Genomic DNA, 55,866 nt, shown 5'->3' on the forward strand with positions numbered 1-55,866 from the left:
TCATCGTCACTGGGTCGGTGATCTCCGGACTCGGGCTGATCTGGCTCTCGCGCATCCCCACCGACGGTTCGTACCTGGTCGACCTGCTGCCGCCGATGGTGTTCATGTCCGTCGGGCTCGGTGTCGTGTTCGTCGCGAACACCACGGCCGCCAACGCGGGCGTGCCCGCCGAGCAAGCCGGACTCGCCGCGGCACTGCTCAATACGGGCCAGCAGATCGGCGGCGCGCTCGGGTTGGCCGTGCTGACCGCGGTCGCCACCTCCCACACCGCGAGCCGGCTGACCGCGGGCAACGCGCCGCTGGAGGCGATGACCTCCGGCTTCCAGCTCGCACTGCTGATCGGCGGGTTCATCACGCTCAGCGCCGCGTTCATCGGATTGCGGACCGTCAACTCACGTGGCGAGGAAGCGGCGGCGATACCTGTGGCCGCTTAGCGTGACTGCGGGCGGGTACCGGACGTGCCGGTACCCGCCCGCAGGCGTTCCATTCGTCCAATCCGGTAGCCCGGCGTCAGGTCTACCGTGCGGAGCATGGCAACGACATCTTCTTCCGCCGATTCCTCGATCGACGTCCTGCTGGTGGGTCTGCTCGACCAGTGGATGGCCGCGATCGTCGCCAACGACGCGGCGCGGATCGCCGACTATATGACCGACGACTGGACCATGGTCTCCGAGAACGGGATCACCTCCGCCACGGAGTTCCTCGCGTTCGTCGAGTCCGGCGCCCTGACCCATTCGGCGATGCAGCGGGTAGGCGAGGCCTCGATCAAGCAGTACGGAAACGTCGCGGTGCTGACGGTGCGGGCCACCAATACCGCGCACTACCAAGGCGAACGGTTCGACGCCGACGAGTGGACGACCGACATCTTCGTCGAGACCGAGCAGGGGTGGCGCTGCTCGCTCACCCAGATCACGGCCGTCGCGGCGCGGTGATTCCCGTTGTCGGCCAGCCGATTACGACTTGGCCAGGTACTCCAGGCGCTCAGCGTCGACCGCCGCGTGCATCATGCTCGCCAAGCCAGGATGCTTCTTCAGGCCAGGGTCGGCCTCGACCACCTCGCGGGCGAGATCCTGTGCCGCGGTAATGACTTCGAGGTCATCCAGCAGAGAGAGCAGGCGCAGCGAGCGAGCGGTGCCCGACTGGGCCGCGCCGAGCACGTCACCCTCGCGGCGGGTGCGCAGGTCGAGCACGGCGAGTTCGAAGCCGTCGGTGGTGGCGGCGACGGCGTCCAGTCGCGCCATGGCCGAGCCGCCGGGCGCGGAATCGGTGATCAGCAGACAAAGTCCGGGGTGCTTGCCTCGCCCGATGCGGCCACGCAGCTGATGCAGCTGGCTGACGCCGAAGCGGTCGGCGTCCACGATCACCATGACGGTCGCGTTCGGCACGTCGACGCCCACCTCGACGACGGTCGTGCAGACGAGCACGTCGACGGAGCCGTCATTGAAAGCGCGCATCACCTGGTCTTTTTCGTCCGCGGGCAGCCTGCCGTGCAGCAGGCCGACGCGCAGCTCGGCCAGCGGGCCGGTGCGCAGCATCTCGAAGACGTCCAGCGCGGCCTGCGTGGTCGGGCCTTCCTTCTCCGGCTCCGCCGCCTTCGTCTTGCCGTTGCGGGACTTACCGGAGCCTTCCGCCTCGTCGTCACCGATGCGTGAGCACACGACGTAGGCCTGCCGACCGGCCTTGACCTCCTCGACGATACGCTCCCAGGCGCGGTCGACCCAGTTCGGATGTTGCCTGCGCGGCACGACTTTGGAGGTGATCGGCGAGCGTCCGCGCGGCAGCTCGGTGAGCGTCGAGGTCTCCAGATCGCCGAGGGTGGTCATCGCGATGGTGCGCGGGATCGGCGTCGCGGTCATCACCAGCAGATGCGGGCTCGCGCCGGACTTCGCCTTGGCGCGCAACGCATCCCGCTGCTCGACGCCGAAGCGGTGCTGTTCGTCGACGACCACCATGCCGAGGTCGAAGAACTCGACGTTGTCCTGGATCAGCGCGTGCGTGCCGATCACGATGCCCGCCTCTCCGGTCATCGCCGCAAGCAGCGCGGCCTTCTTGGTCGCGGTCGACATCGAGCCGGTGACCAGCACGACCTTGGTCGACTTGTCGCCTGCGCCGAGCTCACCGGCGTTACCGAGGTCGCCGAGCATCCCGCGCAGAGACCGATAGTGCTGGGCGGCAAGCACTTCGGTCGGCGCGAGCAGCGCGCACTGCTGGCCGGCGTCGACGATCTGCAGCATCGCCTCCAACGCGACGATCGTCTTACCCGAGCCGACCTCACCCTGCAGCAGCCGGTGCATCGGATGACTGCGCGACATGTCCGCGGAGATCTCCGAGACCACCTTCCGCTGGCCCGCGGTGAGCTCGAACGGCAGCCGCTTCTCGAACTCGGCGGCGATGCCGTCGAGGCGCGGCGGACACGGGCGCGCGGCCCGGCCGGACACCTCGTGGCGGCGTTCGGCGAGCACCAGTTGCAAGGCCAGCGCCTCGTCGAAACGCAGCCGCTCCTGCGCCTGGTCGATGTCGGTCTTGCGCTCCGGCAGGTGAATCAGGCGCAGCGCGTCCGAGATCTTCATCAGCGAACGCTCGTTCCTGATGTCGTCGGGCAGCGGGTCGTCGATCGGATCGAGCTGATCGAGCACCTGCCGGACGCAGGCGAGCACGTCCCAGCTCTGCACCTTCGCGGTGGCCGGGTACACCGGGATGAACTCCCGCTCCATGAACGAGGTGTCCACGCCCTCAGCGCCTTTCGCGCTCTGCGCGAGGCCGCGCAGGTCGCCGCCGCCGCGCACGGTCTTCACCGCGCCCACCGACTCGTCGTCGGCTTCGGGCAGGATCAGGTAGCCCGGATGGCTCAGGTTCCACTGGCCGGGCCGCCAGTAGTTCACCGTGCCCGACATCATCGCGCGAAGCCCTTCGCGGACAACGTATTTCACCTTGTCACCGTTGAAGAAGGTGACATCGACGCCGCGGCCGGTGCCGGAACCGGTGTCCAGCACCACCTTCAGCAGCGAACCGCGGCGATTGCGCATCGGTCGCAGCTCGGCCTTGGTGATCCGGCCGATCACCGTGATGTGCGTACCGTCCTCGGGCTCCTCCTCGGTGAGCGGTTGCCCCTGGGTCGCGTAGCGCAGCGGGTAGTGCCGGAGCAGGTCCTCCACCGTGTGCATGTCGAACGCGTCGACCAGCGAACCCGCCGCCTTCACGCCGAGGACATGGTCGAGCCGATCACTCAGGGTCGCCATCTACTCCACTCCGATCTGCACCAGATCCCCGTGCTGGCCACCGAAGTACACGGTGACCTCCACGCCGGGAAAGCTTTCGCCGATGTGTGCGGCAAGTTCGCCTGCGAGACCGTCCGGTGCCGCCGCGCCCATCAACAGGGTGACCAGTTCGCCACCGAAGGCGAGCATCCGGTCCAGCAGCGTCAGGCCCGCCGCGCGCACATCGTGGTCGATCACCACCACGTCGTGGCCGACCAGGCCGAGCCCGTCGCCCGCTTCGCAGGTACCAACCATGGTGAGCGCCCGTTCCCGTGCCGCGCGCAGCGACCCCCACCTAGTGGTCGCGGCCGCCTCGGACATGGCGAAGGCGTCGTCGACGGCGATCCGGCCGCGATCGTGCACGGCCAGCGCCGCGAGTCCCTGCACCATGGACGCGCTCGGCAGCAGCAGCACGTCACGGTGGGCGTCGCGGGCGGCGACACCGACCGCGACCAGGTCGTGTGCGGGTAGCGCGCCGTTGGGCAGCACGAGCACCTCGCGGTTCGGCAGCGCCCGGATCGCGTCGAGCAGGGTCGCGGCCGTCACCGCGCCGTCGCCCGCGAGCACCACCGCGCCCGCGTCCTCGAACAGCTCGGCCGCGCCGGCACCGGCCGCCACCGCGAGGACGCCGCGGTCGGCGGGGCCGTCGGTTTCCTTGGCGGAGTCCATCGTGGTGTGGGTGACCAGGTGTCCGGGGGTCATGTCGTGTTTGGCGGGCGCGAAGCTCTCGATGCGGATGCCGCTGAGTTTCCCGACGGCGAGGCCCGCCTCCACCGCGGCGCCCGCGTCGGCGCAGTGCACGTGGGCGGACCAGGAGCCGTCACCATCGCCGACGACCACCACCGAGTCACCGAGTTCGGTGAGGCGCGCGCGAAGCTTTGCCAGCTGATACTCGTCGGTGTCGGCCAGCAGGTACATCACCTCGTATTGCGGTGCGGCCGAACCGGATACCTCGCTGTTCCCGGCAGCCTGCGACGGAACAGGGTCGCGCGGGGTGTACTCCGGCCGGGCCGGGAACTCGCCGAGCGTGACCGAAACGAGGCAGTCCAGCAACACCACCAGCCCGCGCGCGCCCGCGTCGACGACGCCCGCCTCCCGTAGCACGCCGAGCTGAGACGGAGTGTCGCCGAGCGCCTTGGCCGCCCCATCCGCCGCCGCCAACGCCACCTCCGCCAGCGAGGTGTCCGGACAGTCGGCGGCACTGGCCGCCGCACAGTCGAGCACAGTGAGGATGGTGCCTTCGATCGGTTCACTCAGCGCTTCACGGACCAGCGCCGACCCCCGCCGCAGCGCATCACGCAGGGTCGCGGCGGTCAACGGCTCATGCCGGACCGCCTCAGCCATACCGCGCAGCACCTGCGACAGGATGATGCCCGAGTTGCCGCGAGCACCGAGGGTCGCGCCACGCGCCATCGCGGCGGCAACGTCGTGTGCCGACATTGCGGCGGCGTCGCCGTGTGCCGACCTCGCGGCGGCAACGTCGCGTGGCGACCTCGCGGCGACATCGTCGCGTGGCGACCTCTCGGCGTCGTCATCGGCGGCAGCCGACCTTGCCGTGTCGACCTCGCGAGCCGACCCCGAGGCGACATCGTCGCGAGCCGGCCCCGCGGCGGCATCATCGCGAGCCGACCTCGCGGCAGCATCGTCGCGTGGCGACCTCACGGCGTCGTCGGCGGCAGCCGACCTCGCGGCGGCAAGGTCGCGGACCAACCCCAAGGCGACATCGTCGCGGGCCGACCCCAAGGCGACATCGTCGCGGACCGACCCCGAGGCAACATCGTCGCGGGCCGACCCCGTGGCGGCAACGTCGTGGGCCGACCCCGAGGCAACATCGTCGCGGGCCGACCCCGCGGCAGCATCGTCGCGTGGCGACCTCACGGCGTCGTCGGCGGCAGCCGACCTCGCGGCGGCAACGTCGCGGACCAACCCCAAGGCAACATCGTCGCGGGCCGACCCCGCGGCAACATCCTCGTGGGCCGACCCCGAGGCGTCGTCGGCGGCGGCAGCCGACCTCGCCGTGTCGACCTCGCGCGCCGAGATCGCGGCCGCGTCCTGTGCCGGGCGGGCGGCTTCCGGCGCGGACGCCTTCGTAACCGCGGTATCGCTTGCGGTGACGGTCGCCGCCTCGGCCGCGTCCATTGCGGCGCGCATGGTGGCGAGCAGGTTGGTGCCGGTGTCGGCGTCGGGGATGGGGAAGACGTTGAGGGCGTTGATCTCCTCGCGACGGTTGGCCAGGTCGTCGAGGCAGGCGCGGCCCCAGCGCAGCAACGCCGTGCCGTCCATCACATCCCGCGCTCCGGGCACCGTCACCCCTTCTTGTCAGATCTGCACCGCCCGCAAGGTTAGCGGGCGATACCGACATACTGGTGGTACCCACCTCGTGTTCCGGCACCGTCGGAAAGCGACCCGGTTTGGTGGATCGGGGGCCGTCCCGCTACCCTTGCAGGGTTGCCTCGCGTGGCCGTTGCCGGTTTGCGCTGGCCGATGTCTGTCGGCAGGGGTACGTCAATACATTGTTTCCGGACATGCCGCCCGCGGGTGGCGGTCCTCCACATGACATGAAGGAGTTCGCGACTATGGCTGCCGTCTGCGACGTCTGCGCCAAGGGCCCCGGCTTCGGGAAGTCGGTCTCGCACTCGCACCGGCGCACCAACCGTCGCTGGAACCCGAACATCCAGACCGTTCGCGCCCAGGTTGCGCCGGGTAACACCCGTCGCATGAACGTGTGCACCTCCTGCCTCAAGGCAGGCAAGGTCGTTCGCGGCTGATTCAGCCTCGGCTGAACCGGTAAGAGACCGACGCACGCCCCGGCACCCGCAAGGGTGGTCCGGGGCGTAGTCATCGATGGGTGAAAAATGTCGGGTATGACCGAGCCCGAGTGGGTCATCCTGCCGCTCGCCGCCGAGCACACCTATCGCCTGGCCGAATGTCACATCGCCTGCTGGCGGGAGGCGTACCCCGGCCTGGTGCCCGCGCATGTGCTCGACGCGTTCGATGTCGAGCGCCGAGCCGAGCAGTGGGAGCGGCAGCGGGTCGAGTACTCCGGGCGTACGTGGGTGGCGCTGGCCGATGATCGAGTGATCGGCTTCGCGACCGCGGGCGCCAGTCTCGACACCCCGCCCGTCACACCGCTCCAGCTGAACGCGCTGTACGTCCGAGCGTCCTGGTACGGCACCGGTGTCGCGCACGATCTGTTGCGTGCCGCGGTCGACCCCTCGGCGGCGTGCTCGCTGTGGGTCTTCGAGGAGAACCCGCGCGCCCAGTCCTTCTATCGCAAACACGGTTTCGCGCTGGACGGCACCCGCCGGGTCGAGGCATTCACACCCGCCATCGAGGTCCGGATGGTGCGCCCGTCCGGCGCCGAGCAGTGAGCCGGCCCACTCGGGCGCACGCGATAAGGTGCTGACCATGACCTCCACCGAGCAAGCCGGGTACGTGAGCACCGCCGACGGCGTTCTGCAGATCACCATCGCGACCGCGGCCAACGGCACGTCCATGGACTTCGGCGGAATCGTCGCGGGCACGGCGGCCCTGCGGTCGCTCGGCAGCGATGTCGGCGCCGTGCTGTTGACCGGCACGGGCGCCAACTTCTGCGCGGGCGGCAACGTGCGCGGCTTCGCGGCGGCGGCCGATCGGGCCGCTCACATCTACGGTCTGGCAACGGATCTGCACCATTTCGTGCGCGCGCTGGACGCGACGACGGTACCGGTGGTCGTCGGCGTGCACGGCTGGGCAGCAGGTGCGGGCATGAGCCTGGTCTGCGCCGCCGACATCGCGCTCGGCGGCCCGAGCACCAAGCTGCGCCCGGCCTACCCCGGCATCGGCCTGAGCCCCGACGGCGGCATGTCGTGGACGCTGCCCCGGATCGTCGGGCTCGGCCGGGCCCGCGAGATCCTGCTCACCGACGCGGTTCTGGACGCCGACGAGGCGGTCCGGCTCGGCATCCTCAGCAGGCTGGTCGCCGACGACGAGGTACAGGCCGAGGCACTGACGTTGGCCCGAACCATCGCCGCCGGACCACGATCCACCTACGCGAGCATCAAAACCCTACTGGCACAGTCCACTTCGTCGGCCCTGAGCGATCAGCTGGATCGTGAACGTGACGCGATCGCCGCCGCGGCCAACGGCGCGACCGGTCGCGAAGGGGTCGACGCGTTCGTGGAAAAGCGAAAGCCGAACTACAGCTAGCTCACTCGGTGGTTTGCAGCACGAACCCGGCGACCGCGTCGGTGAAGGCGTCGTTGTCGTCACCGGCCGCGGTGTGGGCCGCGCCGCCGATCTCGACCAGCTGCGCGTGCGGCACCAGCTCCTGAAACGCCGCCGCGCCTTCCGGACTCACGACATCCGACTGCATGCCGCGCACCAGCATTACCGGAATCGTCAGCTTGCGCGCGGCGGCTTCCAGCTGGTCGGTCATCTCCGACGGATCCTCCACGCGCTGCGAAAGCATGTCCGGATCCCAGTGCCAATACCAGCGGCCGTCGCGCTGGCGCAGATTGCGCAGCAGGCCGTCGGTGTTCTTCGGCCGCGGCCGGTGCGGCAGGTACTCGGCGACGGCGTCGGCCACCTGCTCGAGGCTGTCGAAGCCGTTGCGGTGCTTGCCGAGAAAGTCGATCACCCGCGCGACGCCGGCCTGCTCGGGTCTGGTCACGATGTCGACGAGCACCAGCGCGCTGATCGCCGAGCCCGCGGGCTCCGCGGTGGCGAGCAGGCCGGTGATGCCGCCCATGCTCGCCCCGACCACCACGGCGGGCGCACCGAGCTGGTCGAGCACGAGCAGCAGGTCGGCCACCATGGTGTCGCGGCGATAGTCGGCGGCGTCGGACCACGCGCTGTCGCCGTGTCCGCGCGCGTCCAGCGTGACGACGCGCATGCCCGCCGCACCCAGCTTCGCGCCGGTCTGTTTCCACGAGTGCCTGGTCTGCCCGCCGCCGTGCAGAAAGACGACGAGCGGACCGTCGGCGGGGCCGAACTGGTCTGCGACCAGCTCGATCCCACCCGAGCCACGCAGCCGCAGCGGTGCGGGCTCGGGAAGTTTGTTCGCTTTACTCACAAACCGAGGATCGCATAGAACCGGTTATGGTTCGCGGGCGAGCCTCGCTATCGGGCTGACTCAGCAGTCCCACTTGCCCGACGCGCTCAGCGTGCGCTGCAGCAGGCAGGCGACCTTGGCGTTGACCGAGGAAGAGATGGTGGAGGAGCCGTTGGAGGTGAATTCCTCGCCGATCTGCGTCGAGGCGGTGTCCGCGGGGGCGGACGTGGTCTCGGTGGCCTGCTCCAGCGGCAGGCCCGCCGCACTCGCGGTCGCGGCGCCACCCGCGAGGGCGGCACAGATGGCCAGGGTGGCGGTGGTGCCGCGCAGTGCGCCGCGAACGGTGGTGTTGGGCATGGAAAAGCTCCTCACTCGATTTTCAATCTCGGTAGATCACACACAGACGCCTGCTCAAGGCAGGCGCCAGTCAACGGGTTCGGCACCCAGTTCGTCGAGTAGTTCGTTCACTCGGGAGAACGGGCGCGAACCGAAGAAGCCACGCGAGGCCGACAGCGGCGACGGATGCGCGGACTCGATGTAGGGCACCTCGGCCCCGACCAGGGTCGGCTTGAGCGTCGCCGCGTCGCGACCCCAGAGGATGGCGACCAGCGGCTCGTCGCGGGCGACCAGCGCGCGAATCGCCTGCTCGGTCACCGCCTCCCAGCCCTTGCCGCGATGCGAGGCAGGCTGGCCGGGGGTCACCGTCAGCACCCTGTTCAGCATCAGCACGCCCTGATCGGACCATGGGCTCAGATCACCGCAGGACGGCGTCGGGTGGCCGAGATCCTTGGTGTATTCGGCGAAGATATTGGCCAGGCTGCGCGGGACCGGCGAAACATCCGGCGCCACAGAGAAACTCAGGCCCATCGCATGACCGGGCGTCGGATACGGGTCCTGGCCGACGACCAGCACCCGCACCGCGTCGAACGGCCGCTGGAACGCGCGCAGCACATTCTCACCGGACGGTAGGTAGCCGCGGCCCGCCGCGTTCTCTTCGCGCAGAAACTCGCCCATAGCGGAGATCCGATCCGCCACCGACTCGAGTGCCTTCGCCCATCCCGGATCCATGATTTCCGACAGTGGTTTCGCGCCCATGACCGCACAACTTAGCGTGGTTCGCTCCCGGACGCCGAGTCCGCCCCACTGAACGATTCCCATCCGGCGCTGCCCGAGGGCGCCACACCGTCGACCGTGACGCCGTGACCGGCCGACACGCGGCCGATCGGCACCCATCCGGCGGGCAGCGCCGACCCTGCTGACCAGGTGCCTGCGAACGCGTGATCCTCGCCGCCGGACAGAATCCATTGCGCCGCATCGGCATCCAGACGTGCGGCGAGATGTTCGAGTGCGGGGTCGTGCAATGCGGACGAATGCAGGTCGATGGCGACGCCGGACGCGGTGGCGATATGGCCGAGATCGGCTAGTAGACCGTCGGATACGTCGGTCAGTGCGTGCAAAGCGTCGCTGAGCGCGTCGAGCACCGCCGGGTAGGGCGGCTGTGGGACACGATGTGCGGCAAGCGCTTCGGCGTACTCGTCGCCCTCGGCATCGGCCGTCAGCATCGCGAGGCCGGCGGCCGACCAGCCGAGGCGGCCCGCGACGGCGACCGTGTCCCCTACGCGCGCACCAGCTCTCGTGACGGCCGCGCGGCCACGCAGGTCACCGAACGCGGTCACCGAGATGACCAGATCACGGCTGCGTACCAGATCACCGCCCGCGATCGAGGCGCCCGCGCGGCCCGCCTCAGCCCACATTCCTTCGGTCAGGCCATCGATCACGTCCAGCTCGGTGTCGGCCGGGCAGCCCAGCGCCACCACGAACGCGCTCGGCCACGCACCCATCGCGACCACGTCGGCCGCGTTCTGCGCAATCGCCTTGCGTCCGATCTCCACCGGACTCGACCAGTCGAGCCGGAAATGCCGGTCCTGCACGAGCATGTCGGTGGTGACCACGAACCGGCCGTCGGGCGCGGCCACCATGGCAGCGTCGTCACCGGGCCCGAGCAGCACCCCCGGCGCCTGCACCCGGCCGCGGTTGATCCGCTCGATCAGCGCGAACTCCCCCAGTTCACGCACCGTCCTCGGCCCCGTGTGCTCGCTGATGACCGGTCCTTTCCGACGCGCTGCCGACTGGAATCGACCCGAAGGTACCCTTTTCAGGGCAATCGACTACTACCGGGCCGGTCACGGCACCGCCGCAGCTTTGCGGCCCCGACCGCCCATCCCAGTGCGACAGGAAGGATCGGTGAGCATGGCGGCGGAATCGTCGGACCACGATTCGGCGAAGGAGACGGTGGAGCAGCCCGCCGAGGGCGCCGCCGCGAAAACCGAGGGCAGCACCCAATACTCCCCCGCCCTCATCGCCACCGCCGTGGCCTTGCCGGTCGTCCTGGTGGTCGGCGTCCTGGTGGCCGCGGTCCTCGCCCGCCGCGCCCCCGTCGAGCGCGAACCGCTGGTCCTCGGCCCGGTCCCCGCGCCAGCCGCCACCGGCCCCGCCTGCACCACCTTGCTCCCCGCCCTGCCCACCGAACTCGGCGACTACACCAAATCCACCCTCGTGGAGCCTTCCCCACCGGCCACCCGCGCCTGGCAGCGCGCCGACGGCGGCGACCCGATCGTGCTGCGCTGCGGCCTGGACCGCCCGCTCGAGTTCAACCGCGCCTCAGCCCTGCAGCTGGTGAACAACGTCCAGTGGTTCGAGGCCCGCGACCAAACCGCCAAGGCGAGTACCTGGTTCGCGGTGGACCGCGAAACCTACATCGCGCTCACCATCCCCGACGGTTCCGGCCCCACCCCCTTGCAGGCGGTCTCCGACACCATCACCGCCAACCTCCCCGCGAAGCCGCTCGACCCGGGTCCCCTCCCCAACTGACCCCCACGGGACGGTGCGCCACAGCACCGCCACTATCCCCTTTTGGTCAGCGCGTTCTCGCAGATCTTCTCGCACAGTTCGGCGAAGCCGATACCGACAACCGCCGCCGACTGCGGGAGCAAGCTGGTCGCGGTCATCCCCGGCAGGGTGTTCGCCTCGAGGCACCACATGCGGCCTTCGCTGTCCACCCGGAAGTCGACGCGGCTGTAGTTGCCCAGCTTGAGCGCGTTGTGTGCCTGCACGGCAAGGCTGCGCATCTCATCGGCTTGCGCCTCGGAGATCTGGGCGGGGAAAATCTCCACCGCGCCGTCGACCTGGTACTTGTTGCGATAGTCGAAGATCTCGCTGCCCTGCGGAATGATCTCGCCCACCGCGAGCGCCTCCCCACCGAGCACCCCGATGACGAATTCGCGTCCGGGAACGAACTTCTCGACCATCACCTCTTCGTCATGCTGGCGGGCCACCCGCACGGCGTCGGCGAACAACGCGGGATCCTTGACGACCGTCAATCCGACCGTGGATCCCTGCTTGTTCGGCTTCACGACCACCGGGCAGCCGAGCTGATCGTCGAATTCGGCCTCGGGGCCGACCATGTACCAGTCCGGCGTCGGCACGCCCGCGAGCCGGAACAGCCGCTTGGAGACGTCCTTGTCCATCGCCACCGCGCTGGCCAGCACGCCGCTGCCGGTGTAGGGCACGCCCGCAAGATCGAGCAGCCCTTGGATCGTGCCGTTTTCACCGGTGCCGCCGTGCAGCGCGAGGAACACCACGTCGACGGACCGCAGGCCACCCGGCTCGCTGAGCAGCTGCATGGTCACATCCTCGCCGGGAATGATGCTCAGATCCGGCGGCTCGACGGGCACCGTGGCCTCCATGAGCCGGTCCTCGTCGCTGGGCTTCAGCTTGCCCGCCGTGGTGTCGAAGGCGGAGACGTCGTGGCCACGATCGCGTAGCGCACGGAATACCTGACCCGCCGTCGCGATCGAGACATCCCGCTCACTGTTCGTCCCGCCAAACAGCACCGCTACCCGCATGTGTTTCCGCCTTGATCCGCGCTCGGTTTCAGCCTGCATCGACAACCGAGCAGGCTACACGGGCGCGCCGCGTCCACCGCAAACGTGGTGCGCGCCCGTCATAACACCGTACGGCCACCCTCACCAGTGGAAGACGATGCCCGACCCGGGTCACAGCAGACTCTCCCGTGGCTCCGCATCGAAAAGTTGCCTACTCCGGCTTGATTCGCCGCCCGAGCAGATTGCCGACGGCTTCGCGCACGGCCATGCCCTCGTGGCAGACCTGGTTCACGGCGGTGGTGAGCGGCATGTCGACGTCGTGTTTCACGGCGAGGGCGCGGATGGAGGTGCAGGACTTGACGCCTTCGGCGACTTGGCCGTGCGTGGCCTCCTGCGCGGTTTCCATGGAGCCGCCCGCCCCGAGGGCGTGGCCGAAGGAGCGGTTGCGCGACAGGGGGGAGGTGCAGGTGGCGACCAGGTCGCCGACGCCGGCCAGGCCGGAGAGGGTGGCGGGTTCGGCGCCGAGCGCGACGCCGAGGCGGATGATCTCGGCGAGGCCGCGGGTGATGATGCTGGCGACGGTGTTGTCGCCCAAGCCCATTCCGGAGGCGATGCCGCACGCGAGGGCGATCACGTTCTTGCACGCGCCGCCGATCTCACAGCCGATCACGTCGGTGTTGGTATAGGGGCGGAAGTATCCGGTGGCGCTGGCGTGCTGCAACGCGACGGCTCGATCGGCGTCGGAGCAGGCGATCACGGTCGCGGCGGGCTGACCGACGGCGATCTCCCTGGCCAGGTTCGGGCCGGACAGCACCGCGACCCGGCTCTCGTCGGCCCCGCTGACCTCGGCGATCACCTGACTCATCCGCAGCAGCGTGCCGTTCTCGATGCCCTTAGCCAGGCTGAGCAGCGACGCCTCCGCGGGGATCAGCCCTTTCCACTGCTCGAGATTCACCCGCAGCGATTGGGACGGCACCGCGAGGACCACGATGTCGGCCGCGTCGAGGGCGACCGCGGGGTCGTGGGTGGCTTTCAGCGGGGGCAAAGGAATATCGGTGAGGTAGGACGGATTGCGATGTTGGGTGTGCAATATTTCGGCAACCTCGGGTCGTCGCGCCCAGATGGTGACGTCGGTTCCCGCGTCCGCCAAGACCTTTGCGAACGCGGTCCCCCAAGATCCCGCGCCCAGTACTGCCGCCCTCGTCATCTGCCCAATATGCCATGGAAGGATTGGACGCATGCGCCCGCACGCCGTGCATGCCGTGATCGCGGTGAAGAGCCTCGATCAGGCCAAGAGCCGACTGGCCGACCGGCTGCGCCCGGAACACCGGGCCCGGCTGGTCCTCGCCATGCTCGCCGACACCGTCACCGCTACCGCGGCCGTCCAGGAAATCGTCTCGATCACTGTGGTCACGCCGGATCCGGCGGTGGCCGACCTGGCGCGCTCGATGGGCGCCGCGGTGCACCCGGAGCCGCGCACCGCCGGTCGGGACGGGTTGAACAACGCGCTGGCCGACACCGCGACCGGGCTGCGGCACCGGTACGGCCCGGTCGATCTGCTCGCGTTGCAGGCGGACCTGCCCGCACTGCGTCCGGAGGAACTGGCCGACGTGCTGACGGTCGCGCCGCGCGGGCTGCGCTCGATCGTGGTGGATCACGCAGGCACCGGCACCGCTGCGCTACTTGTCCGCGACCCCGTCGCCGCCCTCGAACCCCGGTTCGGTCCTGACTCGGCGAGCAAACACAGAGCGGCGGGCGCGGTCGATCTGGGCGGCGAGTGGCCCGGTTTGCGACTGGATGTCGACACGGCCGACGACCTGGACCTGGCCATTGAGCTCGGGGCGGGCGACGCGACCCGGCTGGCACTGCATGACATCGGCTGGCCAGATCCTGTTCACTTTCCGGTTCGCCGAGTGTGCTAGGAGGTCGCTAGAGTGAGGTGATGCTCACGTCAATCATAGTGTCGGGCTCCACACTGCCCGGTTTGTAGGGGATGATCGTTGGCGTGAGTGAGCGAAGCGAGCTAACCGTCTGCCAGCGTGTATCGCGCCTGTCAGAGCCTAGCGCCAGCGAGGTACGGCCATGAGCGATACCGAAGTTGTCAAACAGAAGTTGCTTCCCACCCCGCCGCCTGCGGCGAGTCCGGCGCCGACCGACGCGACGATCGTGCAGTTGCCACGTGATCGCTACCTCAACCGCGAGCTGAGCTGGCTCGATTTCAACGCCCGCGTGCTCGCCCTGGCCGAGGACGCGTCGCTGCCGCTGCTGGAGCGCGCCAAATTCCTCGCCATCTTCGCGTCGAATCTCGACGAGTTCTACATGGTCCGCGTCGCGGGCCTCAAGCGCCGCGCGGAGACCGGTCTGCTGGTGCGTTCCGCGGACGGCCGCTCGCCCGGCGAGCAACTGGAACTGATCGCCGCCCGCGCGCAGGAGATCGCCGTGCGCCACGCGCGCGTGTTCCTGGACGACGTGCTGCCCGCGCTCACCGCCGAGGGCATCGCGATCATCGACTGGACCGACCTGAACGACGATGAGCGCCAACGCCTCTCGGGCCATTTCCAGGATCAGGTGTTCCCGGTGCTGACCCCGCTCGCGGTGGACCCGGCGCACCCGTTCCCCTACATCAGCGGCCTGAGCCTGAATCTCGCGGTGACGGTGAAGGATTCCGCCACCGGCGGCGAGCACTTCGCCCGAGTCAAGGTGCCGGACAACGTAGATCGATTCGTCCGGGTGCGGCGCACCGACGCCGGCTCGACCATCGCCGCCTTCCTGCCGATGGAGGAGTTGATCGCGGCGCACCTCGATCTGCTGTTCCCCGGCATGGAAGTGGTTGAGCAGCACTCGTTCCGGATCACCCGCAACGCCGACTTCGAGGTCGACGAGGACCGCGACGAAGACCTGCTGCAGGCCCTGGAGCGCGAGCTCGCGCGCCGCCGCTTCGGGTCGCCGGTGCGGCTGGAGGTCTCCGACGACATGACCGAGCACATGCTCGAATTGTTGTTGCGGGAACTGGATGTCGATCCCGGCGACGTGATCCAGGTGCCCGGCCTGCTCGACCTGTCCTGCCTGTGGCAGGTGTACGGCGTGGACCGGCCGAACCTCAAAGACGCGCCCTACGTGCCCGCCACCCCGCCCGCGTTCGGTGAGCGCGAGACGCCGCGCAACGTGTTCGCGGCGCTGCGCGAGGGCGACGTGCTGGTGCACCACCCCTACGACTCGTTCTCCACCAGCGTGCAGCGGTTCATCGAACAGGCCGCCGCGGACCCGCAGGTGCTCGCCATCAAGCAGACGCTCTACCGCACCTCCGGCGACTCCCCGATCGTCAACGCGCTCATCGACGCCGCCGAGGCGGGCAAGCAGGTGGTCGCGCTGGTCGAGATCAAGGCGCGCTTCGACGAGCAGGCCAACATCAAGTGGGCGCGCCAGCTGGAGCAGGCCGGCGTGCACGTGGTCTACGGCCTGATCGGCTTGAAGACGCACTGCAAGACCTGTCTGGTGGTACGCCGCGAGGGCGCGACCATCCGCCGCTACTGCCACATCGGCACCGGCAACTACAACCCGAAGACCGCGCGGCTCTACGAGGACGTCGGACTGCTCACCGCCGCACCGGAAATCGGTGCCGACCTGACCGACCTGTTCAATTCGCTGACCGGTTACTCGCGAAAAGAGAAGTACCGCAACCTGCTTGTCGCGCCGCACGGCGTGCGTGCCGGGATCATCGAGCGGATCCAGCGGGAGACCGAACTGGCCGCCGAGGGCAAGGATGCCCGAATCCGGTTGAAGGCCAATGCGATCGTCGACGAGGAGATCATCGACGCGCTGTATCGGGCCTCGCTGGCCGGTGTGCCGGTGCAGATCGTGGTGCGCGGCATCTGCGGGCTACGCCCCGGTGTGCCGGGGATGAGCGAGAACATCGAGGTCCGTTCGATCCTCGGCCGCTTCCTCGAACATTCGCGGGTGATGCACTTCCAGGCCCAGGATCAGTACTGGATCGGCAGCGCCGACATGATGCACCGCAACCTGGACCGGCGGGTGGAAGTGATGGCGCAGGTGAAGGATCCGCGGCTGACCGAGCAGCTCGGGCAGGTCTTCGACTCCGCCCTGCATCCCAATACCCGCTGCTGGGTACTCAGCTCGGATGGCAATTGGCTCGCGTGGCCCGAACACGCGGGTGACGACGACGTCAAAGTGCGTGACCACCAAGAATTCCTCATGCGGCTGCGGAGGCCAGAACAACAGTGAGTGGTGCTACGGGGTACGAGATGGAAGGGGGGCCCTTCTGGGATCCCCGTGTTACCGCCAACATTCACGCTGCGGGTGCGGTGCTGTGGCGGCGGGCGCCGAACGGCGGCGTGCAGATCGCCGTCGTGCACCGGCCGAAGTACCAGGATTGGTCGCTGCCCAAGGGCAAGCTCGATCCGGGTGAGACGCCGGTGCTCGCCGCGGTCCGTGAGGTCCGCGAGGAGACCGGTCTGGACTGCAGGCTCGGCCGCTACCTCGGCCACGTCACCTATCCGGTGCCCGGACACCGCAAGCTGAAGCGGGTCGACTACTGGGCGGCCGAGGTGGCCGGCGGCGAGTTCACCTCCAATGATGAAGTGGACGTGCTGAATTGGTATCCGCTGGATCGGGTGATGGACCAGTTGTCCTACCCGATGGATCGGCAGGTGCTGCGCGCGTTCACCCGGCTGCCACCGGAAACCCGCACGCTGCTGTTGGTGCGGCACGCGAAAGCCGGTCGGCGAGACCGCTTCTCCGGTCCCGACCCGCTGCGCCCACTGGATCGGTCCGGCCAAGCCCAAGCACGGGCGCTGGTCTCGAATCTGCTGGCGTTCGGGGCATCTGAGATCTACTCGGCCGATCCGGTGCGCTGCGTGCAGACGGTGACACCGCTGGCCGAGAAGCTCGGCGTGGAGATCATGCTGGAGCCGCTGCTGTCCGAAACCGGTTATGCCGCAGCGCAGGACGAGGCCCGGCAGCGGGTCGTCTCGCTGGTGTCGGATACCGAGGTGCCCGTTGTGTGCAGTCAGGGCAAGGTGATTCCGGATCTGTTGCGCTGGTGGGCCGAGCGCGACGGCATCGCGCTGCCGTCCGCACGCAACCGCAAGGGCAGCGTGTGGGTGCTCTCGTTCATCGACCGCAAGCTGGTCGCCGCCGACCATCTGGACCGCTCGTTGAACTCCGAGGTAGTGAAGTCCTGACCGTCGCCAACGGCAGGCCCGGACAACCGAAACGGCCCCGGAGGCGTCCTCCGGGGCCGTGTTCGATCGGTACAGCGGGTGATTTCGGCCTTACGGCCGGTCACCCGGCGCCAATACCGTACTGGCGCAGTATCTAGCGGCGACCGCGAGCGGGCGCCTTCTTGGCGGCCGACTTCTTGGCCGGAGCCTTCTTGGCGACCGTCTTCTTGGCCGCGGTGACCTTCTTGGCCGGCGCCTTCTTGGCGGCGGTGACCTTCTTGGCAGGCGCCTTCTTCACGGCCGTCTTCTTGGCAGCCGTCTTCTTGGCGGGCGCCTTGGCCGCGGTCGTCTTGCGAGCAGCGGTCTTTGCGGGCGCCTTCTTGGCGGCCTTCTTCGCCGTGGTCTTGGCCGGGCCCTTCGTGGGGGTGGCCTTCTTGGCGGCGGTCTTCTTGGCCGCCGTCTTCTTGGCAGCCGCCTTCTTCGCCGCCACCGGGGCATTCACGCCGCGCTTGACGGCGGGACCGCTCTGGGCGAGCTTCTGCTTACCCGCGATCACGGCCTTGAACTGAGCGCCCGGACGGAACGCAGGCACCGAAGTGGGCTTCACCTTGACGGTTTCGCCGGTGCGCGGGTTCCTGGCGACTCGAGCCGCACGCTTGCGCTGTTCGAACACACCGAATCCGGTGATTGTGACGCTCTGACCCTTGTGCACCGCGCGCACGATGGTGTCGACCACATGCTCGACTGCCGCGGTGGCCGTGCGCCTATCAGTACCCAACTTTTCGGTCAGAACGTCGATCAGTTCCGCCTTGTTCATTGAATCCTCCGCAGACTAATGGCCCGTCGTCGGACCGACTAGGTACCACGGTAAACCCACTTTGGGCAAGAGTCTATGTGCCACGCCAAAATTCATGTGGTTTAGCACACGTCCAGCTATCGGCCCCCTTGCCATCCAGCTAACACCCCGGGGTGTTTAGGACTGCGAAATACGTGCCGGGAGGGTAGTGGGTTTCCATGCTGGCCTTGCGTTTTCGAACTCGGCGATGGTGTCGCTGCGGCGCAGGGTGAGCCCGATGTCGTCCAATCCTTCGAGCAGACGCCACCGTGTGTAGTCATCAATATCGAACGGCAACACGGCGGTTCCGGCGGTCACCGTGCGCGCCTCGAGGTCCACAACCAATTCGAGTCCGGGCTGTTCCTCGAGCAACTTCCAGAGCATTTCGACATCGTTCTGTGACATCTGAGCGGCCAACAGCCCGCCCTTACCGGCATTGCCACGGAAGATGTCGGCGAACCGGGACGAGATCACCACCCGAAAGCCGTAGTCGGACAGCGCCCAAACGGCGTGCTCACGCGAGGATCCTGTGCCGAAATCCGGCCCCGCTACCAGCACACTTCCCCGGTTGTACGGCTCGTTGTTCAGAATGAAGTCCGGATCGTTACGCCACGCGGCGAAGAGTCCGTCCTCGAATCCGGTGCGGGTCACCCGCTTCAGGTACACAGCCGGGATGATCTGATCGGTATCGACATTGGAACGGCGGAACGGCACGCCGATCCCCTTGTGCACGGTGAAGGCTTCCATTGATTCTCCTGAGTCGGTAGGGGTATCGCGTCCGGTCAGTCCAGATCCGCAGGCGAGGACAGGGTTCCGCGAACCGCCGTCGCGGCCGCTACGAGCGGGGAAACCAGGTGCGTACGGCCGCCTTTGCCCTGTCGGCCCTCGAAGTTCCGGTTCGACGTCGAGGCGCAGCGCTGGCCCGGTGCGAGCTGATCCGGATTCATTCCCAGGCACATTGAGCAGCCCGCCTGCCGCCATTCGGCGCCCGCCGCGGTGAAAATCTCGCCCAGTCCTTCTAATTCAGCCTGTGCGCGAACCCGCATCGACCCCGGTACAACCAACATTCGTACCGAGTCGGCGACCTTGCGTCCCTTTAAAATCCCGGCCACCGCACGCAAATCCTCGATGCGTCCGTTGGTGCACGATCCGACGAATACGGTGTCGACCGCGACCTGCCGAAGCGGAGTGCCCGGCTCCAAATCCATGTACCGCAGCGCTTTCGCCGCGGACTCGCGTGCCGTCTCGTCGGCGATCTGGGCGGGGTCCGGCACCGATTCGCCGAGCGGCGCGCCCTGTCCCGGGTTGGTACCCCAGGTGACGAACGGGGTCAGCTCGCTCGCGTCGATGTGCACCTCGGCGTCGAACACCGCGCCCTCGTCGGTCTTGAGCGCTTCCCAGGCGGCCACTGCTGCCGTCCAGTCGGCTCCCTGCGGGGCGTGCGGGCGTCCTTCGAGGAATTCATAGGTCGTTTCGTCCGGAGCGATCATGCCCGCCCTGGCGCCCGCTTCGATGGACATGTTGCAGATCGTCATTCGCGCCTCCATCGACATGGCCCGAATCGCCTCGCCGCGGTACTCCAGCACGTAGCCCTGGCCGCCGCCGGTGCCGATTTTGGCGATCACGGCCAGAATCAGGTCCTTGCTCGTCACGCCGGGGGCCAACGTGCCGTCCACGGTGATCGCCATCGTCTTGAACGGGCGCAGCGAGAGTGTCTGGGTGGCAAGGACATGTTCGACCTCGGAGGTGCCGATACCCATCGCCAGCGCGCCGAACGCGCCGTGGGTCGAGGTGTGACTGTCCCCGCACACCACCGTCATTCCCGGCTGGGTGAGGCCGAGCTGGGGGCCGACGACGTGCACGATGCCCTGGTCCAGATCGCCCATCGGGTGCAGGCGCACACCGAATTCCGCGCAGTTGCGGCGCAGTGTGTCCACCTGGGTGCGCGAAATCGGGTCCGCGATGGGCTTATCGATGTCGGCGGTCGGGACGTTGTGGTCCTCGGTCGCGATGGTGAGATCGGGCCGCCGGACCGGCCTGCCCGCCGCGCGGAGGCCGTCGAAGGCCTGCGGGCTGGTCACCTCGTGCACGAGATGCAGGTCGATGTAGATCAGGTCGGGTTCGCGCCCGGCGCCCTCGCCCGAACCGCGGGCTACGACGTGCTGCTCCCACACCTTTTCGGCCATGGTGCGTGGCTGTGCCATTTCTCGATCACCTTTCGACGAGCATCCGGTCGCGGTCCGGGCTGGGAGCGCGGGGGCGGCTGCACAAGTTTTCGGATATGCGAGGTCGGATGCACCGTCGGGGATTCCGCACCGGGGAACACCCAGCAGTGGATTTCCCAGCATCCGAGACGCTAGTATCGTTCTATGAGACAGCATAGCGGCATCGGCGTCCTCGACAAAGCAGTGGCGGTGTTGTACGCCGTCGCCGAGCACCCCTGCGGTCTCAACGAGCTGTGCGCCCGTACCGGCCTGCCCCGCGCCACCGCCCATCGGCTGGCCGTCGGCCTGGAAGTGCACCGGCTGCTGGCCCGCGACAACACCGGAATGTGGCGACCGGGCCCCGCCCTCGCCGAGCTCGCCGCGGGCGCCACCGATCCGCTGCTGGAGGCCGCGTCGGCCATCCTGCCCCGGTTGCGCGAGATCACCGGCGAAAGCGTCCAGCTGTACCGCCTGGACGGCAATGCGCGCATCTGTGTCGCCGCGCTGGAACCGCCCGTCGGACTCCGCGACACCGTCCCCGTCGGCGCGCGACTGCCGCTCACCGCGGGCTCCGCCGCCAAAGTGCTGCTCGCCTGGGCCGACCCCGACCTGCAACGCACCATCCTCGCCGACGCCGTCTTCGGCGAACGCGCACTGACCGAGGTGCGCAAGCGCGGCTGGGCCCAGAGCGCGGCCGAACGCGCCTCCGGCGTCGCCAGCGTCTCCGCCCCCGTGCGCGACGCGGGTGGCACCGTGATCGCCGCCGTCTCGGTCTCCGGCCCGATCGACCGGATGGGCCGCAGGCCCGGCGCACGCTGGGCCGCCGACCTGGTCGCCGCCGCCGAGGCCCTGCACAAGCGCCTATAACACGTTCTAGAAATGACCTTCTAGAGTGAGTCCATGGGAGTCAACCAACGGGCACAGATCGTCATGTCCGACACCGAGATCACCGAGTTCCTGGAGCGCAGCCGCATCGCCACCCTGGCGACCATCGGTCCCAAGGGCACGCCGCACCTGACCGCCATGTGGTACGCGCTCATCGATGGCGAGCTGTGGTTCGAAACCAAGGCCAAGTCGCAGAAAGCCGTCAACCTCCGCCGCGACCCGCGCATCACCTGCATGGTCGAGGCCGGCCAAACCTACGACCAGTTGCGCGGCGTCGCCATCGAGGGTCACGCCGAGATCGTCGACGACCCCGACAAGCTCTACGCCGTCGGTGTCAGCGTCTGGGAGCGCTACACCGGCCCGTACAGCGAAGACGTCCGCCCGATGGTCGAGGCCATGCTGCACAAGCGCACCGCCATCCGCGTCGTCGCACACCGCGTCCGCAGCTGGGATCACCGCAAGCTCGGCCTCCCCGAGCTCCCCCTGGGCGGCACCACCGCCCAATACCTCGACTGACCCGCCTATGCGTTGCGGCACAGCCACCCCGACGCGCCTGGATATCGACCTGACATCGCCCCCCTCCGGCGACTAACGTCGAATCGTTCGACACCGATCGGCCGAAACCCGCCGCCCACCACCGGCCGCGGCGCCCGGCCGCCACCACGAGGAGACGGCGATGACGGAACCGGATAGTTCCCCGAGCTCGAGCAACACCGAGGGCACCAGCGCCGACGAGCTGAAGCGCAAGTTCAAAGAGGCGCTCGACCGCAAGAACCAGCACACCGCCCGCACCGCCGACCACCTCGACGGCCGCTCCAAGGGCGCCAACGCCACCCACGGCAGCGCCAGCCACAAGCGCGAATTCCGCCGCAAGAGCGGATAACCACCGCAGCCGAAAAGGCCCTCCGGTCACCGACCGGAGGGCCTTCGCTGTACCAGCACCGCGTCACAACCCAACCCAGGCCAAAGCCGAGCTGAAGCCTGATCATGAGTCCTGGAACGAGACATCTGATCCCCACCGCCCCCATGCGCGCCGAGGGCGAAGCCTCTCGGCCGGGGGTCCGGGGGCAAAGCCCGCCGGGCGGGGCTTGGGGGTTGCACCCCCAAAAGACATTGCGAAACAGACAAGGCCCATGCCCCCATGGGCATGGGCCTTGCATCTGTGTAGCCCCGACGGGATTCGAACCCGCGCTACCGCCTTGAGAGGGCGGCGTCCTAGGCCGCTAGACGACGGGGCCAGGACTACTTCTCGTTTGCACGAGGAGCACCTTTGGTTGATCTTTCGATCAGGAGGCTCGGCTAGCTTAGCTGGCCGGAGCGTGGCGACCAAATCGCCAGCTGCTGTACTGATTTCGGCCGCGCAACCGTCCTCGACAACAATCTCTCCGCTGGGGTACCAGGACTCGAACCTAGAATGGCTGAACCAGAATCAGCTGTGTTGCCAATTACACCATACCCCAATGACCAGGTCTTTCAGCCTCGCGTCTGGGTGACTGCGAGGCCTTGTTCCGAGCCGAGAAGAAGAGTACCAAACGGCAACGGGTTAACTACAAATCGCCTGGTCAAAGCCACGTTTTCGGCCTGTTTCACCGTTTTCAGACGGTTGCCGACCACTCCCGCGCCGACCGCAGCCGCGCGAGGCTCGCCTCGCGGCCGAGCAGTTCGAGCGACTCGTACAGTGGCGGGCTGATGTGTGATCCGGTCACCGCGACGCGCACGGGCGCGAATGCCTTGCGCGGTTTGAGGCCCAGTTCATCGATCAGTGCGGTTTTCAGCGCTTCTTCTATAGCGGATGTCGACCACTGCGGGAGTGGCTCCAACGCAGTAATAGCAGCTTGCAATACCGGAGTTGCGTCGGCGCCGAGATTCTTGGCTCCCGCGGCGGGGTCGATCGCAAATTGTTCGGCGGGCGCCAACAGGAAACGCAACAGTTCCCAAGCATCGGACAAGACGACGATCCGGGTCTGCACGAGTTCGGCCGCCGCGGCGAAGATCTTCTCATCGATTTCGGCGCCGATATGACCCTGATGGGTCAGGTACTCACGCAGTCGGTTGCTGAAATCAGCGGGTTCCAGCAATCTGATGTGCTCAGCGTTGAGCGCATCCGCCTTCTTCTGATCAAATCTGGCCGGATTCGAATTTACTTTCGATATGTCGAACGCAGCAACCATCTCCGCCATGGTGAACAGGTCGTGGTCGTCTGCGATGCTCCAGCCGAGAAGTGCCAGGTAATTCAGCAAACCTTCCGGGATGAATCCGCGATCCCGATGGACGAACAGATTCGACTCGGGATCGCGCTTGGACAACTTCTTGTTGCCCTGTCCCATGACGAACGGCAGGTGACCGAACTCCGGCGTGAAGTCGGCCACGCCGATCCGGCGCAGCGCGCCGTAGAGCGCGAGCTGGCGCGGGGTTGAGGAGAGCAGGTCCTCGCCGCGCAGCACGTGGGTGATCTTCATCAATGCGTCGTCAACGGGGTTGACCAGCGTGTACAGCGGATCACCGGTGCCGCGGGTGAGCGCGAAGTCCGGCACGGTGCCCGCCTTGAAGGTGGTCTCGCCGCGCACCAGGTCGTGCCAGCTGAGGTCCTCGTCGGGCATCCGGAGGCGAATCACCGCGGGGCGCCCGGCATCTCGGTACGCCTCGATCTGCTGTGCGGTGAGCTCGCGATCGTAGTTGTCGTAGCCGAGCTTCGGGTCGCGGCCTGCCGCGCGATGGCGCGCCTCGACTTCCTCAGGCGTGGAGAAGGATTCGTAGGCCTCCCCCGCGGCGAGCAGGCGCCGGACCACATCGAGGTGCAGATCCCTGCGCAACGACTGGCGGTACGGCTCGTAGGGGCCGCCGACCTCCGGGCCCTCGTCCCAGGTGAGGCCGAGCCAGCGCAGCGCGTCGAGCAGCGCGCGGTAGGAGTCCTCGGAATCCCGTGCCGCGTCGGTGTCTTCGATGCGGAACACGAACTTTCCACCGTGGTGGCGGGCGTAGGCCCAGTTGAACAGCGCCGTGCGGATCAGGCCGACGTGCGGCGTCCCGGTCGGCGACGGGCAGAAGCGGACCCGTACTTCAGTCATGGCTCTCTTTCGACTAGCTGACCAATACCAGTGACCGGCAAGCAGTCACTAGCGGTGCTTGGCGGCAACAGGATTGATGAGGGTGCCGATGCCCTCGACGGTCACGGACACTTGCTGGCCGGCCTGGACCGGACCGACGCCCTCGGGCGTTCCGGTGAGGATGACGTCACCGGGCAGCAACGTCATCACCGTGCTGATCCATTCGATGAGCTTCGGAATGTCGTGCAGTAGCAGCGAAGTACGGCTGCGCTGGCGGACTTCGCCGTCGAGCTCGGTGACGATCTCCAGATCCGAGGGATCCAAGGAGGTTTCGATCCACGGGCCGAGCGGGCAGAAGGTGTCGTAGCCCTTGCCCCTGGTCCACTGGCCATCGTGGCGCTGCTGATCGCGCGCGGTCACATCGTTGGCGACGGTGTAGCCGAGCACCACGTCCAGCGCACGGGCGGCGGGCACGTCCTTGCACGGACGGCCGATGACGACGGCGAGCTCGCCTTCGTAGTCGACCTGAGAGGAGCTGGGCGGCAGGATGATCGGCGCGTTCGGCCCGATGATCGAGGTGTTCGGCTTGAGGAAGATCACCGGATCTTCCGGTGCGGGCCCGCCCATTTCGGCCGCGTGCGCCGCGTAGTTCTTGCCGATACACACCACCTTGCTCGCCAGGATGGGCGCGAGCAGGCGCACATCGGCCAGCGGCCAGCTCCGCCCGGTGAACGTCGGCGTACCGAACGGGTGTTCCGCGATTTCCTTCGCGATGCTGTCGCTTCCGTCCCCCTCGATGCTGACGAACGCGACCCCATCGGGACTGGCTACTCGACCTAGACGCATGCCGGGCAGTCTATCGACCGGCTTCCACCTGCCCGAACGCGCCCAACCGAGCGGTACGCACGGGCGCGCACCGACGCGTCGAGCCGACTGTGAGCAGGCCGACATCCACTGCCCGTAATCCACTCGGCCGACCGGTGTAACGTAAGCCTCGCCGTTCACCCAATGGGACATTGTTCCCAAATATTGAGATACGAGGTGAGACCGATGGATACCGTAACGCACATCCGGGAGGCTCGACGGTGGTCCATGCTCGGTCTCGGCGTCTTCGCACAGGCCGCCAGCGCGGTCTTCGTGCACGGCGTCCCCTTCCTGCTGCCCGCGCTCACCGACCGCGGCATGCCGCTGGCCACCGCGGGACTACTGGTGGCAATGCCCACACTGGGTTTGGTCGGCACACTGATCGCGTGGGGGTACGTGGTCGATCGGATCGGTGAGCGCAAAGTACTGATCGGCGGTCCACTGCTGATGCTGATCGCCGGCGTTGCCGCGTCGACCACCACGCACGACATCGCTTTGGGCGCACTGCTGTTCCTCGGCGGCATCGGTGCGGCGAGCACCAACGGCGCGAGCGGGCGCGTCATCGTCGGCTGGTTTCCACCGCGGCGACGGGGCCTGGCCATGGGAATTCGGCAGACCGCCCAGCCGCTCGGCGTCGCCGTCGGCGCGCTGACCGTGCCTGCCGTCGCGGCCGCATACGGTGTGCCCGCGGCGATTCTGGTGCCCGCGGTGATGGCGGGCGTCGCCGCGGTGGGCTGCCTCATCGGCATCATCGATCCACCGCGACCGGCCGGGGCAGGCACCGATGCGGCGTTGCGCGCCAATCCTTATCGCGGCGATTCGACACTGTGGCGCATCCATGCGGTCTCTGTGCTGCTTGTCATACCGCAGGGCACCGTGTGGACTTTCGCACTGCTGTGGCTGCACCGCGACGCGGGCTGGTCGTTGGCCGCCGCGGGAATTCTGGTCACCGTGACCCAAATCCTGGGTGCCGCAGGACGAATCGGCGCGGGCGCCTGGTCCGACCGCGTCGGCAGCCGGTTGGGCCCGTTACGCACCGTCGCGATCGCCGCCGTGCTGTCGATGGCCGCGCTGGCCCTGGCGGCGGCGACCCACATGTGGTGGGCCGCAATCCCGTTGCTGGTGGCCGCCTCGGTGATCACGGTGTCCGACAACGGGCTCGCCTTCACCGCCGTGGCCGAGATCGCGGGCCCCTACTGGAGCGGTCGCGGTCTCGGCATCCAGAACACCGGCCAGAATTTGGCGATGGCCGCGGTCCCGCCTGCGTTCGGCGCGCTCATCAGCGCAAGCGGTTTCGCGGCCGCCTACTTGGCGGCCGCCGTACTGGCGGTGGCCGCCGTCCCCTTGGTACCCACGGGTCGCCGCACCCAATAGCCGTCCAGCCCTGACGGATTGACGGCCACGGTCCGCGGTCCGATGCGACGACCATCACTGTGGAAGGTCGGGAAGGACTAGGCCACAACACTTTTAGCACAAATGCACCATTCAGCCCACTGGACAACCGCCATGCTCGTTGCTGATTACATCGCAACCCCCACTCCTGTCGTATTTAGCGACACCTTGTCGCCAAGGGGTAGTATGGAAACCTTCCGTCGCTCTCGCCGACCAGGAGCCCGATGCCGAGGATCGACGCACCAACCGTTGCCGAACACCGGGCGAACCAAGAACGCGCGCTGCTCGAAGCTGCCCGGTTGGTGCTGCTGGAGAACGGACCCCAGGCGGTGACGCCGGCCACGGTCGGCGCGGCCGCCGGGCTCGCGCGCAGCAGCGTCTACAAATACTTCCGGTCCGGCGACGAAATCCTGTTCCGGATCGTGACGGACGCGCTGACGGAATGGGGCGTGCGCCTGCGCGATACGGTCGAACGGGCCGAGACCGCCGCGGGCCAGGTCGAGGCCTACGTGCGAACCACCTTGGCGCTGGCCGCATCCGGCGCGCACCGCATCGCGGTGCTCGGCAGCATCCTCCCCCGCGACGAGACCGCCCGCCGCGACCTGGCCGACGCCCACCACGAACTGGCCGCCCCACTGCGGTCGGCACTGACCGCCCTGGACAACCCGAACCCCGAACTGACCGCCGATCTGATCGACGGCGCGCTGGCGCGGGCCATCGAACGCGTCGACGCGGGCTGCCCGCTCGATGAGATCGCCCCGGAGACAGTCGCGTTCGTCCGCCGCGCGGTCGGCATCAGTCACCGCCCGAACCGCCGCCGCGGCACGGGCTGAGCCCGGCCGGTCTCAAACCGCAAGCAGCGCAGCGGGATCGAAGGTGACCCGGAACGGCCTGTCGGCGTCGACGACCGCATCGAAAATACTGCCGGACCCCACCACGGGATCGGCGCCATAGCCGCCGTCGCCCAACACCATCCGATGCACCAGCACATCGGGCTGATGCTCGACGATCCAATACTGCGGAATGCCCACCGCCGCGTACTCGCGCACCTTCCGCACCCGGTCGGTGCGTTCGGTCCCGCTGCCCGGCGCGATGACCTCGACCGCAAGCCGTACCTCGGACCCCGGCACTCGCTTCGGCACGTCCGCGACCACCGCCGCCCGGGCGACCTCACGGGGAACCACGATGATGTCGGGTTTACGCACCCCGCTGCGCGTGCTGACCTCCCAGCCACTCCCGACGCAGAGATGCACGGCGGCACCGACGGCACCCGCATCGATGAACCGGCCGAGCCGCTGCGCCACATGGTTGTGCCGAGCGCCGGTGTTCACCTCGACCAGCCAGCCGTCCTCGAGCTCGAAACCCTTGCCGCCGCCGGGCACGTCCCGCAGGTCCAGCCCGGCATACGGGCCGACCTGGGGCCGCTGCTTCCCGCGCCGTCCGTTCACCGAACCTCCGTCTCACCAGGTGCTCCATCGACGGCGGCCTGGTGTGGCACACGTCATGGACTCAATCCATGGTTACCACGCCGCGTGCGTTTCACACGTACCCGAAAGGTCCCGCACCGGAAGTGCTCCGGCACGGGACCTCGTGGGGTATTGCTCAGACGATGGCCGCGATGCGGTCGCCGATCTCGACCGTCGACGCCGAGCCGGCGCGCGCGGCGAGGTCCTTGGCGACGGCGGATTCGATGCGGGCGGCCGCTTCGGTATTGCCGAGATGGTTGAGCAGCAACGAGACCGAGAGGATCGCGGCGGTCGGGTCGGCCTTGGACTGCCCCGCGATGTCGGGGGCGCTGCCGTGCACCGGCTCGAACATGCTCGGGTTGGTGCCGGAGGCATCGATATTGCCGCTGGCGGCCAGGCCGATGCCGCCGCTCACGGCGGCGGCGAGGTCGGTGATGATGTCGCCGAACAGGTTGTCGGTGACGATCACGTCGAACCGACCCGGGTCGTTCACCATATGGATGGTCGCGGCATCGATGTGCTGGTAAGCCGTTGCCACATCAGGGAATTCGGCCGCGACCTCGTCGACGGTGCGCTGCCACAGCGAGCCTGCGAAGGTCAGCACGTTGGTCTTGTGCACCAGCGTGAGGTGCTTGCGGCGGGCCTGCGCCTTGGCGAAGGCGTAACGCACCACCCGCTCGATGCCGAAGCGGGTGTTGGTGCTGACCTCGGTCGCCACCTCGTGCGGGGTCTGCATGCGGATCGCACCGCCGGTACCGGTGTACGGGCCCTCGGTGCCCTCGCGGACGACGACGAAATCGATGTCGGGAGTGCCCGCCAGCGGACTGGTCACCCCCGGAAACAGCTTGGACGGCCGCAGATTCACGTGATGATCCAGCGCGAACCTGGTGCGCAGCAGCAGCCCGCGCTCGAGCACGCCGCTCGGCACCGACGGATCGCCGATCGCGCCGAGCAGGATCGCGTCGTGCTGCCGCAACTCCGGCAGCACGGAGTCCGGCAGGATCTCACCGGTCGCGTGGTACCGCTTGGCGCCGAGGTCGTACTCGGTCCGCTCGACACCGGGCTGGACCACGTCGAGCACCTTGAGCGCCTCGGCGATCACCTCGGGCCCGATGCCGTCGCCGGGGATGACAGCAAGCTTCATTGCAACAACGCTCCGTTCAGTATCGCCGGCCGCACCGTACCGGCCGCGCTCAGTGCCCTACCCCGGTGCCGCGCACCTGCTCGGCTCCCGCACACGAATTCGTGCGCGCGGTGCCGACCGGTGCGCGGCGTCCGGGCATTCGATCAGAACAGGTCGACGACGACGACCTTTGCGGCACCGACGGATTCGGCGATCGCGGACTCCACCTCGGCGGGCACCTCACGGTTGACGCGCAGCATCACCGTGGCGCCTTCCTTGTCGACGTCCTGGCTCAGCTGTGCGGCGAGAATGTCGATCCCGGCCTCGCCGAGCTTGGTGCCGATCTTGCCGAGCGCGCCCGGCTTGTCCTCGTAGTTCAGCACGGCCACGTTCAGGCCCTCGGCGCGCATGTCGTAGTTGCGGCCGTTGATGTTGACGATCTTCTGCACCTGCTGCGGCTCGGTCAGCGTGCCCGCGACGTTCAGGGTGCGGCCGTCGCCGAACACCGCGCGCAGGTCGACGACGCTGCGGTGGCTCGGGCTCTCCGACACGGTGTTCACCTGTGCGGTGATGCCGCGCTCCTTGGCCAGGGTCGGCGCGTTGACGAAGGTGACCTGGTCTTCGACCAGTGCGGAGAAGATGCCGCGCAGCGCCGAAAGTTCCAGCACGGCAACCTCTTGCGCGGCGAGCTCGCCGCGCACCTGCACCTCGACGCTGACCGGCAGCTCGTCGGACAGCGCGCCGAGCAGCGCGCCCTGCTTGCGCACGATGTCGAGCCACGGCGCGACCTCTTCGCCGACGCTGCCGCCGGTGACGTTCACCGCGCCGGGCACGAATTCCCCGGCGAGCGCGAGCAATACGGACTTGGCGACATCGGTGCCCGCCCGGTCCTGCGCCTCGGAGGTGGACGCGCCGAGGTGCGGGGTCACCACGACCTGCGGGAGGTCGAACAGCGGGCTGTCGGTGCACGGCTCGGTCTCGAACACGTCCAGGCCGGCGGCCCGCACGTGGCCGGACTTGATGGCATCGGCGAGCGCCTGCTCGTCGACCAGGCCACCGCGCGCCGCGTTGACGATGATGACGCCCGGCTTGGTCTTGGCGAGGGCTTCCTTGCCGATGATGCCCTTGGTCTCCGGGGTCTTCGGCAGGTGCACCGAGATCAGGTCGGCGCGCTCGAGCAGCTCGTCCAGGCTCAGCAGCTCGATGCCGAGCTGGGCGGCGCGGGCCGGCGACACGTAGGGGTCGTACGCGACGATCTTGGTCTCGAAGGCGGCGAGCCGCGCCGCGAACAGCTGGCCGATGCGGCCGAGGCCGACCACGCCGACGGTCTTGTCGAAGATCTCGACGCCGTTGAACTTGCTGCGCTGCCAGGTGTGCTCACGCAGCGTCGCGTCGGCGGCCGGGATCTGGCGCGCGGCGGCGAGCAGCAGCGTGACGGCGTGCTCGGCGGCGGTGTGAATGTTCGAGGTCGGCGCGTTGACGACCATGACGCCGCGCTCGGTGGCCGCGGGCACGTCGACATTGTCGAGGCCGACACCGGCGCGCGCGACGATCTTCAGGTTCTTGCCCGCCTCCAGCACCTCGGCGTCCACCGTGGTCGCGGAGCGCACGAGTAGTGCGTCGGCCTCGGGGACCGCGGCGAGCAGAGCCGGGCGGTCAGGGCCGTCGACCCACCGAACCTCGACTCCGTCACCGAGCGCGTCGACGGTCGACTGGGCAAGCTTGTCGGCGATCAGGACAACAGGACGGCCTGCTTGGCTCACTGTGGAGTACTCCTGGGGAAAGGGGTCGGCAATTACCGCCGATCAGCTTAGTGGGCGTCGTTTCGGCATGTGCTACCCCCTGGTAAGGCGGCCGTCGTCAGTATGGCGCATTAGTCAAATTATGAAGACCGGTCTACTGTTACGGGCATGGGTGCCAAGGGAACCGAGACGCGCGGCAAGTTGATCGACGCCACCCGCGGACTGGTGGAGAAGCACGGATACTTCGGCGCGGGCCTCAACCAGATCATCGAGACCAGCGGCGCACCGCGCGGCTCGCTGTACTTCCACTTCCCCGGCGGCAAGGACCAGCTCGTCGCCGCGGCCGTCGCCCAGTCGGGTAACGAGATCACCGCGCTGATCGACGCGGTCGAGCCCGGCGACACCGCGGCCGCGGCGACCAGCTTGCTCACCGCTTTCGGCGATCGACTGGAGGCCTCCGATTGGCACCAGGGTTGCCCGGTCGCCACGGTCACCCTCGACGTCGCCGCGGCGAACGACACGATCCAAGCCGAATGCGCCGCCGCGTACACGGCATGGGAACAGGCGCTGCGCATTCGATTGCAGGCCGACGGCCGGTCGGACGCGGCGGACTTGGCCGCCGCCATCCTCGCCATGATCGAGGGCGCCTTGCTCTTGGCTCGGGCGCAGCGCAGCCGCGAGCCGCTCGAGCGCGTGGCACGGACGATCCGCACGATGCTCTGAGTCGATCCGCCGTTATGCCAACGGTTTTCGCAGGTCTGCAAAATATGTAGACCGGTCTATTAAGGAGAGATCTATGACCGATAGCATCGTCGTCGGCGCCGCCGGGTTCATCGGCCGCGCCGTAGTCGAACAGTTGCTGAAGCAAGGGGGCACCGTCACCGCCGCCCTCCGACCGGGCAGCGAGAACCGACTCACCGCATGGCTGGAGTCCCGCGCGGTCGACCGGACCCGGCTGCGCGTCGTCCCCTGCGACATCACCGCGAAGGATCTCGGCCTGCCCGCCGATCTGGACACCTCCGGCATCCACGACGTCTATAACTGCGCGGCGCGTTACGCTTTCGGCCTCGACAGGGACGATGCGTACGCGGTGAACGTGACCGGCGCGCTCAACGTGCTCGACTGGGCGGCGGAGTTGCCTGCCCTGCGGCGCGTCGTCCACATCACCGGCTATCGGATCACCGTCGCGGACTCCGGCGAACAGCACTACGAGCGTGGGGCTTACGAGGCCTCCAAGGTCGAGTCGGACCCGATGCTGCGTCGGCGGGCCAGCGAGCGCGGAATCCCGCTCACCATCGCCAACCCGAGCAGCGTGCTCGGCCCCGGCCAATACGTCGGGCTCGCAAGCATTGTCGCGGATCTGTGGCACGGCAGGCTCACGGCGATCCCCGGCGGTCGCGAAACCTTCCTTCCGATAGTCGATCTGGATTACTTCGCGGCCTTCCTGACCGCCCTGCCGAGCCAGGACGACACGGTGGGCAGATCCTTCACGGTGCTCGATCCTCGAACCCCGGTGCTGCCGGACCTGATTCGGCTGCTCGCGCGACATCTCGGGGTGCGCGCTCCGCGCTTCTCGATTCCGGTCAGTGTGCTCGCGAAGCTGCCCAGGGCGCTCACCGGCGCCGATCCAGAGTCGCTGCCGTTCCTAGCCGCCGACCGCTACGACACCACCGCCGCGGACGAGGTCGCACGACGGGCCGGGATCACCATGCCGCCCGCCGAGACCGTGCTGCGCACCTGGGCCGATCATCTGGTGTCGAGCCGGTTCGGCGCCGTCGAGGCGGATCCGACCGCCGGATTCGTCGACGGCACTTGGGTTTCCGGGGATCGGGAGAATCCCGCGTATGTGCTCTTGCACGGGCTGCCTGTCGACGGCGACTCCTGGGCGGCGGTGCGGGCGGGGCTCGAGGCGCCGAGCCTGGCCGCCGACCTGCCCGGTCTCGGACGGTCGGCGCCCGGCGACATCGATGCCGTGCTACCGCGCTTGATGAGTTCCGTGCGCACTCGTCCGGTGCTGGTCGGTCACTCGCTCGGCTGTGGTCCGGTGCTGCGGTACGCCGCGGCGCATCCGGAGCGCATCTCCGGCGTTGTCCTGGTGTCGCCCGCGTTTCTCCAGCCGCCGACCGGTTGGCTGCTCCGCTCTCCGCTGACCGCAGTGGCGTTGCGGCGAATGTCGGCCGCCACCTTGGCAGCTCGGCTGGGTGTCCCGGTAGGTGCGGCGATCACCGCCGCCGCCGACTTGCGTCGGCCAGGGGTGGCGGCGCGCACGGTCGCCGCACTCCGGCGAGCCGGCGCACCCGCTCGGCGACGAGAGTTGACGGAACTACTCGCGGGGATCACCGTTCCGGTGCGGATCGTCGTCGGCGCCGAAGACCCGCTCTCGGTGCCCGTGCCGCGCGATCCGATCGTCATCGAGGGCACCGGCCACTACCCGCAGCTGACCCATCCGGATCGGGTCGCGGCCGAGATCGCCCGGTTGGGTGTCGGCGTCCTGGACGCGCAGGCGCGCTGACAGAACGAGGAGGGCCCCGCACCACTGGGGTGCGGGGCCCTCTCCGGAATCGCGCTCGAGGCGCGAGACCCGGTCGATCACTCGACCATCACGTTAATTCAGCGGCCGCCGAAGGATCCCGTCCACAGGGTGTTGACGATTCCGTGGAGAGCGGCACCGAAGGTGTCCAGGAAACCGCCCAGGGCAGCGCTACCGGTGTCGATGATAACGGGGATCATTTAAATACCTCTTCGTTGAAAGACCATCCAGTTGTACTGGCTGACACAAGGCACATCGGCGTTCCGACAAACTCGGTTACGAATTTTCCGCATTTAGTGATGCAGGTTACAGTCACATCACGAAGAACACCTGGTCAGGTGACCATTTGGGGTTGATGCCCGGAGAACCATGGGCTTGACCACGTCGTATGCGTCGATGCCGATGCACGGGGATCGACACGGCGGTAAACATGACGATCTTCTAAGAAATCGATGGGACCCGAATAAGAGGGGCACTACGGTCCAGTCGAAAATCCGGACATTCCCGACAAGTAAGACGACGGAGAAATTCTTTGTAACAGCCGATCGAATTCCTCGATTGCTCCCATTAGGCGCACAGGTATGCGCCCCGCCGAACAACAGCATCCAGCTGCCGAATCAGCCCCGGATAAACCTGGCGCGCAATACCGTGCGCCGCCTCCGCAATATCGCTCAGCTCGCCGCGGCGACAGCCCGGGAAAACGCACGCACCCTGGTGGTCTCGCGGTTGCGATGCCAGACCAGGCCGAGCCGGGAGTGCGCCAAACCGGTCACCGGCACGAAGCGCACCTCCGGCCGATCGTGGTACACGGCGGTCGGATGGCACAGCAGCATCGCGCCCGCACCGGCCGCCACCAACTCGATCCCCTCCCGCAGAGTGCCGACACCAGGACCCGCCGGGACTGGTCGCCCACCCGGCGTGACATCCAGCGACTGAGCGCGCCGCCAATACAGCGGCGCGGGCCCGCGCACACCGATCAACGCGAACTCGGCGAGCTCCTCCGGCGACAAGCTGGCCCGCGCCGCGAGCGGATGCTCGTAGTGCACCGCCAACATCTGCGGCTGCTCCGAAAAGACCTGTCCCAGCACCAGATCGCTCTCCCCCATCGGCAGCAGCACCACCGCGATGTCGACCTCGCCACGCTGCACCGGACCGAACGGGTCGGCCAGCGGAATCTCGACCACCTCGGTGCCACAGTGCGGGAATCTGCGCGCGAACAGCGCGAGGGCGTCCGTCAGATTCTCGCTGGTCGAGCCTTGGAAACCGATGCGCAGCACCCCTTCCATGCCGCGAGCGGCGGCCCGGACACCGTCCACCGTCGCGCGCAGCGCGGCATACGCGGGCTGCAGGTCGGCGAGGAAGTCCGCGCCCAGCGGCGTGAGCGCGACCTTGCGACTGGTGCGCTCGATCAACCGCGCGCCCACCCGCTGCTCCAGCGCGCGCAGCAGTTGACTGACCCGCCCCTGCGAGACATACAGCCGTTCGCCCGCGCGCCCGAAGTGCAGCTCCTCGGCGAGCACCAGGAAAGCCTCGAGCTCACGCACCTCCAGGCCGCTCATGACCGCGCCTCGCTCGGCTCCGTCATGCGCGACGCGCGCCGGCACACGGTTCGCTCGCTGCGCTCACTCATGACGCTTCCCTCTCCGCTGTCGATTAGTCCAGCTCATAGAACGATGAGACCTTCGCCGTTGTTTCCACCAGGCATGATCAGTTGGCTGGAGTCATGACACAGGTTGAGGAAATCGCGAGTTCGGCACCGGCAGCGCGCGATTCGGCACTGCGCGGCTGGCTCGGCGTCGGCGCCGTGACCGGGGCCACTTTCACGGTCGTCACCTCGGAGATGCTCCCGGTCGGGTTGCTTACTCCGATCAGCGCGACCCTGCGGGTCAGCGAGGGGGCCGCGGGGCTTTCGCTGACGGCCACCGGCCTGGTCGCCGCGCTGTCCGCACCGCTGATCACCGCCGCGCTCGGCCGGACAGACCGCAGGCTCGTGCTCTGCGCGCTACTGGCGGTGCTGACGGTGGGCAATGTCGGCGCGGCGTGGGCGCCGAACTTCGGGGTCATGATGGGGGCCAGGGTGTTGGTCGGCGTCGGCATCGGCGGGGTGTGGGCCATCGCGGCGAGCATGGCGGCGCGCCTGGTCCCGCCGAAGTCGGTCGGCACCGCTACCGCGCTGGTCTACAGCGGCGTCGCGGTGGCCTCGGTGATCGGCGTCCCCGCAGGCACGTACATCGGCGCGCTCGCCGGATGGCGCGCGGCGTTTCTCGTCACCGCCGGTCTCGCGGTGGTCTTGCTGGTCGCGATCGCCGCGCTGCTACCGAGATTGACTGCCACGCAAGCAGTTCCGCTCCGCTCCGTCCTGCGGTTGACGCGAGAACCACAGTTGCGCACCGCATTGCTGGTCGTGGCGTTCCTGGTAACCGGCCACTTCGCCGCCTACACCTACATCCGCCCGCTGCTGGAGAAGGTGACCGGCATCGGCGCGAGCACCATCGGCACCCTGCTCCTGGTGTACGGAATCGCCGGTGTCCTCGGCAATTTCGGCTCCGGCGCCGCCGGAGTGCGCAGTCCGCGCCGGACACTGATCGCCATCGGCATCCCGCTGGCCGGCACCGTGCTGTTGATACCGGCGCTCGGCGGTTCGCTCTGGCTCGCGGTCGTGCTGATGGTGGTGTGGGGATTGTCCTACGGCGGGGTGTCGGTCACCTCGCAGAATTGGGCCTTCGCCGCGGCGCCCGACGCACGCGAGGCGGCCTCTTCGTTGAATGCGGGCGTCTTCAACGCCGCCATTGCCCTCGGCGCGCTGGTGGGCGGGCGCACCGCGGACGCGTTCGGCGTCACCTCCGCTATGTGGCTCGGCGGCGCGCTGGTCCTCATCGCGCTGACCATCGCCGCCGTCAGCCGCCCGGCAGCGGCCCGCGAGCTGCGCGGATAGCCGAAAACCAGGTGCGGTCGTGATCATCGGCCGCCTAGCATCGGCGACATGGCCCTACGCGCGATCCCCGCTTCGATGGACCCGACGGTGGTCGGGTCCATCGACTTCGAGCTGGACCGGGTCGAGCGCGAGCGCCGCGTCTCGGTCCGGCTCGCCATCGAGAGCGGCAGCCGCGCCTGGGGCTTCCCGTCGCCGGATTCCGACTACGACTGCCGGTTCGTCTACGTCGCCGGTCTGGATACCTATCTCTCACCCTGGCGCACCCGCGACGTCATCGAGACGCCGCTGACCGGCCTGCTCGACGTGAACGGCTGGGACCTGGCCAAGGCGCTGCGCCTGCTGGTCGCGGGCAACGCCGTGCTCATCGAGTGGCTGATGTCGCCGATCGTGTATCGCGGCGATTCTCGGTTCCGAGATGACCTGCGCGCCTTGGCCGATGAGGTCGCCGACCGCAACCGGGTGGCCCGGCACTATCTGCACCTGGGCGGCAAGCAGTGGGAGTTGTTCGACCGCAACCGATCACTGAAGAAGGTGTTCTACTCGCTGCGCCCGGCGATGGCGTTGCGCTGGCTGCGCGAGCATCCCGGCGCGGCGGTGGCGCCGATGCACCTGCCGACGCTGATGGACGAGTGCGACCTGCCCGCCGAACTGGTTGCGGCAGTGGCGGATTTGACCGAGCTCAAGTCGCGCACCCGTGAAATGGGCAGCGGGACAGTGCCGGTGCCGATCGCGGCCTTCATCGAAGCCGAATTTGCGCTCGCCGCAGACGCTTTCCCGAAGACTGCCGACCCGGACCTCGACCGCGCGCGCAGCCTCACCGCGGAGTTCTTCCGTGCCGAGGCACAGCAGTAGCCGCTTACGGTTCGGCGACGGCCGCCGCGTACGCCTGGGCGAGCCGGTGCGTGGCGGTCGGCCGGTCCTGGTCCGGACGGGGGACTCCCAAGTGGGACTCCCGAAGTTCATCCATGAACTCCGCCCACAGCTCCGGTCCGCCGTCCGCCAATAGCTCGGCTCGCACCCGCAGTCGCTTGGTGGTCGGCCGGTGCCGCAACCCCCAGGCCCCGAGCTGCGCCATGATCGGCACCAGCTCGATGGCGGGTTCGGTCAGCCGGTACTCCACCTTCTGACCAGGCCTGCTGTCCGCGCGGCTGAGCATGCCCGCCGCGACCAGCCGTTTGAGCCGGTCGGCCAGGATGTTCGAGGCGATGCCCTCCTCCGAGCCGGCCAGCAGTTCCCGGAAATAGCGGCGGTTGCCGAACATCACGTCCCGCAGCACCAGCAGGGTCCACCGATCGCCGATCACTTCGATCGTCGCGTTGATCGGGCAGCCCGAGCGTCCCTCATCGCGCATCCACCGCTCCTTCTCCGCAAACCGAGTCGAACATCTGGTTGCAATATACAACCAGTTAGCCGTAACCTGGGCCCAAGCGATTGCAAACTGCAAGCACTATAGAAAGACTGTCACCATGGCGAAGCTGCTCGTACGCAACCTGGCGATCTCACTCGACGGCTACGTCGCCGGACCGAACCAGAGCCCGGACACCCCGCTCGGCCAAGGCGGCATGGGCCTGCACGAGTGGGTCTTCGCCACACAGACCGGCCGCAGCTGGTTCGGCAACGAGGGCGGCGAAACCGGTGTCGACGACGATTTCGTCAAAGCGGGCGAGATCGGCATCGGCGCAACCATCATGGGCCGCAACATGTTCGGGCCGATCCGCGGCGCGTGGCCGGATGAGGAGTGGAAAGGCTGGTGGGGCGACAACCCGCCGTACCACCACGACACCTTCGTGATGACCCATCACCCGCGGCCTTCGCTTCCGATGGCGGGCGGGACCACATTCCACTTCGTGAACGACACCCCGGAAGCAGTGCTGAAGCAGGCGGTCGAGGCGGCCGACGGCAAGGACGTCCGCCTGGGCGGCGGATCGTCGGTCGTGCGCCAGTTCCTGCGGGCGGGCTTGGTCGACGAACTGCACCTGGCCGTCGTGCCGATCCTGCTCGGCGACGGCGAGCGACTCTACGACGACCTCGGCACGCTGCCCGGCTATCGGGTCAGCTCGGTGGTCCGCTCCCCCGCGGTCACCCATGTGCAGTTCAGCAAGGCCTGAAAGGTCCCCGGAAATGGGGAAAGGCCCCGCACCATGCCGGTGTGGGGCCTTTCGGAAGCTTTGGAGCGAATCAGAGAACGCGGACGTCCTGCGCCTGCGGGCCCTTCTGGCCCTGGCCGATTTCGAACTCCACGCGCTGCCCCTCGTCGAGGGACCGGAAACCCGCGCCGCTAACGGCCGAGTAATGCACGAAGACGTCGGGGCCTCCGCCGTCTTGCGCGATGAAGCCGAAGCCCTTCTCGCTGTTGAACCACTTCACAATGCCCTGAGCCATTTCATACTTTCTGTAGACGAGCCAGATTCTGGCAAATGGAATGCCCTGGTCTCGTAGATCAACGATGCCATGATCCGACGAATTTCTCCACATCTTCCCCGGTCAACTGTGAGCAATACAACGCTGACGTGGGGTTGTTGCCTTCACCTCCCATGCTCTGACAGGCCCCGATCCGGGAAAACCACCCGAAACAGACGTTCGGGAACCTGAGCTTGTTGCCAGGCGCGTTCGTCGTCCCCCTCCGACGAATCGGCCTGTACCGCCTGCATCGCATAGTTCGCCGCATGCACCGCGTGGCCCGCGATATGGGCGGTGGCCGCGGCGTGTCCGGCCGACCGCGCGGCGAAGGCGGCGGGTCCGGCGGTGTCACGAGCCGCGTCGTGGGCGGCGAAGGCGGCTTTGCGCGCCTCCGGCATCGTCAGGTCGCCGCGCACCCAGGCACGGGCGGCCTCGATCGCCGCGGCCGGGCGTCGGTCGTGCGGCCGCTCGCGCTCGAAGAGCGGCAGCACATGTTCGGCGCAGGCGGCCGCCCACAGCGCCAACGCTGTGTGGTCGACCCTGTTGAGGGTCACCGACCCGCTCTGATCGCCTCGGTCCGCACAGGCCTTCCCCTTCTCGACGCAAGTGGTCGCCGATGCCGGGCCACGTCCAGTTACCTTGTGCCGCAAGGGCCATCACTACCAGCGCAGCAGTGCGCCGCTAAGTCATCCTACGACTTTATGCCGCGTCGCGCAGCCCCCACGGGCATCCCCGGTTCAGGGTTGCAGATAGCGCACCTGACGCGGTTTCGCCGCGGCGTGGGCGGCGCGGCCGGACAGGTGTTCGGGGACACCGACCTCCCACCAGGCGCCGGCTTCGGTCCAGGACGACGGCTGGGTGCGGATCACCAGCACCGCCGGACGGGATTCGCGGACCGCGGCCTCGCGTGCGCGGGCATAGGCGTCGCGGAACTCGGTCAGGTCGGCGGCGGTGAAGACGGCGCAGCCCAGCGCGCGAGCGTGCGCGGCGAAGTCCACCCGCGGCGGCTCGTCGTGGGCGCTGCGGCAGTCGGCGTAGAAATTGTTGAACGGTGCGCCGCCCTGGCCCTCCTGAAGACGGGCGATCACCGCGTAACCGTCGTTGTCGCAGACCACCGCGACGAACGGGTGCCCGGCGAAGGCCGCGGAGAACAGCTCGGAGTTCAGCATCAGGTAGGAGCCGTCGCCCAGCATGGTGGTGACCAGGCCGTCGGTGTGCGCCATGGCCGCGCCCCAGGCGCCGGCGAGCTCGTAGCCCATGCAGGAGAAGCCGTACTCGACGTCCATGGTCGGGGCGCCGCCGGTGGCGCGCCAGCCGCCGACGAGTTCGCCGGGCATGCCGCCCGAGGCGGTCATGACGTAGTCGTTCGGCCCGCTGAGCTCATTGACGACGCCCACTACCTGGGCGTAGCTGGGCGTTCCCGGGGTGTGCGCGCGCAGCTTGTCGATGTGGGCGTCCCATGTGCTGCGCTGGGCTGCCGCGCGGGCGGACCACTCCGGTTCGACGCGCCATTCGCGCAGGTGATCGGTCAGCTCGCGGACCGTCGCGGCGGCATCGCCGACTATCGCGAGCGCGCCGTGCTTGACCGCGTCGAACCGTGCGGTGTTGATGGTGACGAGGCGGACTTCCGGTGCGAAGACCGTCCACGATGCCGTCGTGAAATCCTGCAGGCGGGTGCCGACGGCGAGGACCAGGTCGGCGTCGGCGGCCATCGCGTTCGCCGAGGTCGAGCCGGTGACGCCGAGTGGACCGGCGTAGCGCGGATGGTCGTGCGGCACGAGGGTCCGGCCCGCCGTCGTCTCCACGATCGGAATCCCATGGCGCTCAGCGAATTCGAGAGCCGTGCCGGCCGCGCCCGAGTAGCGGACACCCCCGCCGAGCACCAGTAGCGGCCGCACGGAGTTACGTAGCGCCGTAGCGGCTTCGGCCAGCGAGTGCTCGTCGGCGCGGGGGCGCAGGACGCGATGCACGGTCGGCGCGAACAAGGCGTCGGGGAAGTCGTAGGTCTCGGCCTGGACGTCTTGGGGTAGCGCGAGGGTTACCGGACCGGCCTCGGCCGGGTCGGTGAGCACCCGAACCGCCTGGGGCAGTGTGGAGATCAACTGTTCGGGCCGGGTGATCCGATCGAAATACCGGCTCACCGCGCGGAAGGCATCGTTGACCGTGGCGGTGGCATCGCCGAAGTGCTCGACCTGCTGGAGCACCGGATCGGGGGCGCGGGTGGTGAAGGTGTCGCCCGGAAGCAACAGCAACGGAAGGCGATTGGCGTGCGCGACACCGGCCGCGGTCACCATGTTCAGCGCGCCGGGCCCGATGGACGAGGTGGCCACGCCGATCTGCCGCCGCTGGGTCGCCTTGGCGTAGCCGACGGCCGCCAGCGCCATGCCCTGCTCGGTGTGCCCGCGCCAGACCGGGATTTCGTCCCTGCGTTCGTGCAGCGCGGTGCCGAGGCCGAGCACGTTGCCGTGTCCGAAGATGCCGAAAACCGCAGGGAACAAGGGGACTTCGCGGCCGTCGAGGGTCTCGGAGCGTTGGGCGACCAGCCAGGCCACCAGCGCCTGTGCCGCAGTCAGTTTCATCCGAGCCGTCCTTCGTGGTTGGTGATCGGGCAGCGCGGATCGCGGACTTCGGTGTCCCAGGTGCCGCGCACCCAGCTGTGCACCGGGTCGTCGCAGAAGGCCATCGAGCGCTCGGGGGCCGGGCCTGCGAGCACGTTCAGGTAGTACATCGGGTAGCCCGGCGCGGCGATGCACGGGCCGTGGTAGCCGCGTGGAACCAGGAAGACATCGCCGTCGCGCACCACGACGTTTTCGTCCAGCTCGCCGTCCGAGGTGTAGGTCCGGTGGATTCCGAATCCGTCACGTGACGGCGTGCTGCCGTCCCGGCCCGCGATACGGAAGTAGTAGATCTCCTCGTTCACGACCTCGCAGTCGCTCGCCTCGTCGTGCTTGTGCGGCGGATAGGACGACCAGTTGCCGTCCGGGGTGATCAGCTCGCAGGCGTTGAGCTTGTCGGCGTGCTCCCAGACGCCGGGGACGCCGAAGTTGGTGACCTGCCGGGTGGCTCGGCCCGCGCCTCGGATATCGATCGGGACCTGTTCCGCAGGGCCGTATTTCGGGTCGAGGCGGTTCGTGCAGCGTGCCATGGGCAGGGCGAGCTCCACCGCCGCGTCGGCGGTCAGCTCGACCTCGGCGTCGCGTGGGATGTACGCGAAGTCGGTCACCCGGGTGAAAACCGACTCCCGGCCGGACAATTCGAACGTCATGCCGTCGACCCGGACAGTGCACGCGCCGGCCAGCGGCAAGACGAACGCTTCGTACTCGCCGGTCGCGAGCTCTCGGGTCTCCCCGGCGGCCAAGCGCAGCACCCGTAGGCCCGTGTAGATCCAGCCTGCGTCGTCGGGGGTCAGCCGGATCGGGTCGCTGCCGTCACTCAGCGTTCCCGCAGGTCTATGCAGTCGCATCGCAATCCCCGCTTCGATTCATGACGGTCAACTCCGTAGTCATCGCGCCTCCTTCAGCATCTTGGCGGCCGCGTCGACGGCGGCGCCCACGTCACCGTCGGGCGGGTACAGCAGGGTCCGGCCGACGACCAGGCCGCGCACCACATCGTGCCCGAGGGCGCCGTCCCAGAACGCGAGGTCGGCGACCGGGTCGCCGGAGGGGGCTCCGCCGAGCACGACAACCGGCAGCGTCGTCGCATCGAGTACCGAGATATCTTGCGGCGCAGGGATCTTCAGCCAGGTGTAGGCGGAGGTGACGCCGAGGCCGGAGGCCACCGTGATCGCTCGGGACAGCGCGGGCGCGTCCTTGGCCATCACCAGCGCACCGGATTCGTCGCGGTGATACGGCAGCGGCTCGACCATGGCCATCAGCCCGTTCGCCGCGAGTTCGGAGACCGCCTGCGCGCAGGCCTGCAAGGTCGGTACCGTGCCCGCGTCCGAATCGACCAGGCGCAGCAGCATTTTGCCGCCGTCGAGGCGGAACCGGGCGAGCGAGTCCGCGTCGTAGCCGGTGAAGCGGTCGTCGATTTCCCATTCGGCGCCCGCCAGCCCGCCGCGGTTCATGGATCCGATGACGACCTTGTCGTCCAAGGCGTCCAACAGCAGCAGTTCCTCGACCACGTCCGGCGAGCCGAGCACGCCGTCGACGTCCGGGTGGGCCAGCGCGATCAGCAGCCGCTCCAGCAGCGTCCGCCGGTCGGCCATGGCGGTCAGGTCCGAGCCGACGCCGAGGGCGCCGCGGGCCGGGTGGTCCGCGGCGACCAGGAACAGCGTGTCCTTGTCCGCCAGCAGATTCGAGCGGCGGACGCGTTTCGCATAAGCCCGTTCGACCGCCGCCGGGTCCGTCGCGCGGACGCGCAGCAGCTCACGCCAGCGTTCGTGGGTCAAATGCACGGTAGGTTCTCCGTTTCTGTCTCGTGCGCCGCTCAGCGGCACAGCAGTTCCTCGATCTCCGAATCCGTCGGCATGGCGTCCGCGCACGCCAGCCGGGACGCCACCAGGGCGCCCGCGGCATTGGCGTAGGTGGCGATGCGGTGCGGATCCCAGCCCGCGAGCAGGCCGTGGATCAGCGCACCGCCGAACCCATCGCCCGCGCCGAGTCCGCAGACCACCTCGACAGGGCACGGCGGCACCGTCCAGCGTTCGTCTTCGGTGGCCACCAGCACACCCTCGGCGCCGCGCTTGATCACCGCGAGGCGGACACCGCGCGCGAGCAGCCGGTCGGCGGCCGCGTCGGGATCGGCTGTCCCCACGGCGACTCGGACCTCGGCGCGGTTACCGACGACCACATTGACGCGGTCCACCATCCATCCGATCTCGGCTGCGGCCGTGTCGGCATCTGGCCAGAACATCGGCCGGTAGTCGAGGTCGAGCACGGTGTGTCCGCGGCGGTCGCGTCGTTCGAGGATGCGGCGTTGGGTGCTGCGTCCGGGTTCCGCGCTCACCCCGGTGCCGGTAACCCAGAGCAGCGGAACCGAATCCACGACATCCCACGGCACCTCGTCCTCGGTGAGGGTGAGGTCCGGTGCGATGGGCGCGCGATAGAACAGCAGCGGCGGGTCGGCGGGCGGCATCAGCTCGCAGAAGACCACGGGCGTCAGCAGATCCGGCGCCGTTCCCACGTAGTCGGCCGAGACACCGAAGTCCGTCAAGGCCGTTCGCACGTAGTCGCCGAAGCCGTCCGGGCCGACTTTCGTCAGTACGGCGCTGCGGCGGCCCAGTCGCGCGGCGGCGACCGCGACGTTGGTCGCGGTGCCGCCCAGGAACTTCGCGAAGGACTCGACCTCGGCCAGGCCGACCCCGCTCTGCTGCGGGTAGAGGTCCACGCCGACGCGTCCGATGGTCAAGGCTTCCAGGCCGGTCACGGCAACACCTTTCGCCGCGGCGAGCTGTTCATGACACGACCCGCTGCAGTTCGTGCTGCAGCGCGTCCAGTTCGGCGCCGCCCGCCATCTGCCGCGTGAGCTCGGACAGGTCGATCTCGTCCTTCTCGTACGAGCCGAGCATCGTGCCGCGTTTCAGCAGCAGGAACCGGTCGCCGACCGGGTAGGCGTGGTGCGGGTTGTGGGTGATCAGGATGACGCCGAGGCCCCGATCACGGGCTTGGACAACGTATTTGAGCACCACCCCGGCCTGCTTCACGCCGAGCGCGGCGGTGGGTTCGTCCAGGATCAGCACCTTGGCGCCGTAGTGCACCGCCCGCGCGATGGCAACGCATTGGCGCTGCCCGCCGGACAGCGTGCCGACCGGCTGCTCCATGTCGCGGATCTCGATCCCCATGTCCGCCAACCCTTGCCGGGCGATCTCGCGGCCCTTGCGGCGGTCGAGCAGCCGCAGGAAGCCGGTGGTCGGCTCCGAGCCCAGCACGAAGTTGCGCCAGACACTCATCAGCGGCACCACCGCGAGATCCTGATACACCGTCGCGATGCCGTGATCCAGAGCCATCCGCGGCGAGGACATCCGGACCGGCGCTCCGTCGATCCGCAACTCGCCGCGATCGTGCTGGTGCACCCCGGCCAGGATCTTGATGAGCGTGGACTTGCCCGCGCCGTTGTCGCCGAGGATGCAGGTGACCTGCCCGGCGTTGACCACGGTCGACACGTCCTGCAACGCGACGACGCCGCCGTAGCTCTTGCCGATGTCGACGGCTTCGATGAGGGGGGTCGACCCACTCGCTGGTGCACTCATCGGCGTACCCTTTCGGCTCGCTTCTGGAATCTGTTGTTGACCAACACCGCCGCCAGCAGCAGCACGCCGAGGAACAGCATGAACCAGTCACTGTCCCAGCGCGCGAACACGATTCCCTGACGCGCCATGCCGAAGATGAGGGCACCGATGGCGGCGCCGATCGCCGAGCCGAAACCGCCGGTGAGCAGGCAACCGCCAACGACGGCGGCGATGATGTAGTGCAGCTCGAGGCCCACCCCCTGGTTCGCCTGCACGCTGGCGAAACGCAGGATGCCGCAGGAGCCGACCACCCAGCCGGCGAACGCGGTGGTCATGAAGAGCACGATCTTCGTCCGGTCCGCGGGGACACCGACGGCCCGCGCGTTGGTCAGCGAGCCGCCGACCGCGAAGATCCAGTTGCCGAACTTGGTGCGCACCAACACGATCGCGGCGATCGCGGTCAGCACGATCCACCAGATCACCGAGGCTTGGATGCGCGCCTCGCCGATGTTCAAGGTCGAGGCGAAGACCCAGCCTGCCGAGTTGTAGCCGTCGGCGCTGCGAATCCCCGACACCTGAACGGTTCCGGTGACCAGCCGGGTCACGCCGAGGTTGAGACCTTGCAGCGCAAGGAAAGTACCGAGCGTGACGATGAAACTCGGTAAGCCGGTGCGCATCACGAGCCAGCCGTTGAACGCGCCGACCAGCAAGGCCAGCACCAGTGAGGCCAGCAGAGCGAACCAGACGTTCCAGCCCGCGTGCACCGCGAGCAGCGCGGTGACCAGCGCGGTCGACGCGGTCATCACACCGGCCGACAGGTCGAACTCACCGCCGATCATCAACAGCGCCACCGCGACCGCCATGATGCCGAGCGTCGACGAGTCGTCCAGCCAGGTGGCGATGCCCAGCGGGCTCAGGAACCGCTCGGTGATGATCGAGAAGAACACGAACACGAGCAGCGCGCCGAGCGCGGCACCGATCTCCGGGCGGACGACCAGCCGCTGCATCAGCGTCGGCCCCTGCGGTTGGGCGGCCGGTGCCGCCTCGGATGTTTCTGTCGCAACAGTCATTTCATCTACTCCCTGACCTCAGCGGGTGCCCTGCGCCACGAGCGCGGCGACGGCATCGACGTTGTCCTTGTCGACGAAGGCCGGACCCGTCTGCACCGGTGCGCCACCACCGACGGTGTTCAGGTTCGTCCGATAGGCCTGCAGCAGCACCACCGGCAGGTAGCCCTGCTCGTACTGCTGCTGGTCGACGGCGAACAGCAGCTTGCCCGCCCGGATGGCTTCGACCACATCGGTATTGAGGTCGAACGTCGCGACCGTCGCGCCGGACTGCGATTCCTTCACCCCGTCCACCGCACGCGCGGCGACCTGCGAATTCAGCGTCAGCACCGCGTCGATGGTCTTGTCGGCCTCCAGCGCGCCCTTGATACGAGACTGCGCGTCGGTCGGGTTGTTGATGTCGACCTGCAGCGTCGTGCCGTTGCCGAACGCTTTGGTCGCGCCGTCGCACCGCTGGGTAGCGCCGATATTGCCCGCCTCGTGGATGACGCAGAGCAACTTGGTCTTCTTGGCATCGGCCAGTCGCTTGCCTGCCGCCTGCCCCGCCAGCGACTCACTCTGTCCCACATGGCCGATGGCACCGTACTTGACGCTCTCGTTCTCGCCGGAGTTGATGGTGACCACCGGAATGCCGGCGGTGACGGCCTTCTCGATCGAGGGGCGCAACGCGTCCGGGTTGGCCATCGAGACGACGAGCCCGTCCACGCCCTGTGCCACCGCGTTGTCGATGAGCTTGGCCTGCTGGCCGGGGTCACCGGCCGAGTTGTACTCGACCCGGACGCCGAGATCCTTGGCCGCCGCCTCCGCGCCGTTCTTGACGACGTTCCAGAAGGCATCGCCGGGGCTGCCGTGCGTGACCACCGCGACGGAGTTCAGTTTTCCCGCGGCCACCGGCGAGTTGGTCGGGGCAGGCACGTCGGCGCCCGGTCCGCTACAGGCGGCCAGCACCGTGGCGGCCGCGAGCCATGGCAGCAAGCGACGCGATCGCTGCCATCCTCGGCCGAGTCGTAGAGACATCGTTGTCATCACTTCCCCACTAGATTCGTGCGGCCACGAGGCCCGCGAGGTGCCGCAGGCTGCGTTCGGTATCTCGGCTCGGCAGCTCCGCCGAGTCGGTCGGTTGCAGGGCGGTGTCCTGCTCCAGCACATACCAGCCCCGGTATCCGGCGGCGTGCATGCTGCCGACCAGGGCGGCGATGTCGACATCGCCTTCGCCCAGCGGGGCATACAGGCCGCGCCGTACCGCCTCGCTGTATTCGACTGTGCCGCCACGCACTTCGTCGGCGACCTTCTTGCGCACGTCCTTAAGGTGAATGTGCCCGATGCGATCGGCGTGTCGCTGTGCGAGCAGCACCGGGTCGGTGCCGCCGATCAGCAGGTGGCCGGTGTCGAGGCAGAGGTCGAGATCGGAGTCGGCAAGGAAGCGTTCGACTTCGGGCTCGGTCTCCACCTGCGTGCCGACGTGCGGATGCAGCACCGTGCGCAGCCCGCATTCGGCGGCGACGTCGCGGACCGCGGCGCACGTGTCGATGAGCGTGCGCCACTCGTCCGCGCTGAGCGGCGGGCGCGCGTCGTAACCACCGAGGCCGGTCGCGGCGGCGAGCACCAGCACGTCGGCGCCGGCCGCCGCGAACAACGCGGCGGTCTCCTTCGCCGCCGCGATCGCCTGCTCCGGCTCCGCGTGCAGCACCTGCGCCAGGAACCCACCCACCGCTGTCATGCCGAATGTCGCGAGCAGCGAACGTAACTCGTCCGGGTCGCGTGGCAGATAGCCGGGCGGGCCCAGTTCCGTCGCGGACAAGCCGAGTGCGGCCATCTCCGAGAGCACGGTGCGCGCGTCGAGCACATGACCCCAGCCGGGAACTTCGCACACTCCCCAGGAGATGGGGGCGGCCGCGATGCGCAGCGGGTAGAGCGGTTCGGTCATCAGGACTTCTCCGACCTTCGATGTCGAGTTGGAGCGCTCCAAGCGATTGGAGCGCTCCAACTATGTAACGTGGGTCATAGCGTGTCAAGAGGTTCCGCGTTGTCCAGAATATCGCTACTACCAGGTAATATCCGCGCTTCCAGCAGATACGTCAGGAAACTCGACAACGAAGAATGTCGGATTAGAGCGCTCTATTGATTAGCGCGCGCCGACCTTGTAACGTCCGACACGGCACGGCTCATCGAACGCGGAACGGAGGCGACATGGCGCGACCCACCATGGAAGACGTCGCCGAACGCGCCGGCGTCTCCCGCGCCCTGGTCTCGCTCGTCATGCGCAACTCACCGAAGGTCAGCGATCATCGGCGCCGCGCCGTGCTGGCGGCCGCGAAAGACCTCGGCTACCAGCCGCACATCATGGCCCGCTCGCTGGCCAGCCGAACCTCGAACATCGTCGGTGTCATGGTCTCCGACCTGCGCAACGCCTTCTTCGCCGACGTCGTCGAGGGAATGGACACCGCCGCACAGGAATCCGGCCTGGAGCTGATCCTCAACACCGGCCGCCGCAGCGCCGCTCGCGAACGCACCGCCTTGGAAAGCCTGCTCGCCTTTCGCCCCGGCGGCATCATCCTGCTCTCCCCCATCCTGCCCGCCGCCGCCATTCGCGATGCGGCACAACAGGCTCCGCTGGTGCTGGTGTCGCGCACCACCGCGATCACCGACGTCGACACCATCAACGACGATGGCGAAACAGGTGCCGCGCTCGCCGTCGATCACCTTGCCTCCCTTGGCCATCGGCGCATCGTGCACCTGGACGGCGGCACCGCGTTCACCGCGGCCCCCCGCCGCAGGGGCTATCGCGCCGCGATGGAACGGCACGGCCTCGAACCGATGGTCATCCCGAGCGAACACACCGACTCCGCGGGCCTGGCCGCCGTCCAGAAACTCCTCAACCTCTTCACCCGCGACAACTTCCCCACCGCCCTGGTCTGCGGCAACGACTTCAACGCCGTCGGCGCCATGTCCGCACTGGAAGAAGCCGGCCTACGCGTCCCCGACGACGTCTCCATAGTCGGCTACGACAACACCTCCCTGGCCGCACTCCGTCACGTCTCCCTCACCACCATCGACCAGCCGCGCGTCCAAATGGGCCGACTGGCCGTCGAAGCTTTAGTCGAACGCCTGCGCGCCGACCGCACCGCCCCGGTCCGTCGCCGCCTCCAACCGTCCCTCGTCGTCCGCGCGACCACGAGCACCCCCACCCACTGAAACTCACACTGCCCCGGGCAGTTCCCCACCGCACGTCGAGATTTCACCAGGAGGAAAGTCGATGACATCCCACAAAGCCGTCACCCTCGGCCTCGCAGGCACCGGCCGCATCGGCACCTCCCACGCCGAAACCCTCAAAAACCTCCCCAACGTAGCCAACGTCCTCGTCGCCGACGCCGACCCCGACCGAGCCCGCACCACCGCCACCAAACTCGGCCTCGAATTCACCCCCGACCTCGACACCCTCTTCGACGCCGACCTGGACGGCCTCATCATCGCCACCGCCACCGACTCCCACCCCGAACTCATCTGCCGCGCCGTCGACGCAGGCCTCCCCGTCTTCTGCGAAAAGCCGGTAGCCGCCGACCTCGAAGGCACCCTCACCGTCCTCAACCACATCCAAAATTCCCCCGTCCCAGTCCAAATCGGCTTCCAACGCCGCTTCGACGCCGGCTACCAAGCCGCCCGCCAAGCCATCACCTCCGGCTCCCTCGGCTGGCTGCACACCCTCCGAGCCACCACCCTCGACCCCACACCCCCGCCCGCCGACTACATCCCTCGCTCCGGTGGCATCTTCCGCGACTGCGGAGTCCACGACTTCGACATCATCCGCTGGGTAACCGGCCGCGAAATCGTCTCGGTGTACGCCACCGGATCCAACCGCGGCGAACCCTTCTTCACCGACGCAAACGACGTCGACACCGCCGCAGTCCTACTCCGCCTGGACGACGACACCCTCGCCACCGTCTCCTTGACCCGCTACAACGGCGCAGGTTACGACGTCCGACTCGAAGCCCTCGGCTCCAAAGGCAACGCCATCGTCGGCCTGGACGACCGCGCCCCCTTAACCTCCGTTGAACCCGACTACATCCCCTCCACCTTCCCCGCGTACCCAGGTTTCATGGACCGCTTCCGTCGGGCATACACCGACGAACTGGTCGCCTTCGTGTCCGTAGTCAACGGAAACCTCGAAAATCCCTGCAGCCCAGCGGATGCTCTCGAAGCTTTCTATGTAGCCGAGGCCTGCGAACTCTCCCGCCGCGAAGGTCGACCAGTCCAGGTCACCGAAGTCCGCCGCTAGTCCTCGCTTCTGTCGCCGGCCGCAACACCAAGCGGTCGGCCCTCGAAGCCGAGAGCGGCGCTGCCGACTCGGGAACCCCAGCAGGTCGCTTCCACTGCGCAGCCATCGAACGCCGAACAACCCCGCCCGCGCCTGCGTGAGCACGGGCCGTTGGAGTCCAGATCTGCGATGACAGGAACGCTCAAGCAGTGCTGCTTGGCCTACGTAGCAGCGCTCGCAGCTCGTCGGGATGCAGCCACCGTCGTCCGGAGTGAATCATCCTGTGACAGTTGGAACACAGGAGGACCAGGTCAGACAACTTTGTCTTGGTCTCGCCGGAAACATGCAGCGGAATCACATGGTGAACCTCTATGTAACCCTGCCCGCGTTCCCCATACGTTGCCATGAAGTCGAACCCACACACCTCACAGTGGACCCGTTCTTCCGACTCCAGGAACGCCTTGATCTTCCTCTTCCGCAGCCGAGGGTCCCGCTCTCTGCGGAAGTATCGGGCCGCCAACAGCCGCCCCTCCCGGACCTCGACATCCTCCGGAAACGAAACGTCCACCCCGTCCCACTCGGCCCGCTCCACCAACTCACCCGCCGCTGCGGCCTGGCGAATAGCCTTCGCCGTCGCACGCATCTCGTCCGGCGAGTCCAGAAAATCATCCAGGACTTTGCGGTCGAGCTTGGACCCTCGCGTCTTCGCGCCCTGATGCCACGGAAGGCTCGTTTTCACATCCGCAGTCTTTCGCGAAACGCTACCTGCGCTTCTGAACTTCTCAGTCCTCCGCTCAGCCGGATGGATCGGCAAAGCACGGAGCAGCTCAGACAACTCAGCAGCACGCGGATCGTTCTCCCGAATCTGCTGCCAGTTGTCCGCCATCATCAGATCGCAGGCGAGGATCAACTCCTCCTGCGCCCAGTCAGGATCGCGCACCATGTGGGTCAGGTTAGCGTCGGCCTCCGACACATCCGGACATTGCGATCCCACCGATCCACTGAGGCCAGTTACTCACAACGCTGCCCCATCCACAGCTCGACTGTTTGGCCAGCACCATCGTTCTGTCGGACTGCGTCGTCGGCGCAGTCTCGGCGCATGGACCTCTATGGTGTCTGCTCTCGCGCACAGCTCATCGCCGATGGCGTGCCCGCAACGACAATCGACGACCGCTGTCGCCGAGGCACATACGTCCGTCTCCTGCCGCGCACATACTTGCTGGGCGCCCCGACCGGTTTGGCACGATGTGCGGCGATCGTGACATGGATCCCGACAGCCGCGTTGAGTCATCGAACGGCTGGATGGCTGCACAATATGCTGCCGGAGCCGACCGTCTTCGAGGCAACCGTCCCGACAAGAATGCACCGTCGAAGCCCAGACTGGCTGACTCTGTATCGCCGAGACCTACCCACCGATGCAGTGGAGGACAGCTGGGGTATGCCGACCGTGAACGCCGCACAAACCCTGATCGACTGCATTTCGGTCATGCCGGAGGAAGATGCCGCCCGTCTGGTCGACAGCCACGTCGACCGCTCTGTCGCGGCATCCGAACTCGTCCACCCGAGCCGATCAGGCAAACGAGGCTCGCCCGCGATGCGCAAGCAACTCCGTGAAGCGGCGCTGTACGCCGCGTCGGAACCGGAGCGACTGTTCGCGCGGGCACTCGCCAAACGTCGTCTGCATATGCTGGCCAACCACCGGGTCGGACCATACATATGCGACTTCGTCGATGAGCGGTCACACACCGTCGTCGAAGTCGACGGTCGCGAATTCCACAGCGAGCCAGAGGTATTCCGCCGTGACAGGCGGCGGCAGAACTGGCTGCAACTGCAGGGGTGGCTGGTACTCCGCTACGCCGCAGCAGACGTTTACACCGCGATCGATCGATGCGCGGACGAAGTGGTTTCGGTAGTTCGGGGGCGACGGCGCAACGCGTGACGGTCTAGGCGGACAGTTTTCCGTACGGAAGCCTGATACGAGGCATTTTATCTTCGAAACTGTCCGTGCAGGCCGGGACACTCCCGTACTCCTTGGGACTACCGCCCACTCACCGGTGCAGGATGGCTCCGGCCAATGAATCTATCTCCGCCAATAGCTGGTTCGGCGGCTTGGACAGATCGAGGGCGTGGCAGTGGATGGTGATGCCGCAGCTTCTGATCTCGTGGACTGTTGCCGGCTCGTTGCCCTTGGCGTAGATCAGGTGTCCTTCCGGTAAGTCCAGGACAGCGCAGTAGGCGAGCATTTGATAGAGGTCGGCTTCGGGGAAGCCTTTGGGTCTTTCCGCCTTGTACTTGGCGTCGACCACCGCGACCGGGATATCGTTGTCGTCGCACCAGACGAGGTCGGGGATGAACTTGATCCGGGATGCTTTGTCCAGATGGCGGCCGAACTGGACCTTCGGGTGCCCGCCGAACTGGCGCATGGCCATGCCGACCGCGCCGGTGACGAAATCCTCGTAGATGCGCCACATGTCGAACATGAAGCCGGATACCGCGAGAGATCCGTTCTGTTGATCGAAGGAACTGTTGTCGAGAATGACTTCGGACAGTCTGAGTAGGTCGTGGTAGCGGGCGTTGATCCGATCGAGGTGGCACTTCGGTGCTCGGCCCCGGTTGGGCAGCATCGTGATCTCGTCGAGCAGCCAACGGAGGCGGCCCAATTGCTGGCGTGCCCCGACACCGATGTCCGGGATGCTCAGCAACCGCAACGTCGCCAGCAGGATGACCTGATTCTCGAGGATGTCCGTGGTGAAATCGTCGTACTCGACGGCAATCGGCAGCGGCAGCCCATAGTTGCGCATGATCTGCTCTCGGAACTGGACCCGGCCGCGAACGACAGCCAGCGAATCCGACCTGGTGTGGTAGCCCTGGAGCAGCCCACCCTCGATGGCGCGGGAGGCGAGCCGCGAGAACGATTCAGCGACCGCCGGATACAACCCGGGAGCCTGGTCCAGGTGCACGAACTCCTCGCGCCAGATCGCGGGATTCGAACAGTATCCGACGAAGAAGAGGAGCCTGTTCAACTCGGTGATTTTCGGGCGCACGTTGATCTGGATATCGCGATACGTCACCGACCCCACCTTGCTACCCGGCTTGATGGAGTACTTCCCTGACGGGGTTCGAGTCACCTTAGCGATCCCGAGCTGGGACAGTGCCTCGTATTCGCTCGCCGACAGAGCGACCTTCTCTGACGAGCCGAACTCGATCAGATCAATCGGTGGCCGCACGATTATGCGCCCTGGCCACTATTTCGGCTGCTCACCAGTTCTCGGATCCTTTGCAAGGAGTACCGCTCGTGCACGTCGACACCGGGATCTCGGTAATGGAACTCCTCGAGCAGCGGCATCACTGACGTGTGCCAGGCGATATCTATGCCCTTCGGTGTGGTCGCCGCGGGCCGCATGAAGTACGACGGGCCGATCTTGAAGTCCCTGTCTTCGATCAGCCTGTTCAGCTCGTCCAGGAGCTCAGCGGCCTCGGACGGATAGCCCCGATCCGCCAACCACCGACGCAGGATTCCGTTGGTCGGCTCTTCCGACGGATGCAGGTGCACGAACGAAAACCGCCGTCGCATAGCGGAATCCATCGACGCGATCGAGCGATCGACCGTGTTCATCGTTCCTATGATCACGACATTCTTCGGCAGGTAGAACGTCTCTACCTTTTCCGAGTACAGCAGGTTGATACTTTCATCGCGGTACTCCAACAGGTAGTACAGCTCGCCGAAGATCTTCGACAGGTTGCCTCGATTGATCTCGTCGATGATCAGCGTGTACAACACACCGGGGTTCTGCCGAGCGTCCTCGGCAAGCAACCGTAGTGGCCCCTGATGAAGGCGATACGACACCTGGCCGTTGCTCGATCGCCCTGGTCGGAACCCTTCGAAGAAGTCTTCGTAGGAGTACGACGGATGGAACTGGACGACCTTGACGTTCTCCGCGCTGGACAGGTGTTCGGCGAGCGCCTTCGCCAGGTAGGTCTTCCCGGTTCCCGGCGGGCCGTAGAAGATCAGCTGCGGTCGATCCTCGAGCAGGTCGATGCATTGCTGGAGCCACGTCTTCGACATGAAAAGGCGTTTCGCGAGTTCTTCTGTCGCAGCAGGGAACTCGGGTTCGACCTCGTCGATGGACGGCTGCGTCCGTTTACGGCCCCAGGTTATACCGAACGCATCTCTGAACACGTCCATCAGCTCAGCGGCGTTTTCGAGAGTGAGCTGTAGCGACTGGCTGCTCTTCGGATCTGATTCCCGCTTGTTCGAACCGAAAGTCGACAGGTGCACCAACGGACGCCCATCAGTGTCCGGGATCACCTGGTATCGACAGCTGACCTCGTCCTCAGGTTTGTGCGGTCTGATGTTCTGCGACCCCTGTACGATCTCGCGAATCCGTGCCATTCAAGACTCCCTGCTGCCCCACGCTTGATAGTGGACGTCGCGACCTCCATCGGAACGTTCCAATGCGGCCCAGACTAGCGCCGGCCTCCGACAATCTGAGGTAGACACGACTGCTCGGATCCAGGTGCAGCGCTTACGCCGGTAGCAGGCGCGCCACAACCTCCGCTAACTGCTTGACGTTGCGGCACTCGTGCATGGTGACGTGTTCGGCGTAGACGTTGGCGGCGGAGTCGCCGGTGGACCAGGAGCGGGAGGGTTCTGGGTTGAGCCAGTAGGCGTGTTTGGCTTTGTCGCACATTGCCTGCAGCGCATCGAGATTCGGGGCGGTGCGGTTGGTGCGGGCGTCGCCGAGGATGAGGAGGGAGGTTCGGGGGCCTAGGGCGTCGAGGTAGTTGTCGAGGAAGCCTTGTAGGGCTTCGCCGTAGTTGGAGCTGCCGTAGCGGGCGACGTCGGAGTTGCGGATTATGTGGGCGGCTAGGCCGGGGGTTGGGAGTTCACCTGGGGTGAAGAAGTCGGTGATTTCGTCGCAGGTGTCTATGAAGCCGAAGCTGCGGACCTTGGTGAATTGGTCTTGGAGAGCCTGGATGAGTTGGAGGGTGAATTCGGCGAAGCCGGTTACCGAGCCGGAGAGGTCGGCTAGGACTACCAGGTCGGGGCGGGCGTGTTTGCGGGAGCGGAGGACGGGGGTGATGGGGACGCCGCCGGTGGACATGGAGCGGCGGAGGGTGCGGCGCATGTCGATGTGGCCGCGGATGGATTTGCGGCGGCGGGCGGATAGGCGGGTGGCTAGTTTGCGGGCGAGAGGGTTTACCAGGCGGCGCATTTCGGCTAGGTCTTGTTCGCGGGCGCCTAGGAAGTCGATCTGGTCGGGGCTGGATTCGACGCCGCGGCGGGCGATGTATTCGGTGCCGCGGAGTTGGGCGGAGCGTAGGCGGGCTTCGGTTTGGACGGCGGTGCGGAATTGGGTGAGGCGGCGGTTGGCTTCGATGGTGCGGACCGCATTGTCGAGAGGGGATGTGCTGGTTGTGGCTGCGGTGATGCGGTCGATGAGGTCTTCTGTGCGTAGGGATCTCATGGTCAAGTAAGAGGACCAGCCAGCGCCGGAGGCGGTGGTGACGGGGGGTGAGGTTTGGCCGGTGCCTGCTCCGCCGTAGGCGCCGAGTTGGGTGAGGGCTTGGCGGGCCAGGTCGGCTGCGGCGGCTGGGT

The 55,866-nt window shown here is 67.6% G+C and carries 54 protein-coding genes and 2 tRNA genes (2 of these 56 running past the window's edge); 22 read left to right on the plus strand and 34 right to left on the minus strand.

Going from position 1 to position 55,866, the window contains the following annotated elements; genetic code table 11:
- Window positions 1-434, plus strand: partial view of an MFS transporter gene (locus tag ACIHA7_RS35155; RefSeq protein WP_397295709.1) — the final stretch only. It extends 1,018 nt beyond the left edge of the window; only the last 434 of its 1,452 coding nucleotides appear in the window; its start codon lies off the left edge, out of view; its stop codon occupies window positions 432-434.
- A 96-nt stretch (window positions 435-530) separates the two neighbouring features.
- On the plus strand, window positions 531-932 hold the full coding sequence (locus ACIHA7_RS35160; RefSeq protein WP_397295711.1) for a nuclear transport factor 2 family protein: 402 nt from the start codon (window positions 531-533) through the stop codon (window positions 930-932).
- A gap of 21 nt (window positions 933-953) precedes the next feature.
- On the opposite strand, the gene recG is transcribed toward ACIHA7_RS35160, so the two are convergent.
- Together recG and ACIHA7_RS35170 are read right to left on the minus strand one after the other, a co-directional pair.
- Window positions 954-3,239, minus strand: a complete 2,286-nt coding sequence (gene recG, locus ACIHA7_RS35165; RefSeq protein ID WP_397295713.1) for an ATP-dependent DNA helicase RecG — start codon at window positions 3,237-3,239, stop codon at window positions 954-956.
- On the minus strand, window positions 3,240-5,561 hold the full coding sequence (locus tag ACIHA7_RS35170) for a DAK2 domain-containing protein (RefSeq protein WP_397295715.1): 2,322 nt from the start codon (window positions 5,559-5,561) through the stop codon (window positions 3,240-3,242).
- Window positions 5,562-5,833: 272 nt separating this feature from the next.
- On the opposite strand from ACIHA7_RS35170, the gene rpmB reads away from it, so the two are divergent.
- From rpmB to ACIHA7_RS35185, 3 genes are all read left to right on the plus strand, one after another.
- Entirely contained in the window at window positions 5,834-6,025 is a 192-nt protein-coding gene (rpmB, locus tag ACIHA7_RS35175; RefSeq protein WP_011210730.1) for a 50S ribosomal protein L28, read from the plus strand.
- 96 nt (window positions 6,026-6,121) lie between these two features.
- Window positions 6,122-6,628: a GNAT family N-acetyltransferase gene (locus ACIHA7_RS35180; protein ID WP_397295717.1), complete on the plus strand. Its 507-nt coding sequence runs from the start codon at window positions 6,122-6,124 to the stop codon at window positions 6,626-6,628.
- Window positions 6,629-6,665: 37 nt separating this feature from the next.
- Window positions 6,666-7,445 (plus strand): enoyl-CoA hydratase/isomerase family protein, encoded by a 780-nt coding sequence (locus tag ACIHA7_RS35185; protein WP_397295719.1) that lies wholly within the window; start codon window positions 6,666-6,668, stop codon window positions 7,443-7,445.
- A gap of 1 nt (window position 7,446) precedes the next feature.
- On the opposite strand, the gene ACIHA7_RS35190 is transcribed toward ACIHA7_RS35185, so the two are convergent.
- From ACIHA7_RS35190 to ACIHA7_RS35205, 4 genes are read right to left on the minus strand one after another with little or no spacing between them, the layout of a single operon-like run.
- Window positions 7,447-8,310: an alpha/beta fold hydrolase gene (locus ACIHA7_RS35190; protein ID WP_397295721.1), complete on the minus strand. Its 864-nt coding sequence runs from the start codon at window positions 8,308-8,310 to the stop codon at window positions 7,447-7,449.
- A gap of 60 nt (window positions 8,311-8,370) precedes the next feature.
- Window positions 8,371-8,646, minus strand: coding sequence for a hypothetical protein (locus tag ACIHA7_RS35195; protein WP_147139691.1), 276 nt, complete (start codon window positions 8,644-8,646; stop codon window positions 8,371-8,373).
- 54 nt (window positions 8,647-8,700) lie between these two features.
- Window positions 8,701-9,384 (minus strand): uracil-DNA glycosylase, encoded by a 684-nt coding sequence (locus ACIHA7_RS35200; protein ID WP_397295722.1) that lies wholly within the window; start codon window positions 9,382-9,384, stop codon window positions 8,701-8,703.
- Window positions 9,385-9,395: 11 nt separating this feature from the next.
- Window positions 9,396-10,364: a thiamine-phosphate kinase gene (locus ACIHA7_RS35205; protein WP_397295724.1), complete on the minus strand. Its 969-nt coding sequence runs from the start codon at window positions 10,362-10,364 to the stop codon at window positions 9,396-9,398.
- A 175-nt stretch (window positions 10,365-10,539) separates the two neighbouring features.
- Between ACIHA7_RS35205 and ACIHA7_RS35210 the strand changes: the two genes are divergently transcribed.
- Complete coding sequence (locus ACIHA7_RS35210) at window positions 10,540-11,160, plus strand: DUF3515 domain-containing protein (RefSeq protein WP_397295726.1); 621 nt, start codon at window positions 10,540-10,542, stop codon at window positions 11,158-11,160.
- Between the two features lie 32 nt (window positions 11,161-11,192).
- On the opposite strand, the gene ACIHA7_RS35215 is transcribed toward ACIHA7_RS35210, so the two are convergent.
- Window positions 11,193-12,194 (minus strand): D-alanine--D-alanine ligase, encoded by a 1,002-nt coding sequence (locus ACIHA7_RS35215; RefSeq protein ID WP_397295728.1) that lies wholly within the window; start codon window positions 12,192-12,194, stop codon window positions 11,193-11,195.
- Window positions 12,195-12,384: 190 nt separating this feature from the next.
- Complete coding sequence (locus tag ACIHA7_RS35220; RefSeq protein WP_397295730.1) at window positions 12,385-13,380, minus strand: NAD(P)H-dependent glycerol-3-phosphate dehydrogenase; 996 nt, start codon at window positions 13,378-13,380, stop codon at window positions 12,385-12,387.
- Window positions 13,381-13,411: 31 nt separating this feature from the next.
- Between ACIHA7_RS35220 and cofC the strand changes: the two genes are divergently transcribed.
- The 3 genes from cofC (at window position 13,412) to ACIHA7_RS35235 (ending at window position 17,374) form a co-directional block, all read left to right on the plus strand.
- The gene (gene cofC / locus ACIHA7_RS35225) at window positions 13,412-14,095 is read left to right on the plus strand and encodes a 2-phospho-L-lactate guanylyltransferase (RefSeq protein WP_397295731.1); all 684 of its coding nucleotides are present in this window, start codon (window positions 13,412-13,414) and stop codon (window positions 14,093-14,095) included.
- A 160-nt stretch (window positions 14,096-14,255) separates the two neighbouring features.
- The gene (locus ACIHA7_RS35230; RefSeq protein WP_397295732.1) at window positions 14,256-16,415 is read left to right on the plus strand and encodes an RNA degradosome polyphosphate kinase; all 2,160 of its coding nucleotides are present in this window, start codon (window positions 14,256-14,258) and stop codon (window positions 16,413-16,415) included.
- A gap of 20 nt (window positions 16,416-16,435) precedes the next feature.
- The gene (locus ACIHA7_RS35235; protein ID WP_397295733.1) at window positions 16,436-17,374 is read left to right on the plus strand and encodes an NUDIX domain-containing protein; all 939 of its coding nucleotides are present in this window, start codon (window positions 16,436-16,438) and stop codon (window positions 17,372-17,374) included.
- A gap of 133 nt (window positions 17,375-17,507) precedes the next feature.
- On the opposite strand, the gene ACIHA7_RS35240 is transcribed toward ACIHA7_RS35235, so the two are convergent.
- The 3 genes from ACIHA7_RS35240 to leuC form a co-directional block, all read right to left on the minus strand.
- The gene (locus tag ACIHA7_RS35240; protein ID WP_107658468.1) at window positions 17,508-18,170 is read right to left on the minus strand and encodes an HU family DNA-binding protein; all 663 of its coding nucleotides are present in this window, start codon (window positions 18,168-18,170) and stop codon (window positions 17,508-17,510) included.
- Between the two features lie 156 nt (window positions 18,171-18,326).
- Window positions 18,327-18,935, minus strand: a complete 609-nt coding sequence (gene leuD, locus ACIHA7_RS35245; RefSeq protein WP_135232543.1) for a 3-isopropylmalate dehydratase small subunit — start codon at window positions 18,933-18,935, stop codon at window positions 18,327-18,329.
- 35 nt (window positions 18,936-18,970) lie between these two features.
- Window positions 18,971-20,392, minus strand: a complete 1,422-nt coding sequence (leuC, locus tag ACIHA7_RS35250; RefSeq protein WP_397295734.1) for a 3-isopropylmalate dehydratase large subunit — start codon at window positions 20,390-20,392, stop codon at window positions 18,971-18,973.
- Between the two features lie 165 nt (window positions 20,393-20,557).
- Between leuC and ACIHA7_RS35255 the strand changes: the two genes are divergently transcribed.
- The 3 genes from ACIHA7_RS35255 to ACIHA7_RS35265 all read left to right on the plus strand — a co-directional run bounded on the left by ACIHA7_RS35255 (window position 20,558) and on the right by ACIHA7_RS35265 (window position 22,160).
- Complete coding sequence (locus ACIHA7_RS35255) at window positions 20,558-21,259, plus strand: IclR family transcriptional regulator (protein ID WP_135232545.1); 702 nt, start codon at window positions 20,558-20,560, stop codon at window positions 21,257-21,259.
- A 33-nt stretch (window positions 21,260-21,292) separates the two neighbouring features.
- The gene (locus ACIHA7_RS35260; protein ID WP_397295735.1) at window positions 21,293-21,793 is read left to right on the plus strand and encodes a pyridoxamine 5'-phosphate oxidase family protein; all 501 of its coding nucleotides are present in this window, start codon (window positions 21,293-21,295) and stop codon (window positions 21,791-21,793) included.
- Between the two features lie 160 nt (window positions 21,794-21,953).
- Entirely contained in the window at window positions 21,954-22,160 is a 207-nt protein-coding gene (locus ACIHA7_RS35265) for a DUF5302 domain-containing protein (protein ID WP_397295737.1), read from the plus strand.
- Window positions 22,161-22,442: 282 nt separating this feature from the next.
- Here ACIHA7_RS35265 and ACIHA7_RS35270 read toward each other — a convergent pair.
- The 4 genes from ACIHA7_RS35270 to ACIHA7_RS35285 form a co-directional block, all read right to left on the minus strand.
- Window positions 22,443-22,515: transfer RNA gene (locus ACIHA7_RS35270), tRNA-Glu, on the minus strand.
- Window positions 22,516-22,665: 150 nt separating this feature from the next.
- Window positions 22,666-22,737 (minus strand) — tRNA-Gln (locus tag ACIHA7_RS35275).
- 135 nt (window positions 22,738-22,872) lie between these two features.
- On the minus strand, window positions 22,873-24,345 hold the full coding sequence (gltX, locus tag ACIHA7_RS35280; RefSeq protein WP_397295738.1) for a glutamate--tRNA ligase: 1,473 nt from the start codon (window positions 24,343-24,345) through the stop codon (window positions 22,873-22,875).
- A 48-nt stretch (window positions 24,346-24,393) separates the two neighbouring features.
- Complete coding sequence (locus ACIHA7_RS35285; RefSeq protein ID WP_107658475.1) at window positions 24,394-25,170, minus strand: fumarylacetoacetate hydrolase family protein; 777 nt, start codon at window positions 25,168-25,170, stop codon at window positions 24,394-24,396.
- Between the two features lie 204 nt (window positions 25,171-25,374).
- Here ACIHA7_RS35285 and ACIHA7_RS35290 point away from each other — a divergent pair, with 204 nt between their 5' ends.
- Both ACIHA7_RS35290 and ACIHA7_RS35295 read left to right on the plus strand, forming a co-directional pair.
- Entirely contained in the window at window positions 25,375-26,562 is a 1,188-nt protein-coding gene (locus ACIHA7_RS35290; protein WP_397295740.1) for an MFS transporter, read from the plus strand.
- A 242-nt stretch (window positions 26,563-26,804) separates the two neighbouring features.
- Complete coding sequence (locus ACIHA7_RS35295) at window positions 26,805-27,413, plus strand: TetR/AcrR family transcriptional regulator (protein ID WP_397295742.1); 609 nt, start codon at window positions 26,805-26,807, stop codon at window positions 27,411-27,413.
- 12 nt (window positions 27,414-27,425) lie between these two features.
- Here ACIHA7_RS35295 and ACIHA7_RS35300 read toward each other — a convergent pair whose 3' ends face one another.
- From ACIHA7_RS35300 to serA, 3 genes are all read right to left on the minus strand, one after another.
- Entirely contained in the window at window positions 27,426-28,028 is a 603-nt protein-coding gene (locus ACIHA7_RS35300; protein ID WP_397295743.1) for a Uma2 family endonuclease, read from the minus strand.
- Between the two features lie 154 nt (window positions 28,029-28,182).
- Window positions 28,183-29,190 carry a 3-isopropylmalate dehydrogenase gene (locus ACIHA7_RS35305; protein WP_397295744.1) on the minus strand — a complete coding sequence of 336 codons (1,008 nt, stop codon included), beginning with the start codon at window positions 29,188-29,190 and terminating at the stop codon, window positions 28,183-28,185.
- A gap of 143 nt (window positions 29,191-29,333) precedes the next feature.
- The gene (serA, locus tag ACIHA7_RS35310; protein WP_397295745.1) at window positions 29,334-30,932 is read right to left on the minus strand and encodes a phosphoglycerate dehydrogenase; all 1,599 of its coding nucleotides are present in this window, start codon (window positions 30,930-30,932) and stop codon (window positions 29,334-29,336) included.
- 147 nt (window positions 30,933-31,079) lie between these two features.
- Here serA and ACIHA7_RS35315 point away from each other — a divergent pair, with 147 nt between their 5' ends.
- Window positions 31,080-31,634, plus strand: coding sequence for a TetR/AcrR family transcriptional regulator (locus tag ACIHA7_RS35315; protein ID WP_397295746.1), 555 nt, complete (start codon window positions 31,080-31,082; stop codon window positions 31,632-31,634).
- A 73-nt stretch (window positions 31,635-31,707) separates the two neighbouring features.
- A complete protein-coding gene (locus ACIHA7_RS35320; protein ID WP_397295747.1) occupies window positions 31,708-33,423 on the plus strand; it encodes an alpha/beta fold hydrolase in 1,716 nt (571 codons plus the stop codon).
- A 689-nt stretch (window positions 33,424-34,112) separates the two neighbouring features.
- Here ACIHA7_RS35320 and ACIHA7_RS35325 read toward each other — a convergent pair.
- Window positions 34,113-35,000, minus strand: a complete 888-nt coding sequence (locus ACIHA7_RS35325) for a LysR family transcriptional regulator (RefSeq protein WP_397295749.1) — start codon at window positions 34,998-35,000, stop codon at window positions 34,113-34,115.
- 164 nt (window positions 35,001-35,164) lie between these two features.
- On the opposite strand from ACIHA7_RS35325, the gene ACIHA7_RS35330 reads away from it, so the two are divergent.
- Together ACIHA7_RS35330 and ACIHA7_RS35335 are read left to right on the plus strand one after the other, a co-directional pair.
- The gene (locus ACIHA7_RS35330) at window positions 35,165-36,376 is read left to right on the plus strand and encodes an MFS transporter (protein WP_397295750.1); all 1,212 of its coding nucleotides are present in this window, start codon (window positions 35,165-35,167) and stop codon (window positions 36,374-36,376) included.
- A 48-nt stretch (window positions 36,377-36,424) separates the two neighbouring features.
- Window positions 36,425-37,228: a DNA polymerase beta superfamily protein gene (locus tag ACIHA7_RS35335; RefSeq protein WP_397295751.1), complete on the plus strand. Its 804-nt coding sequence runs from the start codon at window positions 36,425-36,427 to the stop codon at window positions 37,226-37,228.
- A gap of 4 nt (window positions 37,229-37,232) precedes the next feature.
- On the opposite strand, the gene ACIHA7_RS35340 is transcribed toward ACIHA7_RS35335, so the two are convergent.
- Window positions 37,233-37,727 (minus strand): winged helix-turn-helix transcriptional regulator, encoded by a 495-nt coding sequence (locus ACIHA7_RS35340; protein ID WP_397295752.1) that lies wholly within the window; start codon window positions 37,725-37,727, stop codon window positions 37,233-37,235.
- A 115-nt stretch (window positions 37,728-37,842) separates the two neighbouring features.
- Between ACIHA7_RS35340 and ACIHA7_RS35345 the strand changes: the two genes are divergently transcribed.
- On the plus strand, window positions 37,843-38,484 hold the full coding sequence (locus ACIHA7_RS35345) for a dihydrofolate reductase family protein (protein WP_397295754.1): 642 nt from the start codon (window positions 37,843-37,845) through the stop codon (window positions 38,482-38,484).
- A gap of 70 nt (window positions 38,485-38,554) precedes the next feature.
- Here the strand turns inward: ACIHA7_RS35345 and ACIHA7_RS35350 are convergent, their stop codons facing one another.
- The 10 genes from ACIHA7_RS35350 to ACIHA7_RS35395 form a co-directional block, all read right to left on the minus strand.
- A complete protein-coding gene (locus ACIHA7_RS35350; protein ID WP_054814460.1) occupies window positions 38,555-38,758 on the minus strand; it encodes a cold-shock protein in 204 nt (67 codons plus the stop codon).
- Window positions 38,759-38,901: 143 nt separating this feature from the next.
- A complete protein-coding gene (locus ACIHA7_RS35355; protein WP_397295756.1) occupies window positions 38,902-39,330 on the minus strand; it encodes a putative immunity protein in 429 nt (142 codons plus the stop codon).
- 183 nt (window positions 39,331-39,513) lie between these two features.
- On the minus strand, window positions 39,514-41,355 hold the full coding sequence (gene iolD / locus ACIHA7_RS35360) for a 3D-(3,5/4)-trihydroxycyclohexane-1,2-dione acylhydrolase (decyclizing) (protein WP_397295758.1): 1,842 nt from the start codon (window positions 41,353-41,355) through the stop codon (window positions 39,514-39,516).
- A complete protein-coding gene (gene iolB, locus ACIHA7_RS35365) occupies window positions 41,352-42,239 on the minus strand; it encodes a 5-deoxy-glucuronate isomerase (protein WP_397295760.1) in 888 nt (295 codons plus the stop codon). The genes iolD and iolB overlap by 4 nt, the downstream gene beginning before the upstream one ends.
- 39 nt (window positions 42,240-42,278) lie before the next feature.
- The gene (locus ACIHA7_RS35370; RefSeq protein ID WP_397295761.1) at window positions 42,279-43,172 is read right to left on the minus strand and encodes an aldolase; all 894 of its coding nucleotides are present in this window, start codon (window positions 43,170-43,172) and stop codon (window positions 42,279-42,281) included.
- Window positions 43,173-43,204: 32 nt separating this feature from the next.
- On the minus strand, window positions 43,205-44,143 hold the full coding sequence (iolC, locus tag ACIHA7_RS35375) for a 5-dehydro-2-deoxygluconokinase (protein WP_397295762.1): 939 nt from the start codon (window positions 44,141-44,143) through the stop codon (window positions 43,205-43,207).
- Between the two features lie 28 nt (window positions 44,144-44,171).
- Entirely contained in the window at window positions 44,172-44,966 is a 795-nt protein-coding gene (locus tag ACIHA7_RS35380) for an ATP-binding cassette domain-containing protein (protein ID WP_397295764.1), read from the minus strand.
- Entirely contained in the window at window positions 44,963-46,015 is a 1,053-nt protein-coding gene (locus tag ACIHA7_RS35385) for an ABC transporter permease (protein WP_397295765.1), read from the minus strand. Before ACIHA7_RS35385 ends, ACIHA7_RS35380 begins: the two co-directional genes overlap by 4 nt.
- A gap of 18 nt (window positions 46,016-46,033) precedes the next feature.
- On the minus strand, window positions 46,034-47,038 hold the full coding sequence (locus ACIHA7_RS35390; RefSeq protein ID WP_397295767.1) for a sugar ABC transporter substrate-binding protein: 1,005 nt from the start codon (window positions 47,036-47,038) through the stop codon (window positions 46,034-46,036).
- Between the two features lie 10 nt (window positions 47,039-47,048).
- Entirely contained in the window at window positions 47,049-47,939 is an 891-nt protein-coding gene (locus tag ACIHA7_RS35395) for a TIM barrel protein (protein ID WP_397295768.1), read from the minus strand.
- Between the two features lie 263 nt (window positions 47,940-48,202).
- Between ACIHA7_RS35395 and ACIHA7_RS35400 the strand changes: the two genes are divergently transcribed.
- Both ACIHA7_RS35400 and ACIHA7_RS35405 read left to right on the plus strand, forming a co-directional pair.
- Window positions 48,203-49,207: a LacI family DNA-binding transcriptional regulator gene (locus ACIHA7_RS35400; RefSeq protein ID WP_397295770.1), complete on the plus strand. Its 1,005-nt coding sequence runs from the start codon at window positions 48,203-48,205 to the stop codon at window positions 49,205-49,207.
- Window positions 49,208-49,268: 61 nt separating this feature from the next.
- Window positions 49,269-50,288: a Gfo/Idh/MocA family oxidoreductase gene (locus tag ACIHA7_RS35405; RefSeq protein WP_397295771.1), complete on the plus strand. Its 1,020-nt coding sequence runs from the start codon at window positions 49,269-49,271 to the stop codon at window positions 50,286-50,288.
- 181 nt (window positions 50,289-50,469) lie between these two features.
- Here the strand turns inward: ACIHA7_RS35405 and ACIHA7_RS35410 are convergent, their stop codons facing one another.
- Window positions 50,470-51,240, minus strand: a complete 771-nt coding sequence (locus tag ACIHA7_RS35410) for an HNH endonuclease (RefSeq protein WP_397295773.1) — start codon at window positions 51,238-51,240, stop codon at window positions 50,470-50,472.
- Window positions 51,241-51,705: 465 nt separating this feature from the next.
- On the opposite strand from ACIHA7_RS35410, the gene ACIHA7_RS35415 reads away from it, so the two are divergent.
- Window positions 51,706-52,206: an endonuclease domain-containing protein gene (locus tag ACIHA7_RS35415; RefSeq protein ID WP_397295774.1), complete on the plus strand. Its 501-nt coding sequence runs from the start codon at window positions 51,706-51,708 to the stop codon at window positions 52,204-52,206.
- Between the two features lie 109 nt (window positions 52,207-52,315).
- Here the strand turns inward: ACIHA7_RS35415 and ACIHA7_RS35420 are convergent, their stop codons facing one another.
- The 3 genes from ACIHA7_RS35420 to ACIHA7_RS35430 all read right to left on the minus strand — a co-directional run.
- Window positions 52,316-53,494 (minus strand): McrC family protein, encoded by a 1,179-nt coding sequence (locus tag ACIHA7_RS35420; RefSeq protein WP_397295776.1) that lies wholly within the window; start codon window positions 53,492-53,494, stop codon window positions 52,316-52,318.
- Window positions 53,495-53,496: 2 nt separating this feature from the next.
- Window positions 53,497-54,453 carry an McrB family protein gene (locus ACIHA7_RS35425; RefSeq protein ID WP_397295778.1) on the minus strand — a complete coding sequence of 319 codons (957 nt, stop codon included), beginning with the start codon at window positions 54,451-54,453 and terminating at the stop codon, window positions 53,497-53,499.
- 340 nt (window positions 54,454-54,793) lie between these two features.
- Window positions 54,794-55,866 carry the 3' portion of a VWA domain-containing protein gene (locus ACIHA7_RS35430; protein WP_397295780.1) on the minus strand. It continues 346 nt past the right edge of the window, so 1,073 of the gene's 1,419 nt are visible here — the last part of the coding sequence; its start codon lies beyond the right edge, outside the window; it ends in the stop codon at window positions 54,794-54,796.

This window comes from Nocardia sp. NPDC052316 (assembly GCF_044547795.1).
Lineage (GTDB): Bacteria > Actinomycetota > Actinomycetes > Mycobacteriales > Mycobacteriaceae > Nocardia.

What these genes read in the sequence shown, in the direction of transcription:
- ACIHA7_RS35330 (WP_397295750.1), top strand. Translation starts at nt 35,165, where the DNA reads ATGACACAGGTTGAGGAAATCGCGAGTTCGGCACCGGCAGCGCGCGAT.
- ACIHA7_RS35395 (WP_397295768.1), bottom strand. Translation starts at nt 47,939, where the DNA reads ATGACCGAACCGCTCTACCCGCTGCGCATCGCGGCCGCCCCCATCTCC.
- ACIHA7_RS35295 (WP_397295742.1), top strand. Translation starts at nt 26,805, where the DNA reads ATGCCGAGGATCGACGCACCAACCGTTGCCGAACACCGGGCGAACCAA.
- leuC (WP_397295734.1), bottom strand. Translation starts at nt 20,392, where the DNA reads ATGGCACAGCCACGCACCATGGCCGAAAAGGTGTGGGAGCAGCACGTC.
- ACIHA7_RS35210 (WP_397295726.1), top strand. Translation starts at nt 10,540, where the DNA reads ATGGCGGCGGAATCGTCGGACCACGATTCGGCGAAGGAGACGGTGGAG.
- ACIHA7_RS35305 (WP_397295744.1), bottom strand. Translation starts at nt 29,190, where the DNA reads ATGAAGCTTGCTGTCATCCCCGGCGACGGCATCGGGCCCGAGGTGATC.
- ACIHA7_RS35290 (WP_397295740.1), top strand. Translation starts at nt 25,375, where the DNA reads ATGGATACCGTAACGCACATCCGGGAGGCTCGACGGTGGTCCATGCTC.
- ACIHA7_RS35235 (WP_397295733.1), top strand. Translation starts at nt 16,436, where the DNA reads ATGGAAGGGGGGCCCTTCTGGGATCCCCGTGTTACCGCCAACATTCAC.
- ACIHA7_RS35240 (WP_107658468.1), bottom strand. Translation starts at nt 18,170, where the DNA reads ATGAACAAGGCGGAACTGATCGACGTTCTGACCGAAAAGTTGGGTACT.
- ACIHA7_RS35160 (WP_397295711.1), top strand. Translation starts at nt 531, where the DNA reads ATGGCAACGACATCTTCTTCCGCCGATTCCTCGATCGACGTCCTGCTG.
- recG (WP_397295713.1), bottom strand. Translation starts at nt 3,239, where the DNA reads ATGGCGACCCTGAGTGATCGGCTCGACCATGTCCTCGGCGTGAAGGCG.
- ACIHA7_RS35220 (WP_397295730.1), bottom strand. Translation starts at nt 13,380, where the DNA reads ATGACGAGGGCGGCAGTACTGGGCGCGGGATCTTGGGGGACCGCGTTC.
- ACIHA7_RS35315 (WP_397295746.1), top strand. Translation starts at nt 31,080, where the DNA reads ATGGGTGCCAAGGGAACCGAGACGCGCGGCAAGTTGATCGACGCCACC.
- rpmB (WP_011210730.1), top strand. Translation starts at nt 5,834, where the DNA reads ATGGCTGCCGTCTGCGACGTCTGCGCCAAGGGCCCCGGCTTCGGGAAG.
- ACIHA7_RS35230 (WP_397295732.1), top strand. Translation starts at nt 14,256, where the DNA reads ATGAGCGATACCGAAGTTGTCAAACAGAAGTTGCTTCCCACCCCGCCG.
- ACIHA7_RS35265 (WP_397295737.1), top strand. Translation starts at nt 21,954, where the DNA reads ATGACGGAACCGGATAGTTCCCCGAGCTCGAGCAACACCGAGGGCACC.
- ACIHA7_RS35335 (WP_397295751.1), top strand. Translation starts at nt 36,425, where the DNA reads ATGGCCCTACGCGCGATCCCCGCTTCGATGGACCCGACGGTGGTCGGG.
- ACIHA7_RS35260 (WP_397295735.1), top strand. Translation starts at nt 21,293, where the DNA reads ATGGGAGTCAACCAACGGGCACAGATCGTCATGTCCGACACCGAGATC.
- ACIHA7_RS35255 (WP_135232545.1), top strand. Translation starts at nt 20,558, where the DNA reads ATGAGACAGCATAGCGGCATCGGCGTCCTCGACAAAGCAGTGGCGGTG.
- ACIHA7_RS35380 (WP_397295764.1), bottom strand. Translation starts at nt 44,966, where the DNA reads ATGAGTGCACCAGCGAGTGGGTCGACCCCCCTCATCGAAGCCGTCGAC.
- ACIHA7_RS35400 (WP_397295770.1), top strand. Translation starts at nt 48,203, where the DNA reads ATGGCGCGACCCACCATGGAAGACGTCGCCGAACGCGCCGGCGTCTCC.
- ACIHA7_RS35200 (WP_397295722.1), bottom strand. Translation starts at nt 9,384, where the DNA reads ATGGGCGCGAAACCACTGTCGGAAATCATGGATCCGGGATGGGCGAAG.
- ACIHA7_RS35405 (WP_397295771.1), top strand. Translation starts at nt 49,269, where the DNA reads ATGACATCCCACAAAGCCGTCACCCTCGGCCTCGCAGGCACCGGCCGC.
- ACIHA7_RS35390 (WP_397295767.1), bottom strand. Translation starts at nt 47,038, where the DNA reads ATGACAACGATGTCTCTACGACTCGGCCGAGGATGGCAGCGATCGCGT.
- iolD (WP_397295758.1), bottom strand. Translation starts at nt 41,355, where the DNA reads ATGAAACTGACTGCGGCACAGGCGCTGGTGGCCTGGCTGGTCGCCCAA.
- ACIHA7_RS35425 (WP_397295778.1), bottom strand. Translation starts at nt 54,453, where the DNA reads ATGGACGTGTTCAGAGATGCGTTCGGTATAACCTGGGGCCGTAAACGG.
- ACIHA7_RS35350 (WP_054814460.1), bottom strand. Translation starts at nt 38,758, where the DNA reads ATGGCTCAGGGCATTGTGAAGTGGTTCAACAGCGAGAAGGGCTTCGGC.
- ACIHA7_RS35215 (WP_397295728.1), bottom strand. Translation starts at nt 12,194, where the DNA reads ATGCGGGTAGCGGTGCTGTTTGGCGGGACGAACAGTGAGCGGGATGTC.
- ACIHA7_RS35340 (WP_397295752.1), bottom strand. Translation starts at nt 37,727, where the DNA reads ATGCGCGATGAGGGACGCTCGGGCTGCCCGATCAACGCGACGATCGAA.
- leuD (WP_135232543.1), bottom strand. Translation starts at nt 18,935, where the DNA reads ATGGAAGCCTTCACCGTGCACAAGGGGATCGGCGTGCCGTTCCGCCGT.
- iolB (WP_397295760.1), bottom strand. Translation starts at nt 42,239, where the DNA reads ATGCGACTGCATAGACCTGCGGGAACGCTGAGTGACGGCAGCGACCCG.
- ACIHA7_RS35415 (WP_397295774.1), top strand. Translation starts at nt 51,706, where the DNA reads ATGCCGACCGTGAACGCCGCACAAACCCTGATCGACTGCATTTCGGTC.
- ACIHA7_RS35320 (WP_397295747.1), top strand. Translation starts at nt 31,708, where the DNA reads ATGACCGATAGCATCGTCGTCGGCGCCGCCGGGTTCATCGGCCGCGCC.
- ACIHA7_RS35325 (WP_397295749.1), bottom strand. Translation starts at nt 35,000, where the DNA reads ATGAGCGGCCTGGAGGTGCGTGAGCTCGAGGCTTTCCTGGTGCTCGCC.
- ACIHA7_RS35285 (WP_107658475.1), bottom strand. Translation starts at nt 25,170, where the DNA reads ATGCGTCTAGGTCGAGTAGCCAGTCCCGATGGGGTCGCGTTCGTCAGC.
- ACIHA7_RS35180 (WP_397295717.1), top strand. Translation starts at nt 6,122, where the DNA reads ATGACCGAGCCCGAGTGGGTCATCCTGCCGCTCGCCGCCGAGCACACC.
- ACIHA7_RS35185 (WP_397295719.1), top strand. Translation starts at nt 6,666, where the DNA reads ATGACCTCCACCGAGCAAGCCGGGTACGTGAGCACCGCCGACGGCGTT.
- cofC (WP_397295731.1), top strand. Translation starts at nt 13,412, where the DNA reads ATGCGCCCGCACGCCGTGCATGCCGTGATCGCGGTGAAGAGCCTCGAT.
- ACIHA7_RS35345 (WP_397295754.1), top strand. Translation starts at nt 37,843, where the DNA reads ATGGCGAAGCTGCTCGTACGCAACCTGGCGATCTCACTCGACGGCTAC.
- ACIHA7_RS35195 (WP_147139691.1), bottom strand. Translation starts at nt 8,646, where the DNA reads ATGCCCAACACCACCGTTCGCGGCGCACTGCGCGGCACCACCGCCACC.
- ACIHA7_RS35385 (WP_397295765.1), bottom strand. Translation starts at nt 46,015, where the DNA reads ATGACTGTTGCGACAGAAACATCCGAGGCGGCACCGGCCGCCCAACCG.
- gltX (WP_397295738.1), bottom strand. Translation starts at nt 24,345, where the DNA reads ATGACTGAAGTACGGGTCCGCTTCTGCCCGTCGCCGACCGGGACGCCG.